The sequence below is a fragment of the Sediminibacterium salmoneum NBRC 103935 genome (assembly GCF_000511175.1).
In the GTDB taxonomy this organism is placed as follows: Bacteria; Bacteroidota; Bacteroidia; order Chitinophagales; family Chitinophagaceae; genus Sediminibacterium; species Sediminibacterium salmoneum.
This window is the reverse complement of sequence record NZ_KI866530.1, coordinates 772,001-829,671: the sequence shown is the minus strand read 5'-3', so window position 1 is coordinate 829,671 and position 57,671 is coordinate 772,001. Positions and strand designations below refer to the sequence as shown.

Sequence of the window (57,671 nt, the reverse complement as noted above, 5' to 3'; positions counted from 1 at the left end):
GCAGATTCAGGCTATCCTATTATTCCCGCTGTAATATTCAATACCAAAAAAGCATTGCCTGCTAATCGTTTTTTTATTTAATGCCTCATCATCTTTCCATTCATTTTCTGCAACCCATTGAAGTAGGAAATCGCTCAGCTGATTCTTTAAAAGAAGAGACTTTTACTACCATGGCAGATTATTACCTTAAGCATCAATAACCAGGCATCCATAACAAATATTGTAACAGGATACACTAGGTTATAAACTGGAGAAAGTTCTGCTTCTGTTGATTCTTAAATCTCTTAGAATGCCGGATTTAGGACTAACTGTAATATTAAAGGATCGGAAAAGTCCAATTGGAGTTACGTTAATAGACAATTGCCAGCAATGCATTTCCCGGGAAATAAAAGTGCTTAGTTGCTGAAGATTTCCCCGGGTAATATCGTAGTATCCGGTGGCCCCTACTTTCCATTTGTCTGTCAGGCTAAAGTCTCCGTTGAAATTAAACGTTGAAAATGTTTGCGTAATAAAGCCACTGTAATCCGGTTTCAGAACCCTGGTAAAGTTAAACGAGTAGGCAATGGATATATTCCATGGAATATTAAAGTCTGTAAATTCAGCAGGATTAGCCCGGGCAAATTGTAATTGACGTTGTTGTTCATCCGGTGTCATGAACGGATCAACAGGTATATCTTTTTTCTCGTCTTTCCCATCTTTAGACTTACTTCTGAATGAGGTGGAAATGGCAATATTACCACTGGTAATTCTTCCGAATTTAAATTTAGACGGATCCCATAAAATCCGCTTCTGTCTGAATCCTCTGTTATCTATGTCGTAAGGATCCAGATTGGCACTGGCGGTAATATTTACTTTTTCGAACAAGGTACTTCTGGCATAGAAATTAAAATTGCCCAACTGAAAACTGTCTGCCAGCAAATTATAACTTGAATTAAATCCAAATCCGTCAATCAGTTTTATCTTTTTACCTGCTTTATCGGAACTGTCCTGTTTGTTTTTGGTTTTCATTTCGAGCAGGTTGTCAATACCAAAACCAATACCACCAAATGAGCCTTCACCAAAAGCTCCCAGTATCCCACCATCGAATTGTGATACTCTTACAGTTCTGTTACTGGTATCCACCTTTAAATTATAATAATATTTAGCGTTCATATCAGGCTGGTAATTAATAGATAAAGTGGGCCTGATTTCGTGTCTGATGGCAATAATATTGCTGCTGGGCTTAAATTTATAGGTACCGAAAATCCGGGTATTGGCTGACAATCCAAAACTCATTTGTCTTGCTGCATAAAATCCCCTTTGAATAACGGTATCTACTTTATTGGTTGTATTGTTCCAGGATCTGAAGTTGCGCTGTCCATACCATCTTTCCGAATAGGAAACACTGGGTGCAATGGTAATAGGACCCAGTGAAGGTAATGAAAGTGTTATAGGAATGCTATGTTGTGCTCCGTATTGTAAAGTATCCAGTATTCTTCTCAAACTGAATGCAGTATCATAAAAAGAGATCTGGTTTTGAAAGTTTCCGCTGTAGCCAATACCTATTTTCTCATACCACTTCCCTGCTCCTACCAGATCTTTTTTCTGGAAGGGATAAAAAGTAACCACGTTAAAATTGACTGTTGGTAAGTTCATATTCACCAGACGCAGATTATTGTTCTGGTTATGATTCAGGTTTACCGACAGATTGTATTTTCCTTTCCAGTCTTTGCTATAGCTGATAGAAGAACTTAACTGGTTTTGGAAGTTCACAAAAGGGTTGTTGAGTATGGTTCTGTTAAAGCGGCTGCTACCAAAATTCACGTTTGCCGAAAAAGTAGTTCCCGGTCTGGCCCTGGAGTCTCTGCTATGAGACCAGTTAATCATGAATGAACGGGTGGTATTGAATTCATCTTTACTTAATGTACTTCTGTTTAATGTTTTGGTATTCTGAATGGTAATATTCAAATTACCGGTATATGCATAACGCTTTATGTACTTCGAATTAATATTTAAGTTCCAGCCCCCAAATGAATATAAATTAGATCTTAAGGTAACATCCATTTTTTCGCTTAATACAAAATAATATCCAAGCCCTTCAAGCCCTAATCCAAAATCAGGACTTCCGGTAAATGCCGGCGGTAATAATCCCCCATGCCTGCCCTTATTCAAAGGAAATATTCCAAATGGTATTCCAATTGGCATTGGGACCCCTTCAAATTCAGGAAAGGAAGGACCCGCTATCCCCATTTTATTATTGATGATCTTCATTTTACTGGTTCTGAAATTGTAGTGTGGCACATCCAGATTACAGGTAGTAAAACGGGCTCTTTTGGCGTATACTTCAGTAGTACTTATTTTTTTTAAATCGATTGCATTCACATAAATCTCCCCCTCCTGAAAAAAAGTATTTTTCGTTAATCCTTTACCGGATTTCATGTTATAAAAAATGGTATCACTAATCGATTTCATTTCTCCCTGAATAAATTGAGGTTTACTGGCCGGACTTCCTGTAGAATCCTTTGAGCCATAAGCCTGTACCATCTGGCTCCGCTGGTCGTATTTGATGGTTGCCGCGTCTAATTTCAGGTCAGAATAGTCCACTTTTGCCTTTCCGTATAAAAAGAATTCCCGTGTAGAAATCACCAGTACTCCTGAGTCTTCTGCATTGTATTTAATGGGGGCATCAATAGAATCTTTGGAAATTTTTAACGTATCAGTTTTAATCTTAATGCTGTCTGTTAAATTCTTCTTAGATGCAGTATCCTTAAGGGTTTGAGCACTTCCCTTTAAAGTAGACTGTGCAACCATTTCAGAGGGTAAATGAAGGAATATCCCTAAAAAAAGGAACAGAACAATAGCCAGCCTTGATTTTACGTTAATTTTACTAATTCTGTTCATGGTGCTGTTGACAAAATTAAGGTCTAAAACTGTGTAAATAGAATTTTAAGTCTGATTCCTTAATGAAAATGATATGATTAAGAGATATATTGCTGCTTGGTTCTGCTTAACTTTTTCTTTTATTCTGTTCGCTTCGTTTACAGATAAAAAGCCAGGAACTCAGCAAAAACAACCCCTTAGAAGAATTGTAATTGACGCAGGGCACGGAGGAACCGATGTTGGCGCAAAGGGTAGATACTCAACAGAAAAAGATTTATGTCTTGCCATTTCTTTGAAACTGGAGAAAATGATGCGCCAGGAAATTCCCGATGTTGATATCATAATGACAAGAACCACCGATGTATATGACGATGTGGTTAGGAAAGCTGAAATTGCCAATCAGGCAAAGGGAGATTTGTTTTTATGTATTCACGTTAACAGTGCCAGACCTATTAAACAAACGGAATTTGTTGGTTATAAAACCGTTACGGCATATAAAGGGAAGGGAAAAAAGAAAAAGAAATACACTAAACAGGTTAAGGATTACAGAACCTGGTACACTCCTAATCCTGCCAAAGGAACCGAAACTTTTATTTACAATGTTAACAAGACCAGCGGCAGAATGAAGGCATTGAGTCAGGGAGATGATTTTGCCATGGATAGCGCAACTGAACAGGAAAGAAAACTCTTTGAACAAAACGATCCTGCCAAAATGATGCTTTTGAGCATGAAAACGCAAACTTATTTTCAACGCAGTGCAGACCTGGCGCTTACCATTGAAGATGAGTTTAAAAAAGTGGGGCGTATCAGCCGCGAAGCCAAACAGCGAAACGAGGGTATATTTGTTTTGCATGCGGTGAATATGCCTGCCGTATTAGTTGAAACTGGTTTTATATCCAATCCTGAAGAAGAAGACTATTTAAACAGTGAAGAAGGGCAGAAAGAAATTTGTGAAGTCATTATAAAAGCAGTGAAACGCTATAAGTTTTCCCTTGAGAAGCAACTTACGACTTCAACAGGTAACAGGTAATATTCGATTAACGGCTGAAGTACCTTAAATTTGTACCAGCCATAAATTATTCTTTTCAATGACTGTATCGAATGAAACCAAGGTTGGAGCGCTTACGGCGGTTGCCATCACTCTGCTAATACTGAGTTTTAATTTTCTGAAAGGTAAAACCTTGCTGAAAACCGGCAATTATTTATATGCAGTCTATTCAGAAACCAAGGGAATAAAAATTTCCAACCCTGTATACGTGAAAGGTTTTCAGGTAGGCGCGGTAGCTGATATTGAGAATGCTGACCCCAATATTGCTTCCATTATTGTTTCCATTAAATTAACCGATCATTATAATATCCCTGTGAATTCTGTAGCGGTAATTCGCGAAAATCCTCTTGGCACCCCAAGTATTGATATTCAGTTAGGAGATCAGAAAACCTATTTGCAGGAAGGAGATACTTTGCAAACGGCAGAAACTAAAGGCATGTTAAGTGGTATAATGGATAAAGTAACCCCTGTTACAGCTCAATTAGAAAAAACTATACAGTCGCTGGATGAGGTTTTGAAGAATATCAACACCATTTTTTGATCCTGAAACTAAAAATAATCTGCAGTCTGTTATTGCCAATGTTAATAAGACAACTGAAAGCCTGGTTGCATCCTCTGCTTCCTTACAACAAATGCTGAATCAACAGACTGGCAGTATTGCCCAAAGCATGAATAACGTGAATAAATTCACTAAAAACCTGTCTGATAATAATGAAAAAATTACACAGACATTGGGGAATGTAGCCAAAGCATCTGATAATTTAGCCAAAGCAGATCTGGCAGGTTCAATAAATCAATTAAAGACAGCAGTGGCCAATCTGAATACTGTTGTTGATAAGATTAATTCTGATAAGGGCAGCATGGGCAAATTATTGAATGATCCCACCTTGTATAACAACCTTAATAATACCATTAAAAGTGCAAACATCCTGGTGGATGATTTAAGGTTGCACCCTAAACGCTATGTGAATATTTCGGTATTTGGCAAAAAGGACAAAACCGGGCCTTTAATGAAACCATTGGCAGATACTATTAAAGATAATCAGTAAATGAAAGGCTGGCTAATCCTTCTGGCAAGCATTACTTGTTTGTACAGCAATTTATTGGCACAAAGACTACCCTCCGACTCACTTGCTCCTGAGGGAAAAAAATTGATATTCTATCAGCCCTGAAATACAACTACCAGAAATTAGATTCAATCAATGAGTTTGTGTCTCTGGTTGGAAATGTTATTGTAAAGCAGGACAAAGTGCTTTTTTATGCAGATAGTGCTGTGTTGAACAGGCAACTGAATATATTGGAGGCATTTGGAAACGTTCATATTAACGATGCAGACAGTATTCATACCTATGCGCAGTATTTAAAATACCTGGGCAAGGAGAAAAAAGCCTATTTGCAAAAAAAGGTAAGATTAACGGATGGAGAAGGAACGCTAACCACCGATGAACTTGAATATGATGCTACTGTAAAAATTGGCACTTACTTAAAAGGCGGAAAACTGGTGAACAAGAAATCCACACTAACCAGTACCGAAGGATATTATTACGGGGATACCAAGGATGTGATTTTTAAAAAGAAAGTGGTGATGGTTGATCCGGATAATAAAATTAATTCGGATACCCTACAGTACAATACCAGCACAGAAATTGCCACATTTACGGCTCCCACAGTTGTGTATAATAACAAAGACAAGCGTACTATTAAAACCCGGGAAGGGTTTTATGATATGAAGAATAAGAAGGCTGAACTTTACAAAAGATCTGTTATTGAGGATAGTAGCGCCATATTCACAGCAGATGATATGGCATTTGATGATTCAACCGGTTTGGGAGAATTCAGAGGTAACGCAGTGTATAAAAGCAAGGATACTGCTCAGGGATTTGACATGATTGCCAATAATATCCGTACCAATAAAAAAACCAATTCAATGGTAGCTACGCAAAAACCCTTGTTGCTAATTAAGCAAGGGGCAGATACCATTTATATTGCTGCCGATACCCTTTATTCAGCCAGGCTTTCCGATCTTACCAAGAAACGTGTTGTTCCTCAGATTCGGGATGCTTCCGGGTTAGATTCCATTTCAAAACAGACCAAGCTTATTCCCAAAGACGAAGAAGACAGTGCTGATAAATTCTTTGAGGCCTACTACAATGTAAAAATATTTTCAGACTCCCTTCAGGCAACGGGGGATAGTCTTTTTTATTCATTGAAAGACAGCGTATTCCGTTTGTTCAAGAAGCCGATTGTATGGGCACAGGAGAATCAGATAACCGGAGACACCATTTATCTTTTTATAAAAAACAAGAAACCGGAACGTTTGTATGTATTTGAGAATAGTATGGCTATTAATAAAGTAGACAGCGCTGATTATTATAATCAATTGAAAGGCACTACTATCAATGCCAATTTTCTGGATGGGAAAATTCATGATATGCGGGCAAAGGGAAATGCGGAAAATGTTTATTACGCGCTGGATGAAGAAAAGAATTTCATTGGGGTAAACAAATCAACTGCAGATATTATTGATGTATTTTTTGAAGATAGTAAACCCCAGAAGGTAGTTTTTTTGCGAAACCTGGAAGGAACTACCTATCCTATGCGTAACACCAATCATGAAGACTTGAAAATCAGGGGATTTAAATGGCTTGAAAATATAAGACCGAAATCAAAGTTTGATCTGCTTATTTTTAAATAAATTATATGGCTGCGAGAAAAATAGTCCGGAAAATTATCATTGAACCCTTAAAGGTATTCATACACGATAGCCGTTCTATTGGTATCAGTTTATTGCTGGCTACCCTTCTTTCATTGGTTCTTTCCAATATACCCGGTATTTCAGAAGTTTACACCCGATTCTTTCAACTGAGCATTGATGGTTCTCAGCAACATGCTTTTGAATGGGGATTTTTTCATTTACCCAATTCAATCATTGTAGTTATTAACGATTTGTTGATGGCTGCATTTTTCTTTTTGGCAGGGATGGAAATCAAGCGCGAACTGGTAATCGGTGAGCTAGCCTCGATTAAACAATCTATTTTACCGGTTGCAGCTGCCATTGGGGGAATGATTATTCCGGCAATCATTTATACTCAGTTCTCCAGAGGAACCGAGTATACAAGCGGATGGGCCATTCCAATGGCAACTGATATTGCTTTTACCCTGGGTATCGCTTCCCTATTGGGAAACCGGGTGCCGGTTGCTTTAAAAGTATTTATTACAGCACTGGCCATTATTGACGATCTGGGAGCTATTGTGGTAATTGCCCTCTTTTATGGCAGTCAATTAAAACTTTTTTACCTGTTGTTGAGTGGGCTTATTATGCTGGTCTTATTATCACTTCAAAAAAATAAAGTAAAACTGGGTTGGTACAACTGGGCACTGGGTATTGCTTTATGGTACACCATGTTTAATTCTGGCATACATGCAACTGTTGCAGGTGTATTATTTGCCTTTACCATCCCTGTAGGCAAGCTGCCTGAATTGGAAATTAAATTTCATACGCCGGTATATTTTATTATCATGCCTTTGTTTGCCCTGGCCAATACGGCCATTGTTTTTCCAGAGTCAGGAATTGGAGCGCTTAACAATTCTTTTTCAGCCGGAATAATTGCCGGTTTGTTCTTAGGAAAACCATTGGGGATTTGCCTTGCCTCTTATTGGATGGTTAAAAGGAAATGGGCCCAATTACCCAATCTAACCAATTGGCATCAGATGATTGGGGCAGGTATTTTAGCAGGTATTGGATTTACCATGAGTATTTTTATTTCAATGCTGGCTTTTTCTGAAACAGCTACACAGGATATTGCCAAGTTGGCTGTGCTGGTAAGTTCTGTTTTTTCAATGATTGTTGGTTATGCCTGGATGGCTTTGAAAAAATAATTTATTTTCTCCATTCAAAATAAAAAGTACTCCCGGTTTCAGGATTACTTTCCAGTTTAATTTTACCACCCTGTTCTTCCACCAGCATTTTCAATAAATTTAATCCGACGCCGGTACTGGATTCCCCGGTTGATTTATTTTCGGTGGTTTCAAACAATTTGAATATTCTATTTTGATCTTGCCTTGAAATTCCTTGTCCATTGTCTTTCACGTAAAATGTATAAAACTCTGCATTAGAACTATGCAGGCCAATGTTTAGTGCAGGATTGGGATTATTATTGTATTTAATGGCATTAGATAATAAATTTTGAAAAACCTGTTGCAATTTAATTTTACGGGTTTGAAAGGTTGGCAAATTCTCATCAATATGCAGTTGCGTATTGGGTTTCAATGAAAGCATCTTAACAATTTCATTCACAAGTTCGTATGCATTCACTTCCTCAACAACCTGTTCATTCAGGCTTTTTCTGGAATAATCCAAAATAGATTCAATCATTCCGGTTAATCGCGAGGCTGAGTTGTATATGATTGAAGTATTCTCCAGTAGCTCAGGTTCGTTTTTAACGATATCTTCTTTCTGCATCATATCAGCCAGCATGGCAATGGTTGCAACTGGAGATTTTAAATCGTGAGAAACAATAAATACAAATCTTTCCAGCTGCTTATTAACCAGTTCGGTTTCTAATACACTTTGCTTTAAACGCTGCTGCGCAAAATAGAGTCTTTCAAATACTTTTACTTTAGCCCTGGTTATATTAATATCCAATGGCTTTTGTAAATAATCAACCGCTCCCTCTTCAAATCCTTTTAAAACAAATTGTTCTTCTTTGCTAATGGCTGTTACAAATATAATAGAGAGGTGTTGGGTTTTTTTATTTAACTGAAGCATTCTGGCAACTTCAAATCCATCCATTTCAGGCATCTGAACATCTAACATGACCAATCCAATATTCTCATGTTTTAAAGCCAGTTTTAATGCTTCATTACCTGAACTTGCCTTTATAAATGATCTTCCTGGCTGAGATAAAATCTCTTCCAGGGCAATCAGGTTCTCTGGCCTGTCATCTACCAGTAAGATTAAAAAGTTATCATTATTAGCCAACTGATTCATTATTATTATCTTTATTTAGACAGCCAGGATTTCATCATGGCTATTAGCTTTTGAATATCAACCGGTTTGGTTATATAATCGGATGCCCCGGAAGCAATACACTTCTCTCTGTCTCCTTCCATGGCTTTGGCAGTTAAAGCAATAATTGGTAATTCTTTAAGATTTAATTCATTTCTTATCCTCTTCATTGCTTCATATCCATCCATTTCAGGCATCATAATATCCATTAAAACCAAATTGGTATCTGTATGTTGTTTTAACATGTCCAAAGATTCTTTTCCGTCAGCAGCAGAAATAATATCTGCATGTTCTGATTCAATTGCGGTACTTAATGCATACACATTTCTCATATCATCATCCACAATTAGAATTTTGAAACCCTTTAGATTCTTTAAGTCAGAAATGATATCAGAGCTTTGAGCATTTGCTTTCTCTGATCTTTTTAACTGATATAAAAAGGAGTCCAATTCAGTAATCAGATTGTCGTTTACAGATAGGTCATTACGAATAATTGCTTCAGCAAAAGGTTTTAGCAAATCCTCTTCAGCAGCAGGTACATCATTATCTATTAGTAATATGAATGGTATTTTTTTATTCTGTAATACACTTCGCCATTCCTGTAATGCTTCAATCCCCAATTTCAATTGGTTGCCTAAATCTACAATAACACAGTCTATATGCTTATTCTCGGTAATTGTTCTTGCTTCATGAATACTATTGGCGTTGTAAAAATTGACTGATTTTAGTTTCTGCTGAAAAATTGAATCAACTTTATTGTCATTGAAGTAGTCTGGAGAAACCAATAGTACGTTTTTAAAATTTTGTTTTATATAAGCGCTGATTTTATTGAATGCAAGATTCAATCCTTCCAGATTAATTGGCTTTTTTACATAAGCCAGTGCTCCCCCTGAATTAAATCGATTGTCATCGAATGCAGATATAATATGAACAGGTATTTGTTTGGTCTCCGGATCATCTTTCAGAATCTTAAGCAGCGACCAGCCATCCAGTATGGGTAATTGAACATCGAGTATAATTGCATTGGGCCTATATTTTCTGGAATAGAATAATCCCTCATCCCCGCTTAGTGCAACTATTGTTTTAAAGTTTTTGTTTCTGGCAAAATCCCTTACAATGGTTGCAAAATTTTCATCATCCTCTATAATTAAGATTACTTCGTCATTGTCGGTAAGCTGGTTCCTGTCATCGGACACTTTTGTTTGTTCCTGAATATTACTCAATTCAGGTGCAGCTACTGTTTTCAATTCCTCTGTAAACTGATTTTGTAGACCTGAAGTTTCAACAGGAACAATTACAGTAAATTCGCTTCCTTGACCTTCTGTACTGCTTACCATTATTTCACCCCCAAGTAATCTGGCTAATTCCTTGCTAATTGATAAGCCTAATCCGGTTCCGCCATATTTCCGGCTTGTAGAACCGTCTGCCTGCTGAAAGGCATCGAATATTAACTTTTGCTTTTCTGCTGAAATTCCAATTCCTGAATCTTTTACCTGAATACTGATTCTCTTTCCATCAGGATGTTCCAGTACATTGAAAAGTACAGAAACCTTGCCATTTTCAGGAGTAAACTTAAACGCATTTGATAAAAGGTTCTTTATTATTTGTTCAAGCCTTAAAACATCTGTTTTAACAGTGCCGGGTAAATACGGATTTTTACTGATCGTAAAGTCTATATTTTTTTGTGAAGCAACTACCGAAAACAATTGTTGTAAATCCCTGATGATACTATCAACTTGAGTTTCTTCAATGGTTAGGTCAATTTTACCTGCTTCAATTTTTGAAAGGTCTAGAATATCATTAATAAGCTTCAGTAAATCTGAGCCGGATCTGTGAATAATACTAGCGTATTCAATTTGCTTTTCTGTAAGATTCCTTGGATTGTTATCTGCAAGCAATTTGGCCAGTATTAAAACGCTGTTCAAAGGTGTCCTGAGTTCGTGAGACATATTGGCAAGAAATTCAGACTTGTATTTGCTTGTCTCCTGTAATTCTTTTGCCTGTCTGCTCAGTTCGTTATTCGTCTGTCTTAATTCTTCCTGCTGTTTAACCAGGCTCTCCTTGTGCTCTTGCACTTCTGCCAACAAATCATTAATCTTTGCTCTTGCCTGTTCGGCCTGTATTGCGGTTGCAACGTTATGGGCAATATTCTCCAGTAAATTTTTCTGATGTGCAGAGAACTTACCAAAAATACCTAATTCAATTAATCCTTTTAACTCATTATCCAGCCAAAGGGGCATACAAAGAATTTCTCCCTTACCAGTCATATCGCCCAATGCGGTTTCAACATGCCAGTAATCTCCGGGAACATCCGAAATACTAACTGCCTCTCTCTGCAAGGCTGCATTGCCAATTATACCTTCTCCTATCCTGAATCCGATTTTTGCATCTGAAGAAATGGCTACGCCTGCGGTCATTTCCAAAGAATTGGATTTTTCGTTTTTAATATAGATAACACCAGCCGGTACTTCCAGATAGCCAACAACCGATCTGATTACATTGGTTGATAAAGTAAAAAGTGAATTGGATTTTTGAATATGATCATTGATATAGCTAACCCCTTCCAGCAGTTTATTTTTTCCGTTGCTACCTGATTAATATCTTCCATCTTAGCTACGGTCTCCTTTAATCTTCTCTCCGATCTGAATCTGCTCTTTAACGTAGCTACTACTGCATTTACCAGTATTAATACAATTGCTATCAGAAGTATAACACCCCCAACGATTATTTTGGTTGATACCGAAAACGATTCCTTGATACTATTCTCCGTTGCATCCAGTTCAAATATCAGGGAACGTTTTAACTCATCTGTTAAAAGCAAGACTTTTTGAACAGCAGCTTCCTCTGTATCCGCAATTTCCTGTAATGTATTTCTGGATTGGCCGGATAAAATTTTTCCGTTGTTACCCCAATACAAATTCAGTGCAGTTAATGCTGTATCCAGTGAATTGACTTTATTATTCAGGCTGATATCCTGGGTTAATTCCAGGTGTAATTTTACAAGTATGGGTTTTATGGCAGAGGCAGTTAGCTCATAATTAGTAATATCGCCTTCATTTCCATCTATCCAATAGTTAAAACGGGCTGAGCGCATTTGTACAATATTGTATTGCAAATCCTGAACATCGCTGATTGATTTTTTTATTTTAATTAAATGGGTTGTCTTTTCTACTTGTTTATTGAGCGTGTCTATTGAAAAATACCCAACGAGTAAAACCAGAAAAATAGAAATCCCTAATCCTGAATATAATTTAAATGGATTATTGCTTTTCATTTAATAAATTCATTTATATACTCTCAATTTAAAATTAAATATGCGTTGCTGACGAATTATTTGCACTTATTTGTAATTTGTAGTAGTACCACTACAAGAAACAGTTTGATTGTTCTACTGAAGAACTAATGGAGGTGTTGAGAATGCTAAAAAAAGGATATATAACAATGATTTTATGCATTTTTTGTGTATGCAGCACAATCTATGCACAGGAAAGAAACAATCAGACTCAGGATAGTATTACAACAACCCGAAGATTATTTAATAAAGTAGTACAGTCTATTTCAGTGAATAATCCAATACCTGTTCAGGGCACTCCTATGCAGGAAGCAACAAAAAATGCAATTGATTTTGAACCTTATGAGGGCAAATTTATCAGATATGTTTATGTAAATAAACTTGGCTTTAATAAGCTGCTGACTGACACTTCAATTACCAGAAATAATTATTTAAACCGGCTAGGTAATTCCTTGCACACTCCTACCCGTTATCCGGTTATTCGAAAAAATTTATTTTTCAAGGCTGGAGAAAGAGTAGATCCAGACTTGTTTTCAGATAATATCAGATATCTGAGAGATCTTAGTTTCATTCAGGATGCAACCATTGTTATAATACCCATTCAGAATAATCAGGATGAAGTAGACGTAATGGTTTTGGTAAAAGACGTATTCCCGATTGGAGGTAGTGTTCCGGAGTTTAATACCAATTTGCTGGATGTTGAACTTAACAATGACAATGTTTTCGGCTCAGGAAACCGAATGCGGATTCGACAGTTTTTCGATACCAAAAGAAGTCCCAGATATGGTTACGGATTTGAATTTCTTGCCAGAAATATAGGCGGAAGTTTTTTAAATATTGCTGCTGGTTTCCAGACGGAGAATCCTGCTTTTAACTCAGGAAGAAGAGAAGAAAATGCTTATTTTATAAGAGGTGATTTACCACTGGTAAGCCCCTATCATCCTTATACAGGAGGCTTTGAACTCTCTGTAAATAATACAAGTAATAGTTATACAGCAGCCAATATATACCAGCAGCAGTTGAAATACGGATATTATAATGCAGACTTGTGGCTGGGCTATAGTTTAGGAGCAAAAGAAAGAATGCTGGATAATTTAGGTATAAGAAAAAGAAGCATTCTCTCGGGCCGGATAGTTCACAGGTATTTTACGGAAAGGCCCGACACGCTGAAGTTTATTTACGATAGCCGTTACAATGATATTACAGGAGTGTTGTTTTCCTATACCATGTTCGAAAGAGATTTCTACCATACCAATTTTATTTACGGTTTCGGAAGAAATGAGGATTTACCGGAAGGCTTCAGTTTAACTTTCACCGGAGGATGGGCAGACAGACAGGATATTTCCAGAATGTATTTTGGTGCAGAATACCAGCGAAGTTATTTCAATTCAAAAAAGGCCTTTTTAAATTATACCATAAAAGCGGGCGGATACATCAATCAGCATAAACCAGAGGATTTGTCTGCTTTAACCAGCCTGGAATTAATTACTCCATTAAAACAGTTGAAAAGTAAAAACTGGTTTATGCGACACTTTATTAGCGGGAGCATTACTGTACAAAAATTTATCCGCTTAAATGATCCGTTGAGGGTGTCCAGTATTTTCGGAATTCCCCGAATCAGAAATACAAGAATAGATGGTACAGCAAGAATTACGGTTAATGCTGAAACGGTGTTTTATAATACTTTTAAACTGGCTGGTTTTAATTTTGCTCCATTTGTATTTTCTAATTTAACTTATTTAAAGCTTTCTGCTTCAGACCCAGAAAATGGAGCTTTGTACAGTGCTTTCGGAAGCGGAGTAAGAACCCGTAATGAAAACCTGGTTTTTGGCACCATTGAACTTAAAGCTTATTTCTTCCCCAAAGTTGTTGAATCCATGAGCCCCTGGAATATAAGTCTTTCAACTAATTTAAGGTTCCGCTATCAAACAACACTAATTCAAAAACCTGACTTTGTTGTTGTAAATTAGACTGAACTATTTGTATTATTTAATGTTAAACAATTATCATGAAAAAATTACTATTCGTGGCAAGTCTTGCGCTTATCAGTGCTTTTGGCTTTGCCCAAAACAATCCTAAGCCAAGTCCGGCTACCGAAGTGAAAGCGAAACTTGAAAATGGAGCAGAAATCTCCATTAAATATGGTCAGCCTTCATTAAAAGGCAGAACACCAGGAAAAGACGTGGAGCCAATGCTAAACAAAATATGGCGTGCAGGTGCCAATGATGCAACTGTTTTTGAAACTTCAAAGGATCTTAAAATTAACGGGAATACTTTGCCCGCAGGTAAATACGCACTCTTCCTGCTACAAAAAGAATCTGGCGCAACCGTTATTTTCAATAAGATCTGGAAACAGTGGGGCGCATTTCAATACAAAGAAGCAGAAGATGCATTACGTGTTGAAGCAAAGCTTGCTACCAATTCGGAATCTGCAGAAAAACTGATTTACAGTATCAGTGGTAATGGAATGGTACAAATACTTTGGGGTAATCTGAATTTTGGTTTTACTGTAGAATAAGGGGCATCATGGTACAAGCGTATAATTTTCTGGCCAGCTGGCAGTTGTTTCCTGAAAAGTGTGATTTCCAGAAGGGAATTGCGCCTAAAAGTGGCAACTATAAAATAGAAAGCATAGAAAATGGTCAGGCATTAAGCTTCAGTATTAACTGGGTTAGTCTTGATAATGAAGCATTCTACACTCAGTATAAGGTTTTTCCAAATGATTCTTTGCAAAAGCTGGAAGACAATCAACTTGCTGATGAAATTAAATCTGTAATTGTTAATTCCTCAACACTCTCTGTTGTTTTTTATAAAAACGCACTTACTGTATTGGTTGTAACTCATGAGATTCTGCCAAACGGATATATGCGGATTACCCAGGAAGGAACGGATGAGAAGGGAAAAAACTATCGGAATATAGAATTATACCATAAGCAGTTAAGTGTGTTACCCTATTCATCTTCTGTAGCCGGAGTTGCCATAAGGCCAACCAAAGAAGGGGTTATTAAGCATAAAGCATTAAGTGCTATGGAAGACCAGACTAATATGCAATTAGACCAGATAAGGCAGCAGATTGAATTACTGGCACGTCAGGCCCAGGAGATTCGGAAACGCAAGGAACTGAGTATGATGATATATGAAGCCAAACTGAATTTTAAACCTCAAATTGGTCAGGTTTATCATTTATATGAGAAAAGAGATAGCTCACATATCCTTTCATTGGTAGCACCTCAGGAATGGGGCGCTAGCGGACCTTTTAAACAATTTGTATCTTCTGTAAAATTATTAGCCGACCATACCTGGGTAGAAGTGTCTTAGTTAAGAGAATACACTGCTTATTGCAGTCTAATAAAAAATCCCGGCAAGTAAAAACTACTTCCGGGATTTTTATTGGGGTGAACCAATGAATTATTTTGCTAAACGCTTGCTTAATTCAGCATCAATTGCGTCTAAGAATTCTTCTGTATACAAATAATGTTCACCATGATTTACCTTATTACCGTAAATACATACCGCTAGGTCTTTGGTCATTTTTCCGGATTCAACTACATCCACACATACTTTTTCAAGCGTTTGGCAGAAGTTAATTAAATCCTGATTGCTATCTAGCTTACCTCTGAATTCCAAACCACGAGTCCATGCAAAAATAGATGCGATTGGATTGGTTGAAGTGCGATTTCCTTTTTGGTGTTCTCTGTAATGTCTGGTAACGGTTCCGTGGGCTGCTTCTGCTTCCATTACTTTTCCATCAGGAGTAACTAGTGTAGAAGTCATTAAGCCTAAAGAGCCAAATCCCTGAGCAACCGTATCACTTTGAACGTCTCCGTCGTAGTTTTTACATGCCCAAACAAAATTGCCGTTCCATTTTAAAGCAGAAGCAACCATATCATCAATTAAACGATGTTCATAGGTAATACCGGCTTCAGTGAATGATTGTTTGAACTCATTTTGATAAATCTCTTCAAAAATATCCTTGAAGCGACCGTCGTATTTCTTTAAAATAGTATTCTTTGTAGATAAATACAAAGGCCATTTCTTAATTAAAGCCTGATTAAAACAAGCGCGCGCAAACCCTTTGATACTCTCATCGGTATTGTACATAGCTAAAGCCACGCCATCACCTTTGAAATTATACACTTCAAACTCCTGAACAGTTCCGTCCTCTCCTTCAAATTTTACAGTTAGTTTTCCTTTGCCTTTTGTAACAAAATCAGTAGCACGATACTGGTCTCCAAATGCATGACGGCCAATACAAATAGGGGCTGTCCAGTTAGGTACCAATCTGGGTACGTTTGAACAAACGATGGGTTCTCTGAAAACGGTACCATCCAGAATATTTCGGATAGTTCCGTTAGGGCTCTTCCACATTTGTTTCAGATTGAATTCTTTTACACGTTGTTCGTCTGGTGTAATGGTAGCGCATTTAATTCCAACGCCATATTGCTTAATTGCATTTGCCGCATCAATAGTAACCTGATCATTGGTTTCATCGCGGTATTCCATACCTAAGTCGTAGTACTTAATATCTAAATCTAGATAGGGTAAAATCAATTTGTCTTTAATGAACTTCCAAATAATTCTTGTCATTTCATCTCCATCCAATTCTACTACCGGATTGGCAACTTTAATTTTTTGGGCCATAGTTTCTGTTTTTGATGTATTCAGTCGGCAAATATATTATTTATTGGGGAATCTGGTTTTAAGAAACATTCACAATTAGAACAGGAATGGTCAGTTTATGCCTTACGTCCTCAATAGTCTCTCCAAATATATAGTCTTTTAATCCGCTATGCCTATGAGCTCCCATAACCAGCATATCTGAACCCAATTCTTCCACCAGTCGAACAATCTCAGTTACCCTATGGGTATATCCTACATGTCCGCTAGCATTCAGCCCTTTGGATCTTAGCTGGTCAACATAATTCTGTAATCTTTCCTTGTCCTTTCTGGTTTCAGCGTCGTCACTTGAGTCTTTGGAATATCTTGCAGACACACTTTCAACAATATGAATCAGCTGGTACGATACAATCTCGTTGCCTTGAGACAAGGCGTGGGCAATGAGTTTTTCATCTGCATTGGTAAAGTCAAGGGCAATGGCAATTTTTTGGATTTTCTTTACTTCCAGATTATCCAATTGCATGGCATCTCCGTACAAAGTATCTTTGGCCAGTCTTCGCTTTTTTGAAGCGATTGGATAAAAGGTCATCATTAAAAACAACCAGATAAATCCCAGAATGGCTACTATAACTGCGGTTTTCACCCAAAAGGAAACACCGCTGTGAAATAAGGCGGACACTTCCTCTACAACCAGATTTACGTTAAGAAAAACCAGGATTAATGCTACCAGCCAGGCAAGAATCTGCGTCTTCTTTCCAATAACGAAATCTCCCATGGTAGTCTTGTCACTCACAAAATGGATCAATGGAATTACGGCAAATCCCAATTGAATACTTAAGATAACCTGACTGAAAATCAATAGATCATCCACTTTTTCGTCCCCATAAATCATAATGACCAACAGAGCAGGTACTATGGCAATTAGTCTGGTTAATAAACGACGTAACCATGGATTGATTCTTAAATGCAAATATCCCTCCATTACTATCTGTCCTGCCATGGTTCCGGTCACGGTTGAACTCTGGCCAGCAGCAATTAAGGCAATGGCAAACAGTACCGGAGCAATAGATGATCCCAAAAGAGGTTCTAATAAATGATGAGCTTCCTGAATTTTGGCAACTTCTGTATTGCCTGTCTTGTAAAACACGGTTGCGGCCAGTACCAGAATGGCCGTGTTCACCAGAAAAGCGGCATTGAGGGCAATGGTACTGTCTATCAGGTTGTATTTCAATGCGGTTTTAATCCCCTTTTTATCCGGATTAATTTTTCTGGTCTGTACCAATGCCGAGTGGAGGTACAGATTATGTGGCATTACAGTTGCTCCAATAATACCTACGGCAATATATAAGGCGCCATCGTGCAACATACCCGGTACTAATCCTCCTACCACATCACCAACTGCAGGTTGGGCAATCAATATCTGTACTAGAAAGGAAGCTCCAATAATGGCCACAAGTGCAATAATAAAAGCTTCCAGTTTTCTTATTCCCCAACGTTGTAGAAATAAAAAGAGAAAAGTGTCTAATACCGTAATGATTGTTCCCCATAAAATGGGTAAACCTGTGAGTAAATGAATACCAATTGCCATACCCAACACTTCGGCCAGATCGCAGGCTGCAATGGCCAATTCTGCCAGTACATAAAGGCAGAAATTAACAAAGGGCGGATAGGTTTCTCTGTTGGCCTGAGCCAGGTCTCTTCTCCTTACAATACCCAATCTGGCACTTAAACTTTGAAGCAATAGTGCCATCAGATTACTCATCAATAGCACCCAGATAAGCTGATACCCGAACTTGGCCCCACCCTGTAAATCAGTGGCCCAGTTGCCGGGATCCATATATCCTACACTTACCAGATAAGCTGGGCCAATATAGGCAAGTATCCGCTTCCACCCTTTTCTGGGTACAGTCGTGTCAACAGTTTCATGAACTTCGCTAAGCGATTGTTCTGCATTACTAACTCTCATGCTATAATTTTTTTACATAAATCTGTTCAGCCAGCTGAGCACTAATATGAGCCTGCTCTTTATTGTTAATTTGGATTTCAAATGAGTTGTCAAAGGCAAAACGCTGCAAAACTTTTATTCGGGCACCAATGGTTATTTTTTTGTGTTCCAGCAAAGAAAGAATGTCAGGCGACTGACTACCTACTGCAGTTACTTCTCCGTTAATTTGAAAAGGAAATTTGTTCAGATTCATCTGAGATTGAAAAGGCATTTTACCAGTAGCATCCGGAATGGGGTCTCCATGTGGATCAAAAGCCGGATTACCTAAAAAATCATCCAGATGATCAATGAGCTGCTGACTTTGAATATGTTCCAATTGCTCTGCCACTTCGTGTACTTCATCCCAGTTAAAATGCAAAATTTTTACCAGAAAAGTTTCCCATAACCTATGTTTTCTTAATACCATTAAGGCCAGCTTTCTCCCCTCGCCATTTAGTTTAAATCCCTTGTATTTTTCATACACCAGCAATTTCTTGGTCTTCAGTTTCTTAAGCATATCTGTTACAGAAGCAGCAGATGTTTGCAATACTGCGGCTACTTCATTGGTGCTAACCATCCCATCTTTCACCTGAAGCTGAAAAATGGCTTTAATATAGTTTTCTTCAGAAGAAGTTAAAGACATGCCTAAATTTTATTTTAGACAAATCTAAAAAAAGATCCGTTTTCTTGCAAACTTTTCCCCCGCAAACTTCAAATCACTTATTTTTATAAAAATATACTCTGAATGAAGTGGCGTAATCAATTAATCATCCTCTGTTGCATTTGCCTGCTGGGCTCCTGTTCAGATGCCCCCATTGATTTATCCGGCAAAACAAATGTGGACCAAAAGGATTTCCTGAGTGTGTTTAAACCCCTTTCCTTACCCTATAGTGTATCAGATACCAATCTGGATAAAAATGCGGATACTCTTAGCATAGCAAAAGAGGTCTTTCAGCAGTTCTACCCAGATACGGCATTGAGTAATATAATGGGTAAAACCAAAATTTATACCCTGTCTCCAGTAGGAATCATTGAAAAGGAAAAAGAAAATTATTTACTATTTGTAATTAAAGAAAATAAAAAGAAAAAAAGGCTGGCAGTAATTGTTACGGACAATAAAAACAAATTTCTGGGCAGCAAGGAATTATTAAATAATGTAGAAGAGTCGGGTTATCACAGGTCTCTTAATATTAATAAAGAACCCACATTTTTAATCAGCAGGGAAAAAATGGGCAACAATAATGAATTATTGTTTTCAAGGGCCGGCTGGGTTTACAATGATGCTGGTTTTTTTATGGTAGTTATTAATGATTCCAATGAAGACCCTGCAAAAACTGCGGTTATAAATCCATTGGATACATTACCCAGATTAAATAAACTAAGCGGAGATTATATCAAAGACAAGAACAACTATGTATCGGTAAGAGATGGTAAAGATGAAAATCATTATCTCTTCTTTATTTTATTTGAGAAATCGAACGGCGCATGCAAAGGTGAACTGAAGGGAGAATTTAAATTAGCTAAACCCATGGAAGGACTCTATTCCAAGAATGGAGATCCTTGTTTGATTGATTTTATTTTTACCTCCAATCAACTCAGAATTAAAGAACAGGGAAGCTGCGGAAATCATCGTGGTATCAAATGCTATTTTGATGACCGATATACCAGAAAAAAAGATCCTAAAAAGAAAAACTAAATAAACGTTAGTTAGTGTAAAATTTACATTATCGTTTTTTAGCCTTATATTGCCTATCAATTATAAACCAAACAAGCAGCAATGAATTTTAGAAGTTATCATGTACCTTATCAAATTAATGAGCAATACGCTAAGAAAGCTGCGTATTTCTCTATGGAGTTCGCTATACATCAGCCTTTAAAAATATACAGTGGTGGATTGGGTTATTTAGCTGGATCGCATTTACGCAGCGCATACGAATTGCGTCAAAATATGATTGGAGTGGGTATACTATGGAAATATGGCTATTATGATCAGGCCAGAAACCAGGACCAGACCCTACAGGTTACTTTCATGGAAAAGATTTACAGTTTTCTGGAAGATACCGGAATTAAGTTTCAGATTTTGATTCACGAGCATCCGGTTTGGGTGAAAGCGTATTATTTAAATCCGGAGACCTTTAACAGTGCTCCCCTGTTTTTACTAAGTACAGATTTACCTGAAAACGATTATGTTTCTCAGACAATTACACACCGCTTATATGATGCCAATGTGGCAACCAAGGTTGCACAATTTATTTTGTTGGGTGTGGGTGGAGCAAAACTGATAGATGAGCTGGGTTTCAACCCTGACGTGTATCACCTGAACGAAGCACATGGTATTTCTTCTGCTTTTTATTTATTGAATAAATTCAAAAGCGTTGAAAAAGTAAAAGAGCACCTGGTATTTACTACCCATACTCCTGAAGAAGCCGGTAACGAAAAGCACGATTTATACCTATGCCATAAAATGAGTTATTTCTGTGGACTAAGTATTGATGAAGTTAGAAAATTAACGGGGACGCACGACGATCAGTTTAATCATTCATTGGCTGCACTTCGATTTGCCAGAAAAGCAAACGGGGTATCCGCTCTGCATGGTGTTGTAAGCCGTGAAATGTGGAAGAACCATGAAGGGATTTGTCCTATTACATCCATTACCAATGCACAAAACTGGCGTTATTGGGCCGACAAACAAATGTATCGTGCCATGGAAGAAGGTAATGATGAAGTATACGATGATCGTAAATCTTTCCTTAAAAAACGTGCATTTGAAATTGTGGCCGATCAAACTGGAAAAGTATTTGATCCTAAGGTATTAACCATTGTATGGGCAAGAAGATTTGCAGGCTACAAGCGAGCAGATATGCTTACCTACGACATGGAACGCTTCGAGAAAATGCTGAGCAATACTAAGTATCCGGTACAGATTATCTGGGCAGGAAAACCTTATCCGGTTGATTACCCTGCAATTTCGCAGTTCAATAATCTGGTACACTTAAGTAAGAACTACAAGAATGTGGCAGTGGTTATTGGTTACGAACTGGCGCTAAGTAAACGTTTGAAACAAGCAGCAGATGTTTGGTTAAACAATCCAAGAGTGCCCAGAGAAGCATCCGGAACCAGTGGTATGACAGCAGCTATGAATGGAGCTGTTAACTTCTCTACAGATGATGGATGGATACCAGAATTCGTAAACCATGGCAATAATGGTTTTGTGGTTCCTAAAGCCGATTATGAAAATATGACCACACATGATCAGGATGAATACGATCTTAATAAAGCATACGAAATTCTGGAACAACAGATAATTCCATTGTATTATGAAGACCATGATACCTGGAGACAAATCATGAAGAATGGTATGCGTGATGTAAGATTCCAGTTCGATAGTAACAGAATGGCACATGAGTACTATGAAATCATGTATAAATAGATTTAATTAATGCATGCAAAATACCCTCCCGAAACAGGAGGGTATTTTTTTAACCTTTCCTCCCTAGCTTTGTTAAGTAAGTATGAAGCATAAAATAGTCATAGCCATAACCGGTGCCAGTGGATCCATCTATGCCAAAGGTATACTGGATAAGTTGGCAGCCAACCCGGACCAATACGAAGCAGTAGGTATTGTTATGAGTAAAAATGCGCAGGATGTATGGGAAACCGAAATCGGAGACAAATCCTATGCTGACTATTCTTTCACATTTTATGGAAAGCAGGACTTTTATGCCCCTTTTGCTTCCGGTTCTGCGCAGTACAATACCATGATTGTTGTTCCCTGTAGTATGGGCACCATGGGTAGAATAGCAGCAGGCATCAGTGACGACTTAATTACAAGGGCTGCAGATGTTATTCTTAAAGAAAGAAGAAAACTGATTCTGGTAGCTAGGGAAACCCCCTATAACCTGATTCATATTAAAAACATGGAAACCATTACGTTGGCGGGTGGAATCATCTGCCCAGCTACACCCTCATTTTACAGCAAGCCGAAAACCATCGAAGAAGTGGCGGCTACAGTTGTAGACCGGGTGCTGGATCTTGCAGGCATTCGGATTGCCAGTTATCGTTGGGGTAGTTCCAGGTAATTTGTTTTACCTGGCTGCAATGTTTTTCATGATGAAGCTCAATGCTAAAATTTTAAAATAAAAAAGCCCGGTACTATAATTGGTATCGGGCTTTTTGTATATCACAACTGAACTAAACCAGTTTTATTTCTGCTAAGAATTCGTGTTGGCTTCTTCGGGCTGACGCGATTTAAATGTGAATTCCAGTAAAGCGGTTTCTGTATTAAAATCGGCCACTAATACATCTCCTTGCTTGATAGACATTTTCATAATCTCTTCTGCCAACGGATCTTCAAGGTACTTCTGAATAGCTCTGTGTAAGGGTCTTGCACCAAACTGAACATCATATCCTTTGTCTGCTATAAACTCTTTGGCAGCAGTAGTTAATTCCAATTCAAATCCTAAATTCTGAAGACGTTTAGATACCCCTTTCATTAGGATGTCGATGATGTTGAAAATGTTTTCTTTGGTTAAAGAATTAAATACTACCACATCATCAATTCTGTTAAGAAATTCAGGAGAGAAAGTTTTCTTTAATGCTTTTTCAATTACGGCTTTGCTGTTCTCTTCGGCATTCTGAATACGTGTAGCAGTTGCAAATCCAACTCCATCGCCAAATTCTTTTAACTGGCGAACGCCAATATTAGAAGTCATGATGATAAGTGTATTCTTAAAGTCTACTTTTCTTCCCAATCCATCTGTCAATTGACCGTCGTCTAATACCTGCAAAAGAATATTGTAGATGTCTGGATGCGCTTTTTCAATTTCATCCAATAAAATAACAGAATATGGCTTTCTTCTTACTTTCTCTGTTAACTGTCCTCCTTCTTCATATCCAACATATCCGGGAGGTGCACCAATTAAACGGCTAACCGTAAATTTCTCCATGTATTCACTCATGTCAATTCTGATTAATGATTCTTCAGAATCGAACATATATCGCGCCAGAGAACGCGCCAATTCGGTCTTACCAACTCCGGTTGGCCCCAGGAATATAAAGGTACCAATTGGCTTTTTCGGGTCTTTTAAACCAACTCTGTTGCGCTGTATGGCACGAACTACTTTTTGAATGGCTTCATCCTGACCAATTACCATGCCGCGCATATCATCGTTCATGCGGCGTAGTTTCTCGGTTTCTGCTTCCACCATTCTTTTAACAGGAATACCTGTCATCATGGAAATAACTTCAGCAATATGCTCTTCTGTTATTGGATATCTTTTATTCTTGCTTTCTTCCTCCCACTGCGCTTTAGCTCTTTCAAGCTCTTCTCCCAGTTTCTTTTCCGTATCTCTTAAAGAAGCGGCTTCTTCAAAACGCTGGCTTTTCACTACCTTATTTTTCTCCAGCTTTACTTCCTCAATTTTCTTTTCCAGCGCAACAATAGTTTCTGGTACATTGATATTCTTCAAGTGAACCCTGGCCCCTACTTCATCCATTACATCAATGGCTTTGTCTGGAAGCAGTCGGTCAGTCATGTACCGATCACTCAGTTTCACGCAGGCATCAATGGCATCATCGCCATAGTGCACATTATGAAACTCTTCGTATTTAGATTTGATATTATTAAGAATCTGAATGGTTTCATCTACACTAGGTGGTTCAATCAGAACTTTCTGAAAACGTCTGTCTAATGCACCGTCTTTCTCAATGTACATTCTGTATTCATCCAGTGTAGAAGCACCAATGCATTGCAATTCTCCTCTTGCCAATGCAGGTTTAAAGATATTGGAAGCATCCAGTGAACCACTGGCTCCACCTGCACCTACAATGGTATGAATTTCATCAATGAAAAGAATCACATCTCTGTTTTTCTCTAATTCATTCATGATGGCTTTCATTCTTTCTTCGAACTGGCCTCTGTATTTTGTACCTGCAACCAGCGCGGCCAGGTCAAGGGAAATTACTCTTTTGTCGAACAATACCCTGCTAACTTTGCGCTGTACAATTCTTAAAGCCAACCCTTCTACTATGGCAGTTTTACCCACCCCTGGTTCACCTATAAGAATAGGATTGTTTTTCTTACGACGACTTAAAATCTGACTTACTCTTTCTATTTCTGCTTCACGGCCTACAATGGGATCCAGGTTCCCTGCTTCTGCCAGCTTGGTAATATCTCTTCCGAAATTATCCAATACCGGGGTTTTGCTTTTTGCCCCGCCTACTGCCGGCTTACCTGATTTTGAAGGTTGAAAACCACCCTTTTTTTCTTCATCATAGTCATCATCTCCATCTTCCGGAAATTCACTTCTAGGGGATGGATTAGAACTGCCGACCATACCCAGCTCATTGCGGAATATATCGTAGTCTATTTCGAATTGATTCAGAATCTGAGTAGCGATGTTTTCCTTGTTTTTAAGAATACTAAGCATTAGGTGCTCTGTTTCTACCAAAGGACTTTTTAACGCTTTGGCCTCCAGAACAGTTACCCTGATTACTTTTTCTGCCTGTTTGGTTAAGGGTAAACTATTGATATTGGCAATATTTTTACCGGTTTTGTCTTTTACGGCCAATTCTACTTCCTTTCGAAGTTCGTAGAGATCAACATTCAGTTGTTTTAATACTTTAATGGCTGTATTATCCCCGTCCCTGATTAATCCGAGTAACAAATGTTCGGTTCCAATAAAGTCATTTCCTAATCTGAGCGCCTCTTCCCTACTGAAAGAAATGATCTCTTTAACCTGTGCTGAAAAATTATTATCCATATCTTATTTGGATTTATACAATTATAACGAATATTTTTGAGTGAAGTTGTGCAGGATTTGTACACAGAATGTTAATATGCCGCATATATGCTAAATGTCAAAATTGATACCAAGGAAAAATTCACGGTGTTAAACCCCGAAACAACCCATATTTCTGCAAATATGTCAGAAACACTTCTGGAAAATTGCAGAAATGTACTGAATTCTCAACCCAAGAACCTGATTTTGAATTTATCCGGAGTTAATCAGATAGATGCTGAAGTGGCAGAATCTCTTACTGAAGTGCAACAACTTTTTTATGAAAAAAATGCCTCATTTGTGGTTTGCAATATAGATGAGAATCTGGAGCAGGCACTTGACCAGCAAGGTCTTCTGGAAATATGGAATATCACTCCTACTGAATCTGAAGCATGGGATATTGTTCAGATGGAAGAAATTGAAAGGGAATTATTAGACAGCGATGATATCAGTTTTGAAAATCATCCGGAGGAGCCTGCATAAATTAGCAAGCAATGACAGAACCCAATTGGTATGCTATTTTAAGAGTACAAAACAGTGCATCAGCTGCTGAAATTAAAACTGCCTTTCGAAAACTGGCCCATCAGTATCATCCTGATAAAAATCAGCATCCATTGCATACGGAACAATTCAAGCAAATTAAAAAAGCATACGAAGTATTAGGTAATGCTTCAACGAAACAACAATACGACCGCAGTGTTTCACTTCAGAAAAATCATGCTGTTATAGCACCAGCTTTATTACAGGTCTCTGAAATCATGCATTATTTTTTTGCCTTTGAGAAAGAGATGAAACAAGCAGATATTCGATTTCTGAATTACGACAGAATCAAATGGAAATTCAATTATGCATTCGGCATGCCGCATGTACTGCCTGCTATCCAAATAGCTACTAAAGAAGACCAGGATGATATTTTAGTTAGACAGCTTTATTGTTTGTCCTTTCTACCCTATCGTGAATCTGAGCCGTTTTTACAAATATTAAAACAGTGCTTTACCAATCCGGATCAAATAAAAAAGATAGATTCAGCTGCAAAGGAACAAGCATTGGAAGCCCAATGGAATCGATTACAATTTCCGTTGGTTGCATTCATTAGTCTACTCCTCTGTTTGGGCATTTACTGGCTTGTAAAATAAAAAATCCCGATTGCTTTATGCAACCGGGATTTTTTATGATTTGATGGTAAGATAGAATCTGCTAACTGCAATCATCCACCTTATATCTGTTTAGTTATTTGCAACCAATGTTGAGGAAACCGTATTAGCCGTTAACCATGGAGATGGAGTTACAGAACCACGAATAATGATTGTGTAAATTTTCCCCGAAACAGCTGTCATGGTTTGCGTTCTGATAAGTGCATTGGTAGCCGCATTTCTAATTTGGATACTATAAGCAGTTCCCAATAAAGTTGCATCTAGTGCAACAAAACTGGAAGCACCTCTGTAACTAACAGCAGATCCATACAATGGAGTTGTAGCTGTTCCCACAAAAGCGTTTACTGCAGGAGCATCTCCACTGGCATGAATAATTCTTAAATGCGCTTTTCCGGAAGCTGGTGTTGTTAAGTTATCCTGAAACCAAAGTAACTCAGCATTCTCTAATTTATTGGCAGCAATCAATGTGTATCTGGCGGGTTGATCGCGCAAATCTGAAACACTGAATTTACCAGTTGAAAATATGGTAGGTAAACCTGCCATGCGAACGGTAATATCTTTGTTACCTGGTGTGGTACTATTATAAATGGTATTGGAGCCGAAAGCGATGGGCAGAATATTCTGCTTTAAATCGCCTACAAAGAAATCTAAGCCAGCTGCAACGTCCGGTGCTGCATTGATAAACATGTATTGAGCATATCCAGGATTAACAGGATCTTTTGCACAACCAGAAAAAACAGCACGGAGAACAAACCGGCAATGTATACGATATATTTTTTCATGATAGACATTTGAAGCTTTGAATTAATAGGTGGCCATTACGGTTATACCTCTTGACATTGTACCGGAAGTTGCCTGATAGCGACCTCTGAATACCACATTATATACTCTTTTTGAGTTAAAGGTAAAACCGTTTACCAGTGCCAATGCAGTAGTGGTTCCGGTTGCTCTTACTTCCAGTGTATCAGTAAGACCACTGATATGTGGAGTGTAAGATGATTCTCCCAATACGGCAATATTGGAGGCAATATTGGCTCTTTTTCTTCTTGAGTATAAATCCACATTCGGAACTGCTGATGTGCTGGAAATCATGTTTACGAATTTCACACTGGCAGTTGTATCAGCAGGAATGGTAAACACATCATTCTTGATAATGGCTTTTACCGCATTGCTGGTATCATAGGTATAAACCGAATAGAACTTTCCTTCTTCGAATGTTGCAGATATGCTTACGGGAGTTTGAGCCGGAATGGCTGCACTGTCATAAATACGAATGGTACGCGCACCCGGAGTAATGGTTGCAAATGCAGTAACCGTTGCAGCTCCGGGGAATATTCCACCCATTGCCAAAGCAGTTCCATTTAATTGAACCCCGTCTAAAGTGGCAAAATTTCTGGCAGCACCCATGCTACCTGGCATGATGCGGATAAATGATTTGTTTGTAGTTCCCACAGATTCACTGGTACGACCATCAAAGTTCTTGGTACATGCAGCGAATAAACCGGCTACTGCTATGATATAAAAAAATTTCATTTTCATAATTTTCATTTTAACGGGAGTAATTAAGGTTTAGAGAACCACTGTTCTACTGTATGATAATCCAATGCCAAAGCTCCAAGTCTATTTAACTCAGCAACATTATATAAATACTCTGAATTAAAACGAGGTCTTGCTCTGTATGGCAGTTTCCCATTATTGTTAATATAAAGATTAATGCCTGTCGGAACTACAAAATCAGCGTAAACAGGTGTAGTCTGACCCGCTTCAATATCAGTGTAGTGAAATCTTCTTAAATCTGTCCAGGTTTCCTGAATTCCATGTCCATACAAAGCAATGTATTTCTGCAACATAATATGAGACAAGGTTAAATCATTGGCTGCAGGAACAACTGTAGGATTTGCCAGATAATTATCTCTGTCAGTGATAGTAATTGCTCTGGCTGAAGGTACAGCTGATCCATAGTCATTAATCAACATGTCAAAATTCAAACGGATACCATCAATATAAGCAGCTCTGGCAGCGGCTTTGTTCCCCTTTCGGTACTGTGCTTCCGCAATCATGAATTTAATTTCGCTGGCAGTAATTATCGGGAATGGAGAACCATTTTTGAAAATGTATCTGCAGTCCGCATCTGATGTAGGAGCAGCTGTTGAAGTAAAAACACTACCCCAGAAATTAGCTGGTTGGTCTGCTACAGGTAGTCCACTAGCGCCTAAATTCGGACGAATTCCCTTATAGGTTCCATTAGGATTTTCACGAATAATGTAAGCAGCTCTTGGATCTACAGCTCCAGGAAAACGACTATTTAATCCTGTCATTAAATTAGCTATATATTCTGTTTGCCTTAAAGCATTAACATTATTACGTACAGGTCCAAAGAAATTGGAAGTACCGGTAATACCTGTATTGGCAAAACGCATAACCGCATTATCTGCATTGGAATTCATTGCCAGGTTGCCATAGAAAATAACAGAGTCTGCATTGTAAGATGCTTTATTACTCAGGTGATGGAAAGATCGGGCCATCACCGCGTAAACAAATTTCTTCCATTTGTTTACGTCACCGTTAAAGAAATAGGCATCTCCTATTGCCAAATTTGATTGTGTTGAATTATCGCTGGTATTGTTCAGATAGGTAATGGCTGTTCTGCAAATCTGACGAACGGTGTCGTATACCAAAGACTGTTCATCGTATTTAAATACCAACTGGTCCGGATTAAATGCCTCACGAACTATAATATCACCGTACATTTCAGCAGTGGTTAACCAGCTCCAGGCAGAGATTGCTTGTCCTACCCCCACATAGTTCCATTTCTTTTCTTCAGCAGCCCAATCCATCATGCGTTTTAGGTTCTGTCCCATACCGAAATAATGCATGGCCCAAATGGAACCAAATAAATCTACGTTTGTACCCGGCACTCCGGCACCAGCCAACTGGTCAAATGCATTTCCAGCTGTATTGGTTGCCCAGAACTGAACATACCGTCCAATATATAGTCCATCATTTTGTGTACCATAGGCCGATCCTGCAGCAGCAGAACTTCCCCCCATATTGCTGATTATGCCGGGTAGAAGTGTTTCTACAGGAACCCTTACAGTAGCATTTGGATTAGGAAAGGCTTCATCTAATTTTTTCTGGCAAGATGAAAACAGCAAACCTGCGATTGCAAGGCTTACTATTGATTTTATATTAATATATGATTTTTTCATGTTCACTGTTTTTGAAATTAAAATCCTACTCTTACACCAAAGTTTACTCCAATAGGTGTGGCCAATGTTCCATAGTCGAAACCAAAAGCACCAACCCCTCTGGTGGCTGCTGTATTACCACTAACCTGTGGATCAGCACCCATATAGTTGGTGATCAGGAATAAATCGTTACCAGTGATGAAAACACTGGCAGATTTAATGCCATTCAGATTTCTCAATGCACGTTCAGTTAATGAATAACTCAAAGTGATATCACGCATTCTTAACCAGTTTACGTTTTTCTGGATGAATGCTTCCTCTGGCATTGCTGAGGCTGTATAATAAGCATCATTGTATCCTGGAATTACAGAAATAGTGTTTTTGGTAGGGTTGGCTGAGTTGGCAAAACCATCATTCAATACCCCGTCTATTACTCGTGGCACAAAACGATCAATGGTTCTGTTACTGCGTCCAATACCTGTCAACATCATTTCGTAGCATTGAAGATATCTCCACCAATTTTCAAATCCCAAAGGAAACTCAAACGCCAGTTTTTATAGCGAAAGGAGTTTTGAATTCCCAATGAAAATGCAGGATTACGATCGCCTCTTAGTTTAAAGACATTATCTGAAGAAGGAAGACCTGTAGATGGGTTGATTAAGATTTGGCCTGCATTGTTTCTCGCGTAGCCATAAGATGCAATACCTGTTGTTGGACTACCTACTCCTAAAATACTTGCACGTGCATTACCGTAAAGCCAGGTATCAGAAATATAAAATTCAGAGACATTTGGAGGGAAAGCAACAACAGCATTCCACATTTTGTTGAAGTTCAAACGAACATTCCATCCAAAGTCTTTTTTCTGTGTAACCTGATAATCAATGGCAATTTCAACACCTTCGTTTCTGGTGCTGGCTGCATTCTGGGTATTTAGTACAAATCCCGTTGCATAGCTCAATCTGAAGTTTTCAACTATTTGTCCTTTTGTTAAGGTGTTGTAATAGGTTGCATCTACACTCAACCTGTTTTTGAAAAATTTAAACTCAGTACCAATTTCATAAGTACTCTGACGCTCAGGTTTTAAATCTGCATTATTATTGGTAAAGCCATAGGAATATGCAGGTCCGTTTGCACTACCAAAGTTGTTTACAAATACCGATTGTGTTGAATAAGCAGAATTCAGTCTGGCAGTATTCGCCATAGATCCCCGCAATTTCCAGTAATTCAACACACCACCCTTCTTCAAACCGGGTAAGATATCAGTCATGATTGCACTTAAACTTAAACCAGGATAGTTATAGTTTCTGTTAGCAGCCGGTAAAGTAGAAGCAGATTCAAAACGGTGAGAATAGTTAAAGAACAATAAATTCTTATAACTCAATGCCAATTCACCGAAGTAAGCAATCTGTCTGATTACACGTAAATTGGGTTCTCCATAATTATTTCTTAACAAACGAACTCTAGTATTTGGTGCAGTATTATTAGAGTCGGTTCTGTTAGGATCAGCAACATTGTTTCCACTTACGGCATACACTTCAGTCCTGTAATCCTGCCACATGGTACCTGCCATGGCACGTACACTGAAATCGCCAAAGGTTTTCTTGGCAGTAGCGTTAATGGTATGGTTATATCCTTTATAGGTGTTCCAGAAGTTGTCTTGTGAACCTCTTAAGGCAGTTGTTACAAAGAAAGATTGTGGATGGTAATTCTGATAACCAATGGTCTTATAAGTATCATATCCAAATCGACCAGTGATGCTTAACCAGCTGGTTGGATTCAGGTTAATACCCAAAGAGGTAAATAAGCGGTCTGTCTGATCGCGGCCTCTGTTGTTCTGAACATTCCATAATGGGTTGTCTACTTCTGCATTGGCATTGGCAGAGAACAAAGGTAATTTGTTACCGCCATCGTCTTCAAATTTGCTAACATCTACTGTATTGGGGAATTGCATCAAACCAATCAAGTAACCACCTGCGGAGCGCAATACTTTTGCGGTATTGGTTCTGGTATAGGCAATAGAAGGAGTAATTTCAATCCACTTACCAATCTTGGTAGTGTTACGTAAGCTAAGGTTGATTTTTTCCTGATCGTTGTTAGGCACAACCCCTTCTTGTTTTAAATAAGAAGCAGAAAAACGGAAAATTGACTTTTTGATTCCGAAGTCTACCCCCAGGTTATGGGTTTGTGATTTACCATTTCTGAAGAAAGCTCCAATATTGTCATACAATCTGGTTCCTGAAGGATAAGCCGGACCAAAATATCGAAAGATATTACTCGGTTGATTATTGGTACCGTTGGTATAGCCATCAAACATGGGTGGGAATCTGTTCAACACCTGCACTCTAAAAGAATTGTCATATTGAACAGCCAATTTGCTGGTCTTTGCTTTTCTGGTAGTGATTACAATGGCACCCGAACTTGCCTGGCTACCGTATAGCGCAGTTGCCTCAGGTCCTTTTAGAACAGTTACGTTCTCAATATCGTTAGGGTTCAAGTCGGAAATACGGTTGGTGTAGTCACTTCCTCTGTTGGGTCTGTCAGAAGCCAAACCTACACTTCTACCTCCATCAGAAGTTTCGTCAAAAGAAGAGTTATCCATGATAACACCATCTACCACAAACAAAGGCTGGTTGCTTAAAGACAGAGAGTTAAAACCACGCAATACAATCTGAGAAGAAGCGCCCACGGTTCCGGAAGTTGGGTTAACGGTTAAACCCGCTACTCTTCCCTGTAAACTGTTTACAAAGTTATCACGCTGTGTTTCCTGTAATTCTGCACCCTTAACCTGTTGAGTAGAATAACCCAATTCTCTGGGCTTTCTCTTCTGGTCCATGGCTACCACTACAACATCTTCCAGTTCGGAAGATTCTGCTTTCAGGCGAACGATCATCTTTTGATCATCTTTAACCCCTACCCGTTGGGTTTCATATCCAAGGGAAGTAATTAATAGCACCTGACCTTTAGCGGCTTTAATGGTAAAATTACCACGGGCATCAGTTTTGGTGGCTGTGGATTTGCCTACTACACGGATAGAAACCGATTCCAAAGGAGAGCCTTTTTCTAAATCGGAAACATTACCTGTAACGGTAATATCCTGTGCAGAGACTTTCATCACCAGGAAGAATAGCAAAAATGCAATTCTCCAGACATAAGCGAGTTTTCTCATAACTACAGTGTTTGTTTCATAGACAGCAATTTGTTGCATAAAGCTGCAAAAATTGAAGCATTTCGTTAGTCAATATAAATAAGGAAGTAAATATATGGTTAATCATCTGTTAAAACCACAAAAATGACTGCAAATAATTGCACATTTTTTTGCGGGAATTAAAGTGACACCATTAAAGGAATTATAAAATAGTTAAACCACGCTTAGCGTAGGGTTGTAATTTCTCATTGGAAGGATCCAGTTCTGTAATTAAAATATCCACCTGGTCTAAAGGACAGACCTGTAAACGCTGGATAGAATTCAATTTTTCAGAAATAGCCAGGGATACGGTTTTCTGGGCACAGGCAATCATGGCTTTTTTAACTTCTATGATTTCCCATTCCAGGTCGGTAATCCCCATCTGAAGATCAATGCTATTGGTTCCTAATAAGCATAAATCGGCTTTGAGTTGTCCTAGTCTTTGTACCGCTTCTGCTCCTACGGCCATTTGAGCACTTTTCAATAGTTTGTTTCCCAGGAAAATTACTTCTGCATTCGGATGTTCCAGCAGTTCCAGTGCAATGGGAACATTGGTGGTTACGAAAGTAACATTCAGGTCCGGGGGGAGCATATTCACCAGTTCGCGCATGGTGGTTCCGCCTGAAATAACCACCAGCATACCATCTTTAATCAGGTCAATGGCTTTGTGCGCAATAATTTTTTTCTTCAGGCAAGGAGTAGACTTGCTGACTTTCAATTGTGAAATGGAAAGATTTGGCCAGTGCGCCTCCGTGTACTTTTATCAGCTTACCTTCTTCCGCTAACTCTTGCAGGTCTCTGCGGACAGTATCTTCCGAAACATCTAATTGAACACATAAATCAGATGACAATACTTTATTATGAATGTTGATTTGCTGAATGATATACGCCTGACGTTCTTTTTTTAACATCTTTAAAATTAACAAGTTCCTGCAAAATCACGCAAATATTTTTTTTAGAACGTACGCCTTGGCTTGCTTAATTTTACCCATTCAATATGATATCTGAACAGACCAAACAGCAAATTACCAGCAGAATCGACATCATTGATGTGATAGGGGAATTTGTAAAACTGAAGAAAAGGGGAACCAATTATCTGGGATTATGCCCTTTTCATGGAGAGAAATCTCCTTCCTTTACCGTATCTCCCGTAAAGGAAATCTATAAATGTTTTGGTTGCGGCAAGAGTGGTAATACTATCACTTTCTTGATGGAACATGAAAAATACAGTTATGTTGAAGCCCTGAAATGGCTGGCGCATCGATATAACGTAGAGATAGAGGAAACCCAGCGAACCCCCGAACAAGTTCAGCAACAACAGGTATCGGAAAGCCTGCATGCCATCAACACCTTTGCTCAGAAGTTTTTCACAGAGCAATTGTTTCATTCCGAAGAAGGACAGATGATTGCCGGCTCTTATTTAAAAGAACGGGGCTTCCGTGAAGAAGTGCTGCAGAAATTCCAGATCGGTTATAATCCCTCTACAAAAGATGCTTTAACTGCTGCCCTCTTACAAAATCAATTCAACAAAGATTTATTGCCCAAGACCGGACTCGTGGCATTTCGCAACGAAGAACTGGTAGATAATTACAGAGGCCGTATCATTTTCCCCATTCATAATAATACCGGAAAGATTATCGGGTTCGGTGCAAGGGTAATTGGCAAGGCCGATAAAGCGCCCAAGTATATCAATACCCCGGAAAACGAAGTTTATAGCAAGAGCAAGATTTTATACGGTTCTTATTTTGCCAGACAAGCCATCGACAAAGCCAAAGAGTGTTTACTGGTAGAAGGTTATACAGATGTGGTAAGTCTGCATCAGGCGGGCATAGAAAATGTGGTAGCATCCGGTGGAACATCCCTTACCATTGATCAACTAAGATTAATAAAAAAGTACACCAATAATTTAACCATTATTTACGATGGCGATGCAGCAGGTATTAAAGCGGCCCTTCGGGGATTGGATCTGGCTGTAGAGGAAGGCCTCGACGTAAAGCTGGTATTGATTCCCGACGGAGAAGATCCGGATAGTTATGTAAACAAAGTTGGGGCCACTGCATTCAATGCATTTATTGCAGCTTCCAAAAAAGATTTTATCCTTTTTCAGCTGGAAGTGTTGTTGAAAGAAGCGGGAAATGATATCAATAAAAAAAGTGGCATTGTAAATCAGATTGCAGAAACGCTCAGTAAAATAAGTCGGGCGGAAGATTTTACCAGACAACAGGATTATATAAAACAGTGTGCTTCCTTATTAAAAATTGACGAAGCGGGCTTTACCAATCTGGTAAATAAATTCAAGAGAGACAAAATTGCCAAGGAAGAAAAAAAGCTCCCTTTTGAAGAGGCTGATTTTATACATCAGGATTCTATGCAGCCCAACAGGGATATAGATGAAGGGCAATTATTACTGCAACAGGACGATCAGGTAGAGAAAAATGTAGTTCGTGTTTTATATGAGTATGGGCTGAAACCTTATGATGAAACCCGAACCATTGCTGCATACATATTTGAAGAACTAGAGAACTACCCTATTGAGAATCCAACCTATGAAAAGCTGATAGACTTGTACAAAGAGGCATACAACAAAGGCCTTGAGCCTACTACAAAAACCATGTTGTATCATGATGACTCATCTATTCGTGAACTACTGATAAATATTTCTTTGTTTCCGTTTGAATTGAGCAACCGTTGGGATGAAATATTGCCCAATATGAATATTGTGAATAAGGATGTTTCTATACCAGATACCGAAATGAGTCTGAATTATTTCAAACTCAGAAAGATCAAAAAAATGTTCGAGCAAAATCAGCGGGATATGGAAACAGCTTCATTTGAAGAGCAGTTAAAACTAATAGAACTACACAAGCAACTGAAAGAGTTTGAAATTGCTATAACCAAACAACTGGGTACTGTTATTCTCCGATAGCGCTTATATTATCCGAATCGCTTCAATTGGCATTAATGCTGAATTAAATAAAAGAAAAAGCCCCGAGTAAACTCAGGGCTTTTGTATTGTATAACAGTATCGTTATTTTACTTCTTCAAATTGTGCGTCTTCAACGGTATCTGATTTTGTAGCATCACCACTGGCAGCTCCGGCATCAGCACCTGGCTGAGCACCTGCTTCCTGCTGTGCTTTGTAGATATCTTCGCTTGCAGCTGTCCATGCAGTATTCATTTCAGCCATAGCTGCATCCACTGCAGGGATATCCTGGTTTTTATGCGCTTCCTTCAGTTTGCTTAATGCAGTTTCAATAGCACCTTTTTTATCTGCAGGAATTTTGTCTCCAAACTCTTTAAATTGTTTTTCTGTTTGGAAAATCAAGCTATCAGCCTGGTTTAGTTTTTCAACACGGGTTCTGGCTTCGTTATCAGCTGCTTCGTTGGCTTTTGCTTCAGCTTTCATTTTTTCAACTTCTTCTTTGCTTAAGCCACTACCCGCTTCAATTCTGATTTTTTGTTCTTTACCCGTTCCCTTGTCTTTTGCACTTACATTCAACAAACCGTTGGCGTCAATGTCAAAAGTAACTTCAATCTGAGGTACGCCTCTTGGCGCTGGCGGAATACCATCCAGGTTAAACATACCCAGGCTCTTATTCTGATTGGCCATTGGTCGCTCGCCCTGAAGTACATGAATCTGTACACCTGGCTGGTTATCACTAGCTGTTGAGTACACTTCTGTTTTCTTGGTAGGAATAGTGGTATTAGCTGCAATCATGGTAGTCATTACACCGCCCATGGTTTCAATTCCAAGGCTTAAAGGAGTAACATCCAATAACAACACATCTTTTACCTCACCAGTAAGAACAGCACCCTGAATAGCAGCACCTAAGGCAACCACTTCATCCGGATTCACACTTCTGTTGGGTTTCTTACCAAAGAATTTTTCTACAATTTCCTGAACCTTAGGAATACGGGTTGAACCACCTACTAAGATTACTTCGTCAATCTGAGAAGTTGAATATCCGGCATCTTTCAATGCAGCTTCACAAGGCTTTAAACAACGGGCAAATAAAGTATCGGCCAACTGCTCAAATTTTGCTCTGGATAATTTTAAAACCAGGTGCTTTGGAACTCCGTCCACAGCAGTGATATAAGGAAGATTGATTTCAGTTTCAGAAGAAGAACTTAATTCTACTTTCGCTTTTTCAGAAGCTTCTTTCAAACGCTGCAAAGCCATCGGATCTTTACGCAAGTCGATTCCTTCCTGTGCTTTGAACTCGTCTGCCAACCAATCCATGATCACTTTATCAAAATCATCTCCACCCAAATGAGTGTCTCCATTGGTAGATTTCACTTCAAATACCCCATCTCCCAGTTCAAGAATAGAGATATCAAAAGTACCACCGCCCAAATCGAATACAGCAATCTTCTGGTCTGCATTCTTCTTGTCTAATCCATAAGCAAGGGCAGCAGCTGTTGGTTCGTTTACAATTCTTCTAACATTAAGGCCTGCAATTTCACCAGCTTCCTTGGTTGCCTGACGCTGTGCATCATTAAAGTAAGCCGGAACGGTAATTACCGCTTCATTTACTTCATGACCCAGATAGTCTTCTGCTGTTTTTTTCATTTTCTGCAAAATCATCGCAGAAATTTCCTGAGGAGTGTACATACGGTCTTCGATCTGTACACGCACGGTATTGTTATCGCCTTTGGCTACCTGATAGCTCCAGTGGCTGATTTCTTCGGTTACTTCATCGTAACGACGACCCATAAAACGTTTAACACTGGTAATAGTGTTTTGAGGATTGGTGATAGCCTGTCTTTTTGCAGGATCTCCCACTTTGCGTTCGCCATTCTTTAAAAATGCTACTATTGAAGGAGTAGTGCGGCGTCCTTCGTCATTTGCAATGACTACAGGTTCGTTACCTTCCATTACGGATACACAGCTGTTGGTGGTTCCGAGGTCTATTCCAATAATTTTTGCCATAATATATGTTTTCAATTGCAGAAGAATATTCAATGATTATGCCACGGGTCAGTTAAGTGCAAAATTGTCAGATTCACTACCAAATCGTCGTATTAAACAGGATTATATAGACATTTTAGCGTAAAAAGGGCCTTATTGTAGCTGTCTGGCCTTGAACGTAAAGTTCTTTTGAGAGAAATAACTGAATAAAACCACAAATACGGTAGTTAGTATTTTGGAGGGAGTTGGATACCAGCCAAAACTGTCTACAAATATTTTTAAAAAGATATAATTCAGCAGTATACATCCAAAAACAACCAGAAAATACTTAGCCAGCTGGGCACGTTTGGTAACACTGGTTTGCTGAAAAACTACATAACGGCTTAGGTAAAATCCGGTGGGAAAGGTGATGATAAAACTCAAAATAAAAGAGGCAATATGCGGACTGACCGTTAACGAATACAATTGTACCCCCGATTTGTCTAATATATAATTGTATGCAATAAAGAAAAGTCCAATATCCAGCACCGTATTAAAACCACCACAGGCTGCATAGCGATAGGTTTGTTTTGGCATGAATCTGCTGAACAAGGGATAAAACCAGTCAACTACCTGTAGAATAAATCCACTAACGAATTTGTGCAGCTTTTGCATAACGGAGCGCGAAGGTAGTTGATAAATAGTTAGTTTTGCATCCCGAAATTGTTAAGATTATGAGTGTGGTCAATCAAATAAAACAGGCAGCTGCCAGCAGTATACAGGCACTTTATGGAGCATCTGTGCTTCCCGAGCAGGTACTGGTAAATCAAACCAAACCTGAGTTTGAAGGGGATTATACAGTGGTTTTGTTTGCTTTTGTAAAAACACTCAAAAAATCACCGGAACAGTTGGGTAAAGAACTGGGAGATTTTTTGGTTAGCAACCATCCCACTCTATTCTCCGGCTACAACCTGGTTAAAGGCTTTCTGAACCTGACCATTCCCGAAACATACTGGTCTGAAAAGCTATTGAGTAGCTATTCCAATGCCTGCTATGGTTTTGCTCCGCTTAATGGGAATAAGGTAATGGTTGAATACTCCTCTCCTAATACCAATAAGCCCCTGCATCTTGGCCACTTAAGAAATAATTTCCTCGGAAGAAGCATTGCAGAAATTTTAAAAGCAACCGGAAATGAGGTTGTAAAAACCTGTATTGTAAATGATCGTGGAATACATATATGTAAAAGTATGATTGCCTGGCAACGCTATGCGAATGGAGCGACTCCAGCATGTACAGGTATGAAAGGCGATCATTTTGTAGGGGATTACTATGTAAAATTCAATGATGCCTATAAGTCGGAAATTGCAGAACTGAAGGCGAAAGGGCTATCTGAAGAACTGGCAGAGAAGGAAGCTCCCATCATGAAAGAAGCTCAGCAAATGTTATTGGATTGGGAAGCAGGAAAGCCAGATGTAATTCAGTTGTGGAAAGAGATGAATGGTTGGGTTTATGAAGGTTTTGACACTACTTACAAGAGAATCGGAACCGACTTTGATAAAATTTATTATGAGAGTAACACGTATTTATTAGGCAAGGATCTGGTAGATAAGGGGCTTAACCAGAATGTATTTTACCAGAAAGAAGATCAGAGTGTTTGGATTGATTTAACCGGCGATGGTTTAGATGAAAAACTGGTAAGAAGAAAAGACGGCACATCAGTTTATATTACACAGGATATAGGACTGGCTGAGCAAAAGCAAAAGGAATTCAATGCCCAGCAGAGTATTTATGTTGTGGGCGACGAGCAGAATTATCATTTTAAAGTATTGAAACTGATTTGTCAGAAGCTACAATTGCCTTCAGCGGATGGAATATATCACTTAAGTTATGGAATGGTAGAATTGCCAACCGGAAAAATGAAAAGCCGGGAAGGCACGGTAGTGGATGCAGATGACCTGGTAGACGAAATGATTCGCATTGCCCGTGAAAAAACAGAAGAACTGGGTAAAGTGAATGATTTTACAGAAGAAGAAAGAGTGGCTTTATATGATACCATTGGATTGGGTGCATTAAAGTTTTTCTTATTGCGCGTAGATCCAAAGAAAAAAATGATATTTAATCCGGAAGAAAGCATCGATTTCCATGGATTTACCGGGCCATTTATTCAGTATACTTATGCCCGTATCAGCAGTATACTCCGGAAACTCCAATATAACAAGGATTCAAAACTTACACTGGCGATAGACAATTCATTTAGTCCACTCGAAAAGGAATTGATCGTAGCGCTGGAACAGTTTCCTGAAACATTGCAGGAGGCAGCCAAAGAACAGGATCCATCGAAAGTGGCAATTTATACTTACAATATAGCCAAAATCTTTAGTTCTTTCTATGCAGAACATTCCATAGCCAATGCAGAAAGTAAGAGCAAGCAGCAATTGCGCATTATGTTGTCTGTATTAACTGCCACTACTATAAAAAATGGAATGGAAGTGCTGGGTATTAAAGTACCCGAAAGGATGTAAGAAAAATATTTTAATATTGCAGCCTGCAAAGGCGCCCGGGTGTTGAAATTGGTAGACAAGCCACCTTGAGGTGGTGGTGCTGGAAACGGCGTGCTGGTTCGAATCCAGTCTCGGGCACAAAGACCCTGACACGAAGTGTCGGGGTTTTCTATTTGAATACGTCAAAAGCTTGCTTTTGTAAGTATGAAAATGGAAAACCCTAAATGCACCAAAGGCGCAGAAGGGTCTTTGGGTAAGCCCCCCATTCAGGAAGTCGGCCGAACGAAGTGAGGCCGACAATCATATACAAATACATTCTTTTTTTCTTATATTTAATAAGCTGATTTATTCACGAAAAGCATTCCATATGTCTTTAAGATTCCTATTTATTATAACGGTGGTACTCTGTACTATCCTCTCCTGCAGCTCATCTAATCAAACTACCCAACAATCACCACCAGACCATCATACGGCTCAAAATGCATTGGATTGGCAGGGAACCTACTCTGGAATTCTTCCTTGTGCTTCCTGTTCTGGTATTGAGACAGAAATAACATTAAATAACGATCAAACATATGTATTAACCCAGGAATATTTAGACAAACAAAACGTTTTTACCAGTAAGGGGAAATTCACCTGGCAGAATAACAATATCCAATTAGAAGATTCTGCCAGTAAGGATTCCAAAATAATCTTTAAAGTAGAAGAAGGCAGACTAAGAAAGTTAGATACTCAAGGTAATCAGATTGAAGGCGCGATGGCAGACAATTATATTTTATTTAAGAGTGGAAATTTTGAAATTGAAAACACAAAATGGGTGCTCTCCGAAATAAACGGAAATATTATTAAAGGCAAATCTGAAACCCACTACCTGATATTTCATTCCAAAGAAAGAAGATTGGAAGCAAAAGCCAATTGCAACAGCCTAAGTTTCAATTACAAAATCAGAAATCAACAGGAACTAAGGGTTAACCAGGGCATGAGTACATTGATGGCTTGCCCGGATACCACAGAACTAAGCCTGGCAAAAGCATTAAATAAATCCATCAAAATAAACAGGGATGCAGACATTTTGTCTTTTTATGGAAAAGACCAACAAGTGCTAATTAAATGTGTAAAATCTCAGGAATAAAATCATGTCTACCACCAGTCACCACGACGAAAAAATAGCTAAAATGAGTTTTGCCTCTGTGTATCCACACTATGTGGCAAAGGTTGAAAAAAAAGGAAGAACCATTGCTGAGTTACACAAAGTAATTGAGTGGCTAACAGGTTATACAGAATCACAAATTCAACAACTGATTTTAGATAAAGTTAATTTTTCCGAATTCTTTTCAAAAGCCCAACTCCACAGAAATGCTGAGTTAATCAAGGGCACAATATGTGGTTACAGAATTGAAGAAATCGAGAATGCTTTAACAAAACAGGTACGTTATTTAGACAAAATTGTAGATGAATTGGCCAAAGGGAAGTCTCTTGAAAAAATAATGCGCTGATACTATTTGCGCTTTACTTTCTAAAAGTTGAAATACGTATTTACAATAACGCCATTGTTATATTGAAATACATTCCTGTTATTCACTTCCCTGCCCAACTGTACAATTTGATTGATATAACCAGCCTCAATTCTGAAAGAATTATTTATTGCTTTCCCTACTAACAGACCAATCCGGTTCTGATCAAATACATTTTCCCCAACATTCTTTCCAAATCCTATTAGTATTTCATTGTATGCGGCAATGTAAAGTGAATTAGGTGCATTTTTTGTTAATGGAATTTGTCCCCTTATCATGTAGCGCATCCGATTCATAAACAAAAAATCATCGTCTTTGGAATCAACTGCAGAAGTATACCTGCCAAGCCATCTTTGCTCCAACATAAAACGATGTGACAGGGATACTTTACCAATTTTATCGTTGATGGTCGCCATCTGATAAGTACGATGTTCTGTAAATTGCTTCCCAAATGCGTTTAAGGGTATATCACCGTAGGAAAAAGTTTCTATCCATGCATAACCGAATCTAAGTTGAACTTCTTTATTCAGTTGGTAATTGATGCCTGTTCTAAGCAAACTTTGTTGCCAGTCTTTAACTACTTGATCTCTGCGCCATTGATATTCTGTATGAATGCTCCAGTTAGCATTTAATTTAAATGTACCAAAATAGTTGAACCACCCAATTGAATTCCTGTCGTTAATTCTGTTGGTTTGGGAAAGGATGGTATTGGATGAAAGTAATATGGTAAAAGTAATGAGAAGTAAGGATTTTGAAATTGTCATCATTTTACATTCTTTTAAATCTAGGCAAATTAACGAGGGTTTCTTCTAAAAACTCTACTTTGCCCGAATGAATATCATACAAAGCACCCACAATTAACAATTCCCCGTTTTTATATTTTTTACTTAAAATAGGTTCAAGGTCTCTTAGACTATTTACCTGTTCTATAACATTTTGCCGAACTGCGTTCTCTACTTTATTACCTGGCTTATTAGCGCTTTTTGAAACGGCAGATTTAATTTCATTAATTAGGGTAACTATATGACCAGGGACATCTTCGGGTCGCTCAACTGCTGCAGCAACAGCTCCACATTCTGTATGACCGAGCACTACGATCAGCTTGGTTTTTAGTTTTAGAGTGGCAAACTCCATGCTGCCGTAAGAAGCAGCTGCAGATACCTGTCCAGCTGTTCTGATGATAAATAAATCCCCCAGACCTTGATCGAATATTAATTCATTGGGAACTCTGCTATCTGAACAGCCTACAATAGTTGCAAATGGGGCTTGACCATCTTCCAGTTTTTTGCAAAGTCTCTGCATTCTGTCGGGGTTTTATGCTTTTCCCTTCTACAAATCTTCTGTTGCCTCCCACTAATTTCTGTATGCCAATGTAGGGGTTGGCATAAGCAGAATCCCTATCCATTGTATAATTTTCATTTGCCCATCTAAATTTTTTTATATCAATATTGGTTGAATTGGGTTTAGATTGTCCTAAAGCCGCAGTTAAAAAGGCTAAAAAAGCCGTTAAGGTTAAAATCACTTTCATAATTGAGTTTTCTTGGTTAACATTGTATTGGCTCAATTCGTTTGTTTCTTAGTTGGAATTATATGTTAATTGAAGCGCTTTTTTATTCACAAACAGATTAGATTAATGAAAGAAATTCAGGGTCAGCAATTTGATAAAGCATTGGCTATTGAAGAAGCAGAATATGAAAATTGCATTTTCAATCAATGCAACTTCAGTAATCTGGATTTATCCGGGTATAAATTCATCGACTGTGAATTCAGGTTTTGCAATCTAAGTTTGTGTAAACTTCTCAAATCCACGTTGCAGGATATTGCATTTAATGATTGTAAGTTACTGGGCATTAAATTTGAAACCTGCAACCCGTTTTCTTTATCCTTTTCGTTTGAGGGTTGTCAGCTAAATCACAGTTCATTTTATCAAATGAAAATCCAGAAGACGAAATTTTCTAATTCAGCTCTGATAGAAGCTGATTTTACAGAAGCCGATTTAAGTGCGGCAATTTTTAATGATTGTGATTTATCTGGCGCCATTTTCGACAGAACCAACCTGGAAAATGCAGATCTTAGAACAGCTTTAAATTTTTCTATTCACCCCTTGAATAATCAAATAAAAAAAGCCAGATTTTCAAGTAACAATTTAATGGGTTTATTATACCCCTTTAACATTAACATAGATTAGAATTTATGAAACCTGCCATCATTTTCAGCTATATCCTATTGCTTATTAACCTTTCATGTAAATCCAAAAAAGATTTCAAAACAGAAAGCGGTATCAAGCAAACGCCTTCCGCTGTTTTATCAAATCTACTAAATGGGAATCTTGATAGTACTACGGGAACAATAAAATGGACAGCAACTGAAGGGGATATCATTGAGTATAATGGACAGTTTACTGACTCTCAATTTCTCTTTTCTACTATAGACACGATTTTTACAATCAACCAAAACAATGAAACAGAATACCTGGCTGTTTTTAGCACTGCTCCTATGACAAAGGATGATACAGGAAAAATGGTGAATGCCAACGATTGTCATGTCTGCGGACTAAAATTGGGATATTTCACATACAGTTTTGTAAACGACAGTTTGCAAATTCATAACTTTAGAAAGAATTTTGCCACACATGGATCGTTTGGAGAAAAATCATATTTGATTTCTTTTGTAAACCTGGGTGATGGATATGAAATATTAAAAATTGATGACCCCTACAATGGCATGGGAATCTCAACAGTTACTACCAAGTTTTACATGTCTGGCGAGTTACTCTTAAGCATGATTTCCCTGGAAGACAATGCCGGGAACTATGATTCAACCCAGAAAGGTTACTATGAATTCAAAACTGAATTTGCATATAATCCGTCGAAACATACAATCAACATTAACCAGACAGGATTTAAAATAGATGAAATATCAGGCAAAAGGAAATCAATTCTCAAACGTAAGGAATTGCCATTTGACCAGTACTCTCTTTCCTTTTAATAGCCCTCTGTTACATATGATACAATTTAATTTATCTTCATTTTATCATTACAGGAAGAAAGCATTATAAATTATGAATCAGCATCTATCGCAGATTGCAATTGTTGTGGATGATTACGACAGGGCAATTGCTTATTATACTCAAAAACTACATTTTGAGTTGGTAGAAGATACAATATTGAGTGAGACAAAACGATGGGTAATTATAAAGCCGAGGGGAAATGGGAACTGTAGATTGTTGTTGGCAAAAGCGGCCAATGAAGAACAAAGCTCCAGAATTGGTGACCAAACGGGTGGCAGGGTATTTTTGTTTTTGCACACAGACAATTTTCAAAGAGATTATCAAAATCTACTTGAGCAAAAAATACCCATCGTTAGAGAACCCAGTAAAGAAGCATTTGGAACCGTTGCCGTTTTCCAGGATCTATACGGCAATTTATGGGACTTAATTGAACCCATGGCATTTACCAATAATCCGGTAACCAGTTCTGAAATTCCCCGGTATGCTCCAACAGTACTTGAACCGGTAGAAGCAACTTATAAAAAAGTATTATACCTGAGTTGGTCTTTATTTTTTCTTATTCTTACAGTTATTGCCATACCCCTGTTTATCTGGGTAGATGCCTTACAAAAGAATTGGATAATTTTTAGCACTGTGGGAGCCTTATTGCTGATTTGCTTTACTGTTATTGCATTCATTGAGATTGGATTTAAAAATCTGGCATGGGCAATCAGAGAAAAAGACCTGATTTGCAGAAAAGGTTGGATTTTTCAGGATACGCATATCATCCCTTTTGGGAAAGTTCAAAACTGTGTAATTCAATCCGGACCCATTGGCAGAAAATTCGGGTTGGCTTCCATAAAATTAATGACAGCGGCCAGTCACCTGGGGGATATCAGTATCAATGGTCTTAAAAAGGAAACAGCAGAGCAGCTGAAAGATTGGATGACGGAAAAAATGGTGAGGAATGAGTCGAACTAAAACCGATTGGACGAAGCCTCAAAAGCTTTCACCCGTAGCCTTACTATTTATAATTGGAAAAACAATCAGGGAAAGCTGGGTACTCATTTTGTATTTTATTGTCAGAGCTTTCTTTAAACAAAATGAGGAAACAGATGATTCCGAAAGGCGTTCAGATAAACTGATATATTTCTTATTATTGACTGCGGCCATACTATTGGTTTTTCACATACAAAAATTCATTCAGTTTTTTAAGACTCGTATTTATATTAACGGGAATGAATTAATGGAGGAAACCGGCATTTTCACCAGGAAAACCAAAACAATTCCAATTACAAAAATTCAATCTGTGCATTTGGTACAGAATTACATTCATCGGTTTACAGATACCTGTACCATGAAAATAGAAACAGCGGGTAGTGAAAAAACAGAATTGGAATTATCAGCTATAGATTATCATAAAGCACTGGATTTGCAGGATATACTCCAGCAAAAAGAATTAGTCTCTGCTGCCAATATCTCCAACAATAACAGCATACAGTTAATGGGTCTGCGCAATATCGATCTATTGAAACTGGCTATTTCAGAAAATCATATCCGGACGCTTTCTTTAATTTTTGCATTTGCCATGTCGAGGCTGGATGATCTCAGACAGTTTTTTGGTAAAAAAACAGATGCAATTATAGATGAACAGGTAAATCAGATCAACTTTACGGCTTCCATGATTGCAGGCATGATTGGCTTGGGCATTGCCATTACGCTTGCTTTCTCAGTAATACGTGTTTTATTGCGTTATAACGATATGCAATTGACCGCCAATCAAAAGGGATTTAAGGTAAAATGGGGCTTTCTTCAAACACAGCAGAAAATGATGCTGCAGAATAAAGTACAACTGATAAGCTGGAACAGCAACTTTGTTCGAAAATTGCTGGGCATCAAAATTCTCCGATTCTTTATGGTTGGCGAAAACATTCTGAAAGATGACCAATACATCAAACTTCCCGTTATGCAGGAAGATGTTTTGAAAAAGCTTTCAGCGTACTATCAGCCCTTTTGGCCTTCTCTATCCGAAAATCCAAACTATACACATCCTTCTTATGCCTGGAGGGTAACGATGATTTATATTTTACCAGTGGCTTTTGCAGCATCAGTAGCCTTGTATTTCTGGGAACCCTGGGTGATGATTATTCCACTTCTGCTCTTCCTTTATTTTCTTGTTACTTTTAAAATCAGACATATGAAATTCATATTCTGGTATAACCAAACCTCATTGCAGATTCAGAAAGGTATTTGGGGAGAAGAACATATCTTATTGAATTTTAAGAAAGTACAACATGTAGCATTGGAAACCAGTCCTTTTCTGAGAAGAATGGAACTCGCTACACTGGTGTTGCATACCGCCGGTGATTCCATTAAACTTCCATTTATTCCTTTATCAAAAGCGCAGGCTATAGCTGACCGTTGTTTATATGAGATAGAGTTGGATAAGTCTTAACATAGCGCGGCATCATAATTGGATTTATTTATTCATTCATCACTAAATAAACCATTATGAAACAAAAACTTTACCTAATCTGTGGCCTGGTTATTCTCTTTAGTTCCTGTACTGTAATCCGTCAGGGAGAAGTGGGCGTAAAGAGACGTCTTGGAAAAATTGATCCTGAGTATGTGGAACAAGGACCCAAGGGATACAATATTTTCACTACAGCCATTTTAAAAGTACCCACCCGAATCATGAATATTGAAGTAAAACCAGACCTGCCTTCCAAAGAGGGGCTTACTATACGTTCTGAAATTTCTATTCTGTATAGAATAAAACCTGAAGCTGCTCCAAAAATTGTTCAGAATATAGGGTTGAATTATGAAAGTGAAGTTATACTTCCTGTTTTCAGATCAGCATCAGCAGATATCACTTCAAAGTTTCTTGCTAAAGACATGCACAGCGGAGAGAGAGCCCAGATTGAGAATGCAATCAGGAAACAAATGACAGATATTCTGGAACCCAGAGGGTTTGTGATTGACAATGTACTCATGAAAAGTATTCGTTTGCCGGAAGGACTTGCAAGAACTATTGAGGAAAAACTACAAGCTGAACAGGATGCACAAAGAATGGAGTTTGTAAAGGAAAGAGAAAAGAGGGATGCAGAGAGAAGGATTATAGAAGCAGAAGGCAAAAAAGAAATTGCACGCATTCAGGCAGAGGGAGAAAAGAATGCTGCAATCATTCAGGCAGAAGCCAGAAAAAAAATCTTTGAAATTGAAGCAGAGGGTAAAGCAAATGCTGTTACTATTGAAGCCATGGCAACCAGAAAAGCAAACGATACAATAAATAAAACCCTAACGCCTTCTATTCTGAAACTAAGACAGATAGAAGCTTTCAGAATGTTATCTAATAGCAATAATAGCAAATTGGTAATTACAGATGGTAAAACGCCCTTCCTTACCCTACCAGATAAATTTTAGTTGAGCAGGGCTTTTTTATACCTTCATGGCAGAAATTTTAAGTATGTCTAGTTTTATTATAACCTGCCCTAACTGTAATCACCAATTTGAACCAGGTGATACCATGCGTGAAGAGATTGAGAAAGAACTTCGAGGCAAAATGATCGACTGGCAGAAGAAAAAAGAACTAGAAACGGCTGAATTGCTGGAGGCTGAAAAAAAGCGAATGCAGACTGAAATGCAGGAGTCCCTTCGCAAATCTCTGGCAGCCGATTATGAAAACCAATTGAAAATTTTGCAGCAAAAGGCAGTTGAATCAGAAGAGAAGTTAAAAGAGTCCCGAAAAAAGGAATTGGAATTTCTTCAAAAAGAACAGGCTTTAAAGGCAAAGGAAGAAGAAATTCAGCTTACCATTCAGCGACAATTACTGGAAGAAAGAACAAAGCTGAAAGAACAGTTACAAAAAGAAGAAGCAGATAAAATTAGCCTGAAGGAACAGGAATATCAATTAAGGACGAAGGAACTGGAAAAGCAGATTGAAGACCAGAAGAAACTGGTAGAAGAAATGCGCAGAAAACAAGAGCAGGGAAGTATGCAATTGCAGGGTGAAGTGCAGGAGTTAATGCTGGAAGAAATGCTTCAATCTACTTTTCCATTCGACAAAATTGAGGAAGTGGGCAAAGGCGTTCGCGGAGCAGATTGTATTCAGATAGTTCGCAATCAATTTGGAAATGAATCTGGCAAGATCATATATGAGAGTAAGCGTACCAAGGATTTCTCCAATGAATGGATTGAAAAATTAAAAAAAGATATGCGCAGTTTTGGCGCTGATGTTGCAGTTATTGTTACCCAGACTTTCCCGAAAGACATGGACCGTTTCGGAGAAAAGGATGGCGTTTATATCTGCACTTTCTCCGAAGTCAGATCCGTAGCCCTTTTATTAAGAAATGCCTTGTTGAAAATAGCAGAGGCCAGAAAAAGTCAGGAAAACAAAGGTGATAAAATGGTCATGCTGTACGACTATTTAACCGGCACCGAATTCAGTGAACAGTGGAAAGCGATCCGTGAGGGTTTCATGACCATGCGACAGAGTATTCAGCGGGAAAGAGACACCATGGAAAAGCTTTGGAAAGCCAGGGAGAAGCAATTGGAAAAAGTATTGCTGAATGCTGCTCATATTCAGGGTTCTGTGGAAGGAATTGCAGGCGCAGATGCGGTTAATCTGAATTTACTGGAAGACAACGATCCACTATTGATTGATTAGTCGTTCACTACATATACCAGGCTTAAGCTAGCACTCAGCTGGTACTGCAGCACTAAGTCCTGGTAGAAATCCCCTTTGGTAAAACGGGCTTGCAAACGCCCGGAAGTCCCCAGCTTACCGGCTTTTACCTGCATGCATTCACTGAAGTCCACATCACCCCTTCCCCACCATTTAAACATGGCTTCCTTGGCGCTCCACAATAAAGTGAGTGTGCTGAATCTTTCAGCAGGTTCCAATCCCTCTATATTCCACTCCAATAACTCAGCAGTATGTAAAAATTTATGCCTGATTTTATCTACCCGATGCGTTACCAGTTCCACATCAATTCCCACCCTGCAATTAGAACTTACAATGGCTGCAGCATAATCTCCGCAATGAGAAATAGAGAAATGATACTCCTCGTCGGGCAAATAAGGTTTACGGGTATCGGCAATCTGAATTAGCGCTGATGGAAAATCTGAAAACAAATACGGCAGCAAAAATCTCCCTGCCAGGTGCTGTAAACGCTTGTGAGGATGGGTTACCCACTGCTGCACACTCACTTTTTGGGTAAAAAACGATTCCGGCTCATCAATCTTCCAGACTGCCAGACGGGTAAAATCGTTGATATTATGTTGATAATGCAGCGGCACGCTAAAAATTTTTATGTATTGTATGCAGAATTAGTATTTTTTTGCAATACAACTGTAAAATTAAACAGAATGATTTTAAGCGACTTACGTATACTGGAGGAAATAGCCAAGGGTACCATTGTTATTGAACCCTATAACCGTGCAGATTTGGGAAGCAATAGCTACGATGTACACCTCGGGAAATGGCTGGCTACCTATACAGATGAAGTGCTGGATGCAAAGAAGCACAACACCATTACGTATTTCGAAATTCCCGAAGAAGGATATGTATTACATCCCAGCGGTTTTTATTTGGGTGTAACCGAAGAATATACCGAAACCCATGCCCATGTTCCCTTTTTAGAGGGCAAGTCTTCTACAGGAAGATTGGGGATAGACATACATGCTACTGCCGGTAAAGGCGATGTTGGTTTTTGCGGAAACTGGACATTGGAAATTTCCTGCAAGCAACCGGTTCGGGTTTACAGAGGCATGCCGATTGGTCAGCTGATTTATTTCCCTGTTGATGGAGAAATTGGTGTAAAATACAATCAGAAAGGTAATGCCAAATACAGTGGTCAACCCAACAAGCCAATTGAAAGCATGATGTGGAAGAACAAATTTTAATTGAGCTTCCAAACACTTGCAGTAAGAATAGTGGCAAAGCTAACCCAGGCAATATAAGGCACCAGTAACCAGGCAGCTGCTTTTGAAAGTTTGCTGAATTGAATTATGGTTAACAGGATAAAAATCCACATGACAATAATTTCTATTGTTGCGGCACCAATGGCATGCAGGGAGAAGAAAATAATGGACCAGAAAAAATTCAGCACAAACTGAATAATAAAAAGCTGAATGGCTTTTTTTCTTATATCCGTTGCCGGCTGTTTCCAGATTAAATAAAAAGCAATTCCCATCATGGTATACAAACTGGTCCAAACCGGGCCAAATAGCCAGTTGGGTGGATTAAAAGATGGCTTATTTAAACCAGCATACCAGTTTGGAATTTCAGCAATGGTAAATATTCCGCCCAAAGATCCAATGCCAACAGTGGCAACGATGGAAATGATTAATTTCTGTGTATTGCTTAAACTCATGATTTGTTTTTTTGATAATTAATATACCAGGCAATGATTTCATTATAACTCTTTATACCCGCAGCTTGTTGTTGCAATTTTAAAAACTGATCGTACAATTCGTTGCTGATAGGACTAATGGCATTTTTTCGCTGGTTAAAAAAATCCCTGATTTCTTTTCTGTCCTGCTTCACTAAGGTATCCATCCTGCTTCTGTTTTCCTTGACCATTTTTTCAAAATCACTATAGGGTAATTGGGCCGAAAGTAAATATTGTTCATAGAAAGCATATCCCAGCAAATCCAGGTAAAGCGAATATTTCAGGGTGGGATTATTACTGGCTTCAGCAGCAAGCAGGCCTGCAAAACTCGCTTCACTCTCACTGGCATAGCCCAGCTGGTGGGCTACTTCGTGACAGATAATATAAGGATTCAGGATGGCTGGCAAATCATCCCGAAGATTGGCTTCGCCGGTAAAAGGTATATAATAGCCAGTAAAACCAATATAGTCAGCAACCGGTGTTAACCAACTTCTTTTTACAGATTTAATTTGAATAGATAAAAAAGGAAATCGCCCGGAAGCATTTTGAAATCCTTTTTGGGCTTCTGCTACCAGTTTCTCAAGCGACATTTCAGGTATGGCCCCCTTCCCTAACAATTCTCTGTAGTGATTGGCTGAATCTATTAGTTGCAGGGTTAATGCATTGATTTCTGAACCCGAATAAGTTGCTTTACTCAATTTCAGCTGAGCGGCTATACCCTTTCGGTAATAATTAATCCCCCAGAAAAGCTGAAAAACAAAGAGAATGCTAAATATCCAGCTTGCTACACTAACCCATTTTCTCTGAAATAGCTTCCAGATAATGATCAGAATAAGTCCTGCATAAAGCCAGTCACCAATATTAAATGGGAAAATACCAGACAAGGTTCTCAGCCATTCCGATAAAAGTGGATAAATTTTAGGGGCATAGCAGTTTTCCACAAAAGCCTCCCAATTCCCCAAAAAAAGGCTGAATATGGCCAAAATACCCGCGGAAATACAAATTTTCAGGTTATTTTGGTCTTTTACAAGCATAGTGAAAACTCCTTTACCGGTTAAAGTTACTACAGCAAATGAATCACCGGGGCTTATTTTTAGTTTACTTTGGCAAATTCCCTTGTTTTTTCTACCTTTGCAAACCCTTAAAACGTGGATATGAATCATCGGCGCGAATATGAGATCGCATTTGTGGGTTTGAAGCCGGGCGTTCATTTGTACGAATACAAGGTGGACGACAAGTTCTTTATACCATATGGCGAGCAGGATTTTAGCCTGTGTGATGCAACCGTAAAACTGTATCTCGACAAAAAATCGGGATTCATGCAATTGAAATTTGATATTGACGGTAGTATTCAGGCAGGTTGTGATCGGTGTGGCAATACCCTTCCACTGCAACTATGGGACGAGTTCAATATCATTGTTAAAATGGTGGACGAACCCGATACCATGAATGAGCAGGAAGAAGATCCGGATGTTTATTACATCAGTAGAAACGAAAGCCACTTGATGGTTGCAGACTGGATTTACGAGTTCGTAAATCTGAGCATACCTTTGCAAAAAACCTGTTCACCCGAAGAAATGGGTGGACCGAAATGCAATAAAGAAGTGTTGGAAAAATTAAGAAAGATGGAAGAAGAAGCTGCTAAAGACAGCACTCCAACTATCTGGAAAGGACTGGAAAAATTTAAGGACTTAGAATAAAATTTTTGATATTATAAATTTTGAGCAATGCCAAATCCAAAACGCAGACATTCACAGCAAAGAAGTGCTAAAAGAAGAACGCACTATGTAGCACAGGAAGTTACTTTAAGCAAAGATTCTACTACTGGAGAAATTCATGTTCGCCACCGTGCGCATGTAAGCGAAGGTAAATTGTTCTATAAGGGAAAACTGGTAGCTGAAAAAGCTCCATTGAAAGCGTAACCTTATAGTTCAACATACCATTTGCTTGCTGAAATGAATATAGGAATAGACATGATGGGAGGTGATTTCGCACCGTTAGAAGCGGTGAAAGGTATACTCCTGTACCTAAACAATTCCAGCAATTCAGTAAACATATATTGCATAGGTGATGAGAACCTGGTACAGCCTCTTGTAAAAGAGTACCAGCTTTCATCACCTAATTTGCATTTTGTGCATGCCCCAGAAATCATCGGATACCATGAGCATCCAACAAAAGCGCTAAAAGAAAAGCAAAAATCTTCCATTGCCATAGGTTTCCATTTATTGGCCAGCGGAAAACTAGATGCTTTTATTAGTGCCGGTAACACCGGAGCCATGCTGGTGGGCGCTATGTTTAGCATCAAAGCCATTGAAGGGGTTAGCAGACCTACTATTGCCACTATTATGCCTAAATTAAATGGGCAGACCGGGGTATTACTCGATGTGGGCTTAAATGCAGATTGTAAACCCGAAGTTTTAAACCAGTTTGCTGTATTGGGCAGCTTATATGCTGAACATATTCTGGGAATTCAACAACCCAGTGTTGGCTTAATTAATGTAGGAGAAGAAGAAGGAAAAGGCAATATTCTTGCACAAGCAACCTATCCCCTGTTGAAAGAAAACAAGCAGATCCGTTTTATAGGAAACATTGAAGGAAGAGATTTCTTTAATGACAAAGCCGATGTGATGGTTTGCGATGGATTCACCGGAAACATTGTATTAAAAATGGCGGAGTCTTTCTATGATATTGCCAAAGAAAGAAATCTCTCCAACGATTCTTATTTAAATCGTTTTCACTACGAAAACTATGGTGGAACCCCTGTTCTGGGTGTAGCCAAGCCTGTAATTATTGGTCATGGAATCAGTAACGACAAGGCATTTTCTAATATGATTGCATTGGCTGAGAAAATGATCAGCAGTGATATCTGCAATAAAATGGCTGCTTCTTTTAAAGCATCCTAATTTAACCCACTAATCATTTTTCATGTTCCGCATTTTTTGCAGGCTTCTTTTACGCTTAAGCGGATGGAAACTCGATTCCAACCTTCCCAAGGATATTCATAAATCCATTGTAATAGCAGCCCCTCATACGAGTAACTGGGATTTCTGGTACATGATATTATCTTTTGGTATTTATGGATTAAGAATCAGGTTTACTGTTAAAAAAGAATGGATGCGTTTTCCTTTTAACCTAATCATGAGACCGCTGGGTGGAATTGCCATTGACCGCAGTCCCAGAAAAGATGGTAACAGACCCAGTCTGGTTGAAGCAATGGTTGATTTATTCAATGCAAACGAAGAATTGATTATAGTAATTACACCAGAAGGTACGAGAAGCAGACAGACAGCCTGGAAAACCGGGTTCTTTCATGTGGCACAGAATGCCCATGTACCCATTCTATTAGGTTATGTTGATTATGAAAAGAAAACTGCAGGCATAGGAAAAAAAGTAATGCCAACTACCTACCAGGAAACCATGAAAGAAATTATGGAATTCTATCGGAACATACATCCCAGGTTCCCGGAAAAATTTGCGCTGGATCAAAGCTTTTTGTAGAAGCCGGTACATCAGCAAATAAACAATATCTTTGAACAAACATTTGTTAGTTTATGTGGAAGAAAAACGTATTGGAGACCATTGGTAATACCCCAATGATTCAGTTGAATAAAGTATCAAAAGGTTTACCTGGCACCATCCTGGCCAAAGTAGATTACTTTAATCCCGGCAACTCCATTAAAGACCGTATGGCTTTGAAAATGGTAGAAGTAGCTGAACAGGAAGGAAAATTAAAACCGGGTGGAACCATCATTGAAGGAACCAGTGGCAATACCGGTATGGGACTGGCTTTAGCTGCCTGTGTAAAAGGATACAAATGTATTTTTGTTACTACCGACAAACAATCCAAAGAAAAGGTTGATATACTGAAAGCAGTAGGTGCAGAAGTAATCGTATGCCCTACCAATGTAATGCCCGATGATCCAAGAAGTTATTACAGTGTAGCCAAAAGACTGGGTAAGGAAATACCTAATTCCATGTATATGAACCAGTACGATAACCTGGCCAATCGTCAGGCGCATTATGAAAGTACCGGACCTGAAATATGGGAACAAACAGAAGGCAAAATAACTCACCTGGTATGTACGGCAGGAACCGGAGGTACTATTACAGGTACAGCAATGTATTTAAAAGAAAAGAATCCGAATATTCAGGTATGGGCTATTGATGTTTACGGTTCTTTGTTAACGCATTACTATCAAACCGGAGAAGTAAATATGGATTATGTGCATCCATATATCAGCGAAGGATTTGGAGAAGATTTTGTGCCGGAGAACTATGATATGAGCGTGATAGATCATTTTGAGCAGGTTACCGATAAAGATGGTGCTGTAATGGCCAGAAGAATAGCCAAGGAAGAAGGACTTTTTTGCGGATACAGTGCAGGAAGCTGTTTGCAGGGATTGATGCAATTAAAAGATAAACTACCGTCAGATGCAGTTGTGGTTTGTATTTTTCATGATCACGGCAGCCGTTATGTGGGCAAAGTATACAACGATCAGTGGATGATGGAAAGAGGATTTCTCGACGTAAAAACTTTCAAGGATATAGTGAACGGAAGACAAGCCAAGCGATTGATTTCCGTTAGTCCGGAAGATACTGTTGCAGAAGCGGTAGCTCTCATGAAGAAATACGATATTGAGCATATACCTGTAATGCAGGATGGGCAACCCGTTGGCACTGTTTCAGAAAATGGTTTGTTTCAGAAAGTGTTTAGCAATGCCGACATTAAGGATGCCAAAGTAGGCAGTGTAAGTGAGCCCTCCTACCCTGTTGTAGATTTTGATACACCGGTGGAAAGACTGGGTAGTTTAATAAATAAGGAAACCGGAGCTGTACTGGCAAAAGATGAAAAAGGTGACTACCATATTGTTACCAAATACGATGTACTGCAAAGTTTAGCCAAATAAACAATTATGATTTCTACGCGACACATGGTTTTCATGCATGTTGCAGAGCTTTTGAGTTTTTCAAAAGCCAGTCAGGTATTGTTTATTTCGCAACCTGCTATTAGTAAGCATATTCAATTACTGGAAGTACAGTATCAAACCAGGCTTTTTGAAAGGAAAGGACTACAGATTGAGCTTACAGCAGCTGGTCAGTTACTGCTCAGTCGTTTACAGACGGTAAAGACAATTGAACAACAAACCGAATTTGATATCTCTGTTTTACAAGATGCCTTACAAGCAAGGGGTAACTTAAAATTAGGAGCCAGCACAACCGTTGCCCTGTATATTTTACCCAGGGTAATGTCTGCCTTTAACCAGCAATTTCAGCAAGTTGAAATTAGTTTACTGAACCGTAATTCCGAATTGGTAAAAGAGGCATTGATTAACAAACAGATTAACCTGGGCATTATTGAAGAAAACAGTAAGGTTCCCCAGATACAATACACACCTTTTATAACCGATAAGGTTATTGCAGTTTGCAGTAGCCATAGTAAAGTGTTGAAGAAGAAATCTTATTCCTTGCAGGAACTCGTTGAGCTGCCTATTGCTTTAAGAGAAGTGGGAAGTGGCACATTGGCTGTGCTTAAGCGGGGCTTATCTAAACATAAAATTAATTTATCCCAATTAAAAGTAAAAGTGAGACTGGGAGGAACAGAAGCTTTAAAAAACTTTTTACTGGCTTCTGATGCGGTGGGATTTCTTCCCAATATATCTGTTCAGAAAGAATTAAAAGCGGGTGAGCTGAAGGAGATTCAGATAGAGGGCCTTCAATTGCAGCGACAGTTTTTCTTTATTGAACGCCGGGGAGAAAAAAGTGAGCTGAATAAAGTTTTCATTAAAATGGCCAATTCTATATATAACTATTAGTTATCGACTATAATTATATAATCATTTAAGATTATCTGGTCAGGGCTAGCTTTACGGTATGAAAAACCCATCTTCGGCAAGCATGACAGTGTCCGGTATACGAGGACTTGAATGTAGTAATTGTGGTAAACTCTACAGCCATACATCATTGCAGACATTTGCAACCTGCTGCAATGTTCCTTTAAATGCAATTTATGATTTGCCATCTTCTGGAAAGGAATTCATTCGTACAGCTATACAATCTATGTGGAGATATCAGCCGGTTTTGCCCGTATTAAAGGAAACCAATATTGTTAGTTTAGGAGAAGGATTTACACCCTTAAGCAAGTTGAATAAATTATCCATGCATTTGGGCTTACATGAAATCTGGCTAAAAGACGATGCCAGAAATCCCACAGGTTCTTTCAAAGCAAGGGGATTAAGCATGGGAGTATCAAAAGCAAAAGAACTGGGTATTCAAA

General features: G+C 38.6%; 54 protein-coding genes and 1 tRNA gene (1 of these 55 cut by a window edge). 33 read left to right on the top strand and 22 right to left on the bottom strand.

Annotated elements, in window-relative coordinates; all coding sequences use genetic code 11:
* A protein-coding gene (locus P767_RS17485; protein WP_245586827.1) for a lysophospholipid acyltransferase family protein crosses the window boundary here: on the top strand, positions 1–81 show its 3' portion. The gene continues 534 nt to the left of window position 1, outside the view; the window shows 81 of its 615 coding nt (coding positions 535–615); its start codon lies beyond the left edge, outside the window; it ends in the stop codon at positions 79–81.
* Between the two features lie 159 nt (positions 82–240).
* Here P767_RS17485 and P767_RS0104045 read toward each other — a convergent pair whose 3' ends face one another.
* Positions 241–2,880 carry a putative LPS assembly protein LptD gene (locus tag P767_RS0104045; protein ID WP_026763500.1) on the bottom strand — a complete coding sequence of 880 codons (2,640 nt, stop codon included), beginning with the start codon at positions 2,878–2,880 and terminating at the stop codon, positions 241–243.
* A gap of 73 nt (positions 2,881–2,953) precedes the next feature.
* On the opposite strand from P767_RS0104045, the gene P767_RS15760 reads away from it, so the two are divergent.
* The 5 genes from P767_RS15760 (at position 2,954) to nhaA (ending at position 7,786) form a co-directional block, all read left to right on the top strand.
* Positions 2,954–3,889 carry an N-acetylmuramoyl-L-alanine amidase family protein gene (locus P767_RS15760; protein WP_051417092.1) on the top strand — a complete coding sequence of 312 codons (936 nt, stop codon included), beginning with the start codon at positions 2,954–2,956 and terminating at the stop codon, positions 3,887–3,889.
* Positions 3,890–3,947: 58 nt separating this feature from the next.
* On the top strand, positions 3,948–4,448 hold the full coding sequence (locus P767_RS18115) for an MlaD family protein (RefSeq protein ID WP_051417090.1): 501 nt from the start codon (positions 3,948–3,950) through the stop codon (positions 4,446–4,448).
* 127 nt (positions 4,449–4,575) lie between these two features.
* On the top strand, positions 4,576–4,956 hold the full coding sequence (locus tag P767_RS18110) for a hypothetical protein (protein ID WP_216593201.1): 381 nt from the start codon (positions 4,576–4,578) through the stop codon (positions 4,954–4,956).
* Between the two features lie 101 nt (positions 4,957–5,057).
* Positions 5,058–6,602: an OstA-like protein gene (locus tag P767_RS0104030; protein WP_084799811.1), complete on the top strand. Its 1,545-nt coding sequence runs from the start codon at positions 5,058–5,060 to the stop codon at positions 6,600–6,602.
* Between the two features lie 5 nt (positions 6,603–6,607).
* Entirely contained in the window at positions 6,608–7,786 is a 1,179-nt protein-coding gene (nhaA, locus tag P767_RS0104025) for a Na+/H+ antiporter NhaA (RefSeq protein WP_037351609.1), read from the top strand.
* A 1-nt stretch (position 7,787) separates the two neighbouring features.
* On the opposite strand, the gene P767_RS0104020 is transcribed toward nhaA, so the two are convergent.
* Genes P767_RS0104020 through P767_RS0104010 form a run of 3 tightly spaced genes read right to left on the bottom strand, consistent with a single transcriptional unit; the run spans position 7,788 to position 12,189 of the window.
* On the bottom strand, positions 7,788–8,897 hold the full coding sequence (locus P767_RS0104020) for a sensor histidine kinase (protein WP_026763497.1): 1,110 nt from the start codon (positions 8,895–8,897) through the stop codon (positions 7,788–7,790).
* Positions 8,898–8,908: 11 nt separating this feature from the next.
* Positions 8,909–11,368 carry a GAF domain-containing hybrid sensor histidine kinase/response regulator gene (locus tag P767_RS0104015; RefSeq protein ID WP_327248477.1) on the bottom strand — a complete coding sequence of 820 codons (2,460 nt, stop codon included), beginning with the start codon at positions 11,366–11,368 and terminating at the stop codon, positions 8,909–8,911.
* A gap of 41 nt (positions 11,369–11,409) precedes the next feature.
* Positions 11,410–12,189: a CHASE3 domain-containing protein gene (locus P767_RS0104010; protein ID WP_026763495.1), complete on the bottom strand. Its 780-nt coding sequence runs from the start codon at positions 12,187–12,189 to the stop codon at positions 11,410–11,412.
* A gap of 167 nt (positions 12,190–12,356) precedes the next feature.
* Here P767_RS0104010 and P767_RS0104005 point away from each other — a divergent pair, with 167 nt between their 5' ends.
* From P767_RS0104005 to P767_RS18635, 3 genes are read left to right on the top strand one after another with little or no spacing between them, the layout of a single operon-like run.
* Positions 12,357–14,177 (top strand): BamA/TamA family outer membrane protein, encoded by a 1,821-nt coding sequence (locus P767_RS0104005; RefSeq protein WP_157611355.1) that lies wholly within the window; start codon positions 12,357–12,359, stop codon positions 14,175–14,177.
* A gap of 38 nt (positions 14,178–14,215) precedes the next feature.
* Entirely contained in the window at positions 14,216–14,725 is a 510-nt protein-coding gene (locus tag P767_RS0104000) for a DUF2911 domain-containing protein (protein ID WP_026763493.1), read from the top strand.
* A gap of 8 nt (positions 14,726–14,733) precedes the next feature.
* Positions 14,734–15,525, top strand: coding sequence for a DUF2452 domain-containing protein (locus P767_RS18635; protein ID WP_216593200.1), 792 nt, complete (start codon positions 14,734–14,736; stop codon positions 15,523–15,525).
* Positions 15,526–15,615: 90 nt separating this feature from the next.
* Here the strand turns inward: P767_RS18635 and P767_RS0103990 are convergent, their stop codons facing one another.
* Genes P767_RS0103990 through P767_RS0103980 form a run of 3 tightly spaced genes read right to left on the bottom strand, consistent with a single transcriptional unit; the run spans position 15,616 to position 19,451 of the window.
* Positions 15,616–16,848 (bottom strand): NADP-dependent isocitrate dehydrogenase, encoded by a 1,233-nt coding sequence (locus P767_RS0103990; protein ID WP_026763492.1) that lies wholly within the window; start codon positions 16,846–16,848, stop codon positions 15,616–15,618.
* Positions 16,849–16,906: 58 nt separating this feature from the next.
* On the bottom strand, positions 16,907–18,790 hold the full coding sequence (locus tag P767_RS0103985; RefSeq protein ID WP_026763491.1) for an Nramp family divalent metal transporter: 1,884 nt from the start codon (positions 18,788–18,790) through the stop codon (positions 16,907–16,909).
* A gap of 1 nt (position 18,791) precedes the next feature.
* Positions 18,792–19,451 (bottom strand): metal-dependent transcriptional regulator, encoded by a 660-nt coding sequence (locus P767_RS0103980; protein WP_026763490.1) that lies wholly within the window; start codon positions 19,449–19,451, stop codon positions 18,792–18,794.
* 102 nt (positions 19,452–19,553) lie between these two features.
* On the opposite strand from P767_RS0103980, the gene P767_RS0103975 reads away from it, so the two are divergent.
* From P767_RS0103975 to P767_RS0103965, 3 genes are all read left to right on the top strand, one after another.
* Positions 19,554–20,504: a hypothetical protein gene (locus P767_RS0103975; RefSeq protein WP_026763489.1), complete on the top strand. Its 951-nt coding sequence runs from the start codon at positions 19,554–19,556 to the stop codon at positions 20,502–20,504.
* A gap of 81 nt (positions 20,505–20,585) precedes the next feature.
* A complete protein-coding gene (gene glgP, locus P767_RS0103970; RefSeq protein WP_026763488.1) occupies positions 20,586–22,238 on the top strand; it encodes an alpha-glucan family phosphorylase in 1,653 nt (550 codons plus the stop codon).
* An 82-nt stretch (positions 22,239–22,320) separates the two neighbouring features.
* Complete coding sequence (locus P767_RS0103965) at positions 22,321–22,887, top strand: UbiX family flavin prenyltransferase (RefSeq protein ID WP_026763487.1); 567 nt, start codon at positions 22,321–22,323, stop codon at positions 22,885–22,887.
* A 132-nt stretch (positions 22,888–23,019) separates the two neighbouring features.
* Here the strand turns inward: P767_RS0103965 and P767_RS0103960 are convergent, their stop codons facing one another.
* Positions 23,020–25,569, bottom strand: a complete 2,550-nt coding sequence (locus tag P767_RS0103960; protein ID WP_026763486.1) for an ATP-dependent Clp protease ATP-binding subunit — start codon at positions 25,567–25,569, stop codon at positions 23,020–23,022.
* Between the two features lie 87 nt (positions 25,570–25,656).
* Here P767_RS0103960 and P767_RS0103955 point away from each other — a divergent pair, with 87 nt between their 5' ends.
* Positions 25,657–26,070, top strand: coding sequence for an STAS domain-containing protein (locus P767_RS0103955; RefSeq protein ID WP_026763485.1), 414 nt, complete (start codon positions 25,657–25,659; stop codon positions 26,068–26,070).
* An 11-nt stretch (positions 26,071–26,081) separates the two neighbouring features.
* Positions 26,082–26,723: a J domain-containing protein gene (locus tag P767_RS17470; protein ID WP_051417086.1), complete on the top strand. Its 642-nt coding sequence runs from the start codon at positions 26,082–26,084 to the stop codon at positions 26,721–26,723.
* A gap of 90 nt (positions 26,724–26,813) precedes the next feature.
* Here P767_RS17470 and P767_RS0103945 read toward each other — a convergent pair whose 3' ends face one another.
* From P767_RS0103945 to P767_RS19035, 7 genes are all read right to left on the bottom strand, one after another.
* Positions 26,814–27,428: a DUF4397 domain-containing protein gene (locus P767_RS0103945; RefSeq protein WP_026763484.1), complete on the bottom strand. Its 615-nt coding sequence runs from the start codon at positions 27,426–27,428 to the stop codon at positions 26,814–26,816.
* A 117-nt stretch (positions 27,429–27,545) separates the two neighbouring features.
* Entirely contained in the window at positions 27,546–28,280 is a 735-nt protein-coding gene (locus tag P767_RS0103940) for a DUF4397 domain-containing protein (protein WP_172637508.1), read from the bottom strand.
* A gap of 23 nt (positions 28,281–28,303) precedes the next feature.
* Positions 28,304–29,950, bottom strand: coding sequence for a SusD/RagB family nutrient-binding outer membrane lipoprotein (locus tag P767_RS0103935; protein ID WP_037351608.1), 1,647 nt, complete (start codon positions 29,948–29,950; stop codon positions 28,304–28,306).
* Positions 29,951–29,967: 17 nt separating this feature from the next.
* Entirely contained in the window at positions 29,968–30,420 is a 453-nt protein-coding gene (locus tag P767_RS18105) for a hypothetical protein (protein ID WP_051417084.1), read from the bottom strand.
* On the bottom strand, positions 30,417–33,095 hold the full coding sequence (locus tag P767_RS15740) for a SusC/RagA family TonB-linked outer membrane protein (protein WP_172637507.1): 2,679 nt from the start codon (positions 33,093–33,095) through the stop codon (positions 30,417–30,419). Before P767_RS15740 ends, P767_RS18105 begins: the two co-directional genes overlap by 4 nt.
* 181 nt (positions 33,096–33,276) lie before the next feature.
* Entirely contained in the window at positions 33,277–33,831 is a 555-nt protein-coding gene (locus P767_RS15735; protein WP_316929600.1) for a DeoR/GlpR family DNA-binding transcription regulator, read from the bottom strand.
* Entirely contained in the window at positions 33,770–34,024 is a 255-nt protein-coding gene (locus P767_RS19035) for a DeoR family transcriptional regulator (RefSeq protein WP_316929599.1), read from the bottom strand. Before P767_RS19035 ends, P767_RS15735 begins: the two co-directional genes overlap by 62 nt.
* A gap of 86 nt (positions 34,025–34,110) precedes the next feature.
* Here P767_RS19035 and dnaG point away from each other — a divergent pair, with 86 nt between their 5' ends.
* A complete protein-coding gene (dnaG, locus tag P767_RS0103920; RefSeq protein ID WP_026763481.1) occupies positions 34,111–36,039 on the top strand; it encodes a DNA primase in 1,929 nt (642 codons plus the stop codon).
* Positions 36,040–36,141: 102 nt separating this feature from the next.
* Here the strand turns inward: dnaG and dnaK are convergent, their stop codons facing one another.
* Both dnaK and P767_RS0103910 read right to left on the bottom strand, forming a co-directional pair.
* The gene (gene dnaK, locus P767_RS0103915; RefSeq protein ID WP_026763480.1) at positions 36,142–38,043 is read right to left on the bottom strand and encodes a molecular chaperone DnaK; all 1,902 of its coding nucleotides are present in this window, start codon (positions 38,041–38,043) and stop codon (positions 36,142–36,144) included.
* 132 nt (positions 38,044–38,175) lie between these two features.
* Positions 38,176–38,676, bottom strand: a complete 501-nt coding sequence (locus P767_RS0103910) for a GtrA family protein (RefSeq protein ID WP_026763479.1) — start codon at positions 38,674–38,676, stop codon at positions 38,176–38,178.
* Between the two features lie 35 nt (positions 38,677–38,711).
* Between P767_RS0103910 and argS the strand changes: the two genes are divergently transcribed.
* From argS to P767_RS0103890, 4 genes are all read left to right on the top strand, one after another.
* Positions 38,712–40,523 carry an arginine--tRNA ligase gene (gene argS, locus P767_RS0103905; RefSeq protein ID WP_245586825.1) on the top strand — a complete coding sequence of 604 codons (1,812 nt, stop codon included), beginning with the start codon at positions 38,712–38,714 and terminating at the stop codon, positions 40,521–40,523.
* 33 nt (positions 40,524–40,556) lie between these two features.
* Positions 40,557–40,640 (top strand) — tRNA-Leu (locus tag P767_RS0103900).
* Positions 40,641–40,869: 229 nt separating this feature from the next.
* On the top strand, positions 40,870–41,634 hold the full coding sequence (locus P767_RS17460) for a copper resistance protein NlpE N-terminal domain-containing protein (protein ID WP_051417077.1): 765 nt from the start codon (positions 40,870–40,872) through the stop codon (positions 41,632–41,634).
* A gap of 4 nt (positions 41,635–41,638) precedes the next feature.
* Complete coding sequence (locus tag P767_RS0103890) at positions 41,639–41,998, top strand: DUF2200 domain-containing protein (protein WP_026763477.1); 360 nt, start codon at positions 41,639–41,641, stop codon at positions 41,996–41,998.
* A 20-nt stretch (positions 41,999–42,018) separates the two neighbouring features.
* On the opposite strand, the gene P767_RS0103885 is transcribed toward P767_RS0103890, so the two are convergent.
* Both P767_RS0103885 and P767_RS15725 read right to left on the bottom strand, forming a co-directional pair.
* On the bottom strand, positions 42,019–42,783 hold the full coding sequence (locus tag P767_RS0103885) for a DUF2490 domain-containing protein (protein WP_026763476.1): 765 nt from the start codon (positions 42,781–42,783) through the stop codon (positions 42,019–42,021).
* 1 nt (position 42,784) lies between these two features.
* Positions 42,785–43,318, bottom strand: coding sequence for a carbonic anhydrase (locus tag P767_RS15725; RefSeq protein WP_216593199.1), 534 nt, complete (start codon positions 43,316–43,318; stop codon positions 42,785–42,787).
* Between the two features lie 331 nt (positions 43,319–43,649).
* On the opposite strand from P767_RS15725, the gene P767_RS0103875 reads away from it, so the two are divergent.
* The 6 genes from P767_RS0103875 to P767_RS0103850 all read left to right on the top strand — a co-directional run bounded on the left by P767_RS0103875 (position 43,650) and on the right by P767_RS0103850 (position 49,671).
* Positions 43,650–44,204, top strand: coding sequence for a pentapeptide repeat-containing protein (locus P767_RS0103875; RefSeq protein WP_051417075.1), 555 nt, complete (start codon positions 43,650–43,652; stop codon positions 44,202–44,204).
* Positions 44,205–44,209: 5 nt separating this feature from the next.
* Complete coding sequence (locus P767_RS0103870; RefSeq protein WP_026763474.1) at positions 44,210–45,004, top strand: hypothetical protein; 795 nt, start codon at positions 44,210–44,212, stop codon at positions 45,002–45,004.
* A 73-nt stretch (positions 45,005–45,077) separates the two neighbouring features.
* Complete coding sequence (locus P767_RS18100) at positions 45,078–45,986, top strand: PH domain-containing protein (RefSeq protein WP_084799810.1); 909 nt, start codon at positions 45,078–45,080, stop codon at positions 45,984–45,986.
* A complete protein-coding gene (locus P767_RS0103860; protein ID WP_026763473.1) occupies positions 45,973–47,460 on the top strand; it encodes a PH domain-containing protein in 1,488 nt (495 codons plus the stop codon). The genes P767_RS18100 and P767_RS0103860 overlap by 14 nt, the downstream gene beginning before the upstream one ends.
* A gap of 56 nt (positions 47,461–47,516) precedes the next feature.
* Complete coding sequence (locus P767_RS0103855; RefSeq protein WP_026763472.1) at positions 47,517–48,428, top strand: prohibitin family protein; 912 nt, start codon at positions 47,517–47,519, stop codon at positions 48,426–48,428.
* A 43-nt stretch (positions 48,429–48,471) separates the two neighbouring features.
* Complete coding sequence (locus tag P767_RS0103850) at positions 48,472–49,671, top strand: DUF2130 domain-containing protein (protein ID WP_037352238.1); 1,200 nt, start codon at positions 48,472–48,474, stop codon at positions 49,669–49,671.
* Here P767_RS0103850 and P767_RS0103845 read toward each other — a convergent pair.
* Entirely contained in the window at positions 49,668–50,303 is a 636-nt protein-coding gene (locus P767_RS0103845; RefSeq protein WP_026763470.1) for a 4'-phosphopantetheinyl transferase family protein, read from the bottom strand. The two genes, P767_RS0103850 and P767_RS0103845, sit on opposite strands and share 4 nt — an antisense overlap.
* A gap of 69 nt (positions 50,304–50,372) precedes the next feature.
* Here P767_RS0103845 and dcd point away from each other — a divergent pair, with 69 nt between their 5' ends.
* A complete protein-coding gene (gene dcd / locus P767_RS0103840) occupies positions 50,373–50,909 on the top strand; it encodes a dCTP deaminase (RefSeq protein WP_026763469.1) in 537 nt (178 codons plus the stop codon).
* Here dcd and P767_RS0103835 read toward each other — a convergent pair.
* Positions 50,906–51,379 carry a TspO/MBR family protein gene (locus P767_RS0103835; protein WP_026763468.1) on the bottom strand — a complete coding sequence of 158 codons (474 nt, stop codon included), beginning with the start codon at positions 51,377–51,379 and terminating at the stop codon, positions 50,906–50,908. The two genes, dcd and P767_RS0103835, sit on opposite strands and share 4 nt — an antisense overlap.
* Complete coding sequence (locus P767_RS0103830; RefSeq protein ID WP_026763467.1) at positions 51,376–52,560, bottom strand: DUF3810 domain-containing protein; 1,185 nt, start codon at positions 52,558–52,560, stop codon at positions 51,376–51,378. The genes P767_RS0103835 and P767_RS0103830 overlap by 4 nt, the downstream gene beginning before the upstream one ends.
* Between P767_RS0103830 and P767_RS0103825 the strand changes: the two genes are divergently transcribed.
* The 7 genes from P767_RS0103825 to P767_RS18630 all read left to right on the top strand — a co-directional run.
* Positions 52,552–53,097 carry a YceD family protein gene (locus P767_RS0103825; protein ID WP_026763466.1) on the top strand — a complete coding sequence of 182 codons (546 nt, stop codon included), beginning with the start codon at positions 52,552–52,554 and terminating at the stop codon, positions 53,095–53,097. The two genes, P767_RS0103830 and P767_RS0103825, sit on opposite strands and share 9 nt — an antisense overlap.
* 27 nt (positions 53,098–53,124) lie before the next feature.
* Positions 53,125–53,319 carry a 50S ribosomal protein L32 gene (gene rpmF, locus P767_RS0103820; RefSeq protein WP_026751917.1) on the top strand — a complete coding sequence of 65 codons (195 nt, stop codon included), beginning with the start codon at positions 53,125–53,127 and terminating at the stop codon, positions 53,317–53,319.
* Positions 53,320–53,352: 33 nt separating this feature from the next.
* Positions 53,353–54,300 (top strand): phosphate acyltransferase PlsX, encoded by a 948-nt coding sequence (gene plsX, locus P767_RS0103815; protein WP_026763465.1) that lies wholly within the window; start codon positions 53,353–53,355, stop codon positions 54,298–54,300.
* A 22-nt stretch (positions 54,301–54,322) separates the two neighbouring features.
* Positions 54,323–54,895: a 1-acyl-sn-glycerol-3-phosphate acyltransferase gene (locus P767_RS0103810; RefSeq protein WP_026763464.1), complete on the top strand. Its 573-nt coding sequence runs from the start codon at positions 54,323–54,325 to the stop codon at positions 54,893–54,895.
* 53 nt (positions 54,896–54,948) lie between these two features.
* Positions 54,949–56,304 (top strand): pyridoxal-phosphate dependent enzyme, encoded by a 1,356-nt coding sequence (locus P767_RS0103805; protein WP_026763463.1) that lies wholly within the window; start codon positions 54,949–54,951, stop codon positions 56,302–56,304.
* Between the two features lie 6 nt (positions 56,305–56,310).
* Positions 56,311–57,210, top strand: coding sequence for a LysR family transcriptional regulator (locus P767_RS0103800; RefSeq protein ID WP_026763462.1), 900 nt, complete (start codon positions 56,311–56,313; stop codon positions 57,208–57,210).
* A gap of 244 nt (positions 57,211–57,454) precedes the next feature.
* A partial coding sequence (locus tag P767_RS18630; RefSeq protein ID WP_216593198.1) for a pyridoxal-phosphate dependent enzyme occupies positions 57,455–57,671 on the top strand: 217 nt, incomplete at its 3' end.

Excerpts from the sequence above, each read along its gene's own strand:
- P767_RS0104045 (WP_026763500.1), bottom strand. The coding sequence starts at position 2,880 with ATGAACAGAATTAGTAAAATTAACGTAAAATCAAGGCTGGCTATTGTT.
- P767_RS15760 (WP_051417092.1), top strand. The coding sequence starts at position 2,954 with ATGATTAAGAGATATATTGCTGCTTGGTTCTGCTTAACTTTTTCTTTT.
- P767_RS18115 (WP_051417090.1), top strand. The coding sequence starts at position 3,948 with ATGACTGTATCGAATGAAACCAAGGTTGGAGCGCTTACGGCGGTTGCC.
- P767_RS18110 (WP_216593201.1), top strand. The coding sequence starts at position 4,576 with ATGAATAACGTGAATAAATTCACTAAAAACCTGTCTGATAATAATGAA.
- nhaA (WP_037351609.1), top strand. The coding sequence starts at position 6,608 with ATGGCTGCGAGAAAAATAGTCCGGAAAATTATCATTGAACCCTTAAAG.
- P767_RS0104020 (WP_026763497.1), bottom strand. The coding sequence starts at position 8,897 with ATGAATCAGTTGGCTAATAATGATAACTTTTTAATCTTACTGGTAGAT.
- P767_RS0104010 (WP_026763495.1), bottom strand. The coding sequence starts at position 12,189 with ATGAAAAGCAATAATCCATTTAAATTATATTCAGGATTAGGGATTTCT.
- P767_RS0104005 (WP_157611355.1), top strand. The coding sequence starts at position 12,357 with ATGATTTTATGCATTTTTTGTGTATGCAGCACAATCTATGCACAGGAA.
- P767_RS0104000 (WP_026763493.1), top strand. The coding sequence starts at position 14,216 with ATGAAAAAATTACTATTCGTGGCAAGTCTTGCGCTTATCAGTGCTTTT.
- P767_RS18635 (WP_216593200.1), top strand. The coding sequence starts at position 14,734 with ATGGTACAAGCGTATAATTTTCTGGCCAGCTGGCAGTTGTTTCCTGAA.
- P767_RS0103990 (WP_026763492.1), bottom strand. The coding sequence starts at position 16,848 with ATGGCCCAAAAAATTAAAGTTGCCAATCCGGTAGTAGAATTGGATGGA.
- P767_RS0103985 (WP_026763491.1), bottom strand. The coding sequence starts at position 18,790 with ATGAGAGTTAGTAATGCAGAACAATCGCTTAGCGAAGTTCATGAAACT.
- P767_RS0103980 (WP_026763490.1), bottom strand. The coding sequence starts at position 19,451 with ATGTCTTTAACTTCTTCTGAAGAAAACTATATTAAAGCCATTTTTCAG.
- P767_RS0103975 (WP_026763489.1), top strand. The coding sequence starts at position 19,554 with ATGAAGTGGCGTAATCAATTAATCATCCTCTGTTGCATTTGCCTGCTG.
- glgP (WP_026763488.1), top strand. The coding sequence starts at position 20,586 with ATGAATTTTAGAAGTTATCATGTACCTTATCAAATTAATGAGCAATAC.
- P767_RS0103965 (WP_026763487.1), top strand. The coding sequence starts at position 22,321 with ATGAAGCATAAAATAGTCATAGCCATAACCGGTGCCAGTGGATCCATC.
- P767_RS0103960 (WP_026763486.1), bottom strand. The coding sequence starts at position 25,569 with ATGGATAATAATTTTTCAGCACAGGTTAAAGAGATCATTTCTTTCAGT.
- P767_RS0103955 (WP_026763485.1), top strand. The coding sequence starts at position 25,657 with ATGCTAAATGTCAAAATTGATACCAAGGAAAAATTCACGGTGTTAAAC.
- P767_RS17470 (WP_051417086.1), top strand. The coding sequence starts at position 26,082 with ATGACAGAACCCAATTGGTATGCTATTTTAAGAGTACAAAACAGTGCA.
- P767_RS0103945 (WP_026763484.1), bottom strand. The coding sequence starts at position 27,428 with ATGTTTATCAATGCAGCACCGGACGTTGCAGCTGGCTTAGATTTCTTT.
- P767_RS0103940 (WP_172637508.1), bottom strand. The coding sequence starts at position 28,280 with ATGAAAATGAAATTTTTTTATATCATAGCAGTAGCCGGTTTATTCGCT.
- P767_RS0103935 (WP_037351608.1), bottom strand. The coding sequence starts at position 29,950 with ATGAAAAAATCATATATTAATATAAAATCAATAGTAAGCCTTGCAATC.
- P767_RS18105 (WP_051417084.1), bottom strand. The coding sequence starts at position 30,420 with ATGATGTTGACAGGTATTGGACGCAGTAACAGAACCATTGATCGTTTT.
- P767_RS15740 (WP_172637507.1), bottom strand. The coding sequence starts at position 33,095 with ATGAGAAAACTCGCTTATGTCTGGAGAATTGCATTTTTGCTATTCTTC.
- P767_RS19035 (WP_316929599.1), bottom strand. The coding sequence starts at position 34,024 with ATGTTAAAAAAAGAACGTCAGGCGTATATCATTCAGCAAATCAACATT.
- dnaG (WP_026763481.1), top strand. The coding sequence starts at position 34,111 with ATGATATCTGAACAGACCAAACAGCAAATTACCAGCAGAATCGACATC.
- dnaK (WP_026763480.1), bottom strand. The coding sequence starts at position 38,043 with ATGGCAAAAATTATTGGAATAGACCTCGGAACCACCAACAGCTGTGTA.
- P767_RS0103910 (WP_026763479.1), bottom strand. The coding sequence starts at position 38,676 with ATGCAAAAGCTGCACAAATTCGTTAGTGGATTTATTCTACAGGTAGTT.
- P767_RS17460 (WP_051417077.1), top strand. The coding sequence starts at position 40,870 with ATGTCTTTAAGATTCCTATTTATTATAACGGTGGTACTCTGTACTATC.
- P767_RS0103890 (WP_026763477.1), top strand. The coding sequence starts at position 41,639 with ATGTCTACCACCAGTCACCACGACGAAAAAATAGCTAAAATGAGTTTT.
- P767_RS0103885 (WP_026763476.1), bottom strand. The coding sequence starts at position 42,783 with ATGATGACAATTTCAAAATCCTTACTTCTCATTACTTTTACCATATTA.
- P767_RS15725 (WP_216593199.1), bottom strand. The coding sequence starts at position 43,318 with ATGCAGAGACTTTGCAAAAAACTGGAAGATGGTCAAGCCCCATTTGCA.
- P767_RS0103875 (WP_051417075.1), top strand. The coding sequence starts at position 43,650 with ATGAAAGAAATTCAGGGTCAGCAATTTGATAAAGCATTGGCTATTGAA.
- P767_RS0103870 (WP_026763474.1), top strand. The coding sequence starts at position 44,210 with ATGAAACCTGCCATCATTTTCAGCTATATCCTATTGCTTATTAACCTT.
- P767_RS18100 (WP_084799810.1), top strand. The coding sequence starts at position 45,078 with ATGAATCAGCATCTATCGCAGATTGCAATTGTTGTGGATGATTACGAC.
- P767_RS0103860 (WP_026763473.1), top strand. The coding sequence starts at position 45,973 with ATGAGTCGAACTAAAACCGATTGGACGAAGCCTCAAAAGCTTTCACCC.
- P767_RS0103855 (WP_026763472.1), top strand. The coding sequence starts at position 47,517 with ATGAAACAAAAACTTTACCTAATCTGTGGCCTGGTTATTCTCTTTAGT.
- P767_RS0103850 (WP_037352238.1), top strand. The coding sequence starts at position 48,472 with ATGTCTAGTTTTATTATAACCTGCCCTAACTGTAATCACCAATTTGAA.
- dcd (WP_026763469.1), top strand. The coding sequence starts at position 50,373 with ATGATTTTAAGCGACTTACGTATACTGGAGGAAATAGCCAAGGGTACC.
- P767_RS0103835 (WP_026763468.1), bottom strand. The coding sequence starts at position 51,379 with ATGAGTTTAAGCAATACACAGAAATTAATCATTTCCATCGTTGCCACT.
- P767_RS0103825 (WP_026763466.1), top strand. The coding sequence starts at position 52,552 with ATGAATCATCGGCGCGAATATGAGATCGCATTTGTGGGTTTGAAGCCG.
- P767_RS0103830 (WP_026763467.1), bottom strand. The coding sequence starts at position 52,560 with ATGATTCATATCCACGTTTTAAGGGTTTGCAAAGGTAGAAAAAACAAG.
- rpmF (WP_026751917.1), top strand. The coding sequence starts at position 53,125 with ATGCCAAATCCAAAACGCAGACATTCACAGCAAAGAAGTGCTAAAAGA.
- plsX (WP_026763465.1), top strand. The coding sequence starts at position 53,353 with ATGAATATAGGAATAGACATGATGGGAGGTGATTTCGCACCGTTAGAA.
- P767_RS0103810 (WP_026763464.1), top strand. The coding sequence starts at position 54,323 with ATGTTCCGCATTTTTTGCAGGCTTCTTTTACGCTTAAGCGGATGGAAA.
- P767_RS0103805 (WP_026763463.1), top strand. The coding sequence starts at position 54,949 with ATGTGGAAGAAAAACGTATTGGAGACCATTGGTAATACCCCAATGATT.
- P767_RS0103800 (WP_026763462.1), top strand. The coding sequence starts at position 56,311 with ATGATTTCTACGCGACACATGGTTTTCATGCATGTTGCAGAGCTTTTG.